Here is a 57,671-nt window from a genome sequence, read left to right as displayed (position 1 = left end):
CAATAAATTAAATCTATTTTGTGCCGCACTTCCTGATAATTCTGGTGCTACTGGTTGTTCACCAATAATTATTGATAATTCGGGGATGACTTCAATAATTACTTGTCCATTTTCTCCAACAGCATCTAATATTTGGTTTTTCCATTGTTGGATTTGTGCATCACTTTCGCTTAACAGTTGCCCCATTAAATCCCGGAATGCTTGCACAAAGGCACTAAAGGGAATATTGCGTTGAAATTGGTCAAATTTGCCTTTGATAAAATAACCGCGTTGCCGCACAATCGGTTTATGAACTTCGTTGACAACGGCTGTTTTTCCAATGCCAGAAAAACCTGCTACTAGCATCATTTCTACCCCCCTATGTCCCCCCTTAGCAAGGGGGGATTGAGGGGGGTTAGCAACTCTTTCAAATGCTTGCAATAGAGTTGATACTTCGGCTTCTCGCCCATAGAGTTTATCGGGGATCAGGAAGCGATCGCATACATCCCTCTGTGCAATTTCAAAGTTTTCAATGTTACCAGTTTCTTGGAGTTGAGTTAAACATTTTTCTAAATCAAACTTCAGTCCCAATGCACTCTGATAGCGACCTTCGGCATTTTTTGCCATCAATTTTGTGACAATTTCTGATAATACAGAGGGAATTTCCGAATTAATTTCGTGCACTAATGGCGAGGCTTTGGCAATATGACAATGTACTAACTCCATCGGATCGTTGGATTGAAAAGGTAATTTCCCGGTGAGTAATTCGTAGAAAGTCACACCCAAAGAATAAAAGTCAGTCCGATAGTCAATCCCCCGATTCATTCTGCCGGTTTGTTCTGGGGAAATATAAGCAAGTGTGCCTTCTAATACATTGGGATTGATTAGTGTTTGGGTTTCTCGTGGGAGTAGAGACGCAATACTAAAGTCAATTAATTTGACTTGTTTGGTTTCGGGATTAATTAAGATATTGCTGGGTTTAATGTCTTTGTGAATGATGCGCTCGCGATACAATATATCTAAGGTATTGCACAGTGCGATCGCCATTTCTAAAAAGTCTTTCAAAGATAGTGCATTCTTCCCTTTAATCGCCCATTCGTGAAGAGACATTCCCCCAAAGTCTTCCATCACTAACGCATAGCCATTTCGATAGGGTTCGAGACTATAAGTTTTGATGATTCCAGGTTGACAAAGGTTTTTAGCAATGGTATATTGATTGCGAAACTGTACCAGTTCGCTAAAGGTGGGATACTCATTTTTCAGCACTTTAATGACGACAGGTAATCGGTCACTGGTACGGATGGCCCGATAAACTAAGGTGCGACTTCCTGAATAAACTGTTTGGACAATTTGATAGTTGGGAATTTGAACGGTTGGATGAATGTTGCTGTTTTGGTGGGAGTTATTCATAGCTGTTTTGGTTTGAAAATAGATGGTTTAGTGGTTGTTAAATAAGTCTGAAAGCTGTCAGGAAATTAACTGTTTTGTTCGGCTTTAGTGGGTAAGGTGATAATAAATTCTGTTCCTTGACCTAGTGTTGAATTGACGTGAATTGAACCGCCGTGTTTTTCGACAACGATAGACTTAGCGATCGCCAATCCCAAACCCGTGCCTTTCCCTACACTCTTAGTAGTAAATAAATTATCAAAAACTTGCTCCCGCACCGCTTCACTCATGCCAATACCATTGTCTTTAATCCGAATTACCACCTTTTGTCTATCGCTAGATAATTCTGTTTTGACGAGAATTTGATTGGGATTGGCTTTAATCTCTGCATAACTCCGTCCAATATTTAACTCATCCAAAGCATCGACCGCATTCCCCAAAATATTCATAAATACCTGATTTAATTGTCCGGCATAGCACTCGATTTTTGGGAGAGCGCCATAGTCCTTAATAACTTGGATTTCCGGGCGAGTGTCGTTGGCTTTCAGGCGATGCTTGAGGATCATAATTGTACTATCAATGCCCTCGTGAATATTGCAGGCCACGGGGCGATCGCTATCAGCACGAGAAAATGTCCGCAGACTAATACTAATGTCTTGAATTCGCTTCACGCCTTCTTGCATCGATTCAATTAACTTGGGTAAGTCTTCCCGGATGTAGTCAAGCTCAATGGTTTCGATTTCCTCTTGAATCTCTGGCTCTAGTTGGGGATATTTTTGTTGCACTAGATCGAGCAATCCAAACAAATCATTAATGTAATCTAAGGCTGGGGTAATATTCCCACTCAGAAAGCCGATCGGGTTGTTGATTTCGTGAGCGACACCAGCAACTAAGTTACCCAGTGCCGACATTTTCTCGCTTTGAATCATTTGTAGTTGATTATTTTGTAGGGCAAGCTCTGCACGTTTGCGATCGCTGATATCCAAAAATAATCCATCCCAAACCATAGACCCATCCTCGTGTTGTTCAATTCGAGATTCCCCATGAATCCACTTGATAATTCCAGAGGGTGTAATAATTCGTCCTGACCATTGCCAGGGAGATATGGTTTGAATGACATGAGTTTGGGACTGTTGATAACTCACGGCATCATCTGGATGCACCATATTGTCGAAAAACTGCCAATTCGACATGGCTTGCTCTGGGTTAATTTCGAGCAAGCTGTAACAGTCGGTACTAATGTAGCTCAACGATATAACCCCATCGGCACTCATGCGATATTGATAAACTACCCCAGGCACATTGTCTACCAGGTTATGGAAGCGAGAGTTACTCGTACTTAACTCATTAAGTGACTGTTTTAGCTGTTGGGAATAGGTTTGTGACTGCTCATAAAGTCGGGAATTTTCTAGGGAAATTGCGGCTTGAGCGCATAGTAAATTCAGGAGTTGAACGCGATCGCTCGTGAACGCCCCCGTTACTAAAGTATTTTCTAGATATAAAATGCCCATCAACTGGCCCTGATGCAAAATCGGGCTGCACAAGATACTAGAAGGCTGCTGACGAATGATATACGGGTCATTGGCTAAAGTCGGATCGGCCGTCGCATCAAATAGCACAACAGTTTGCCTGTCATGCTTCACTTTGTAAATCAGCTTCAGGGGAATGTCCTGGCTGTCCTCAATGGGAAGGCGCTGCAACACGAGTGGCTCCGAACCCAGAGTAATTGACCCTTCGATCAGCAGGCGCGAGTCTCGCAAGAGCATTAACACACACTTATCTGCTCCCGCATTTTCGATAACAATAGAAAGCAACGATGAAAGCAGTTTGGACAGTTCGATTTCGCCTGAGATAGTTTGAGAAACTTCGAGAATAGCAGCTAAATCTAAAGTAGCAGAGACGCTGCTATTGCTGGAACTGGGAGAACTGGTGGAGCTACTCCCCAATGAGAAGATAGTTTCGTGAGTGGAGAGGGGAGAACGGGTTTGCTGGAGGATAGGGGCGAGAAGTTCGGGATAGCGTTTTTCCAAGTCGGCGACTTTGGCTTTAGCGCCCCAACGAACATAGCCGTAGTAGGCGTTCGTCATGTATTCCTGGGCAATGCGTACTTTACCCCAGTCGAGGTAAAATTTGGCGGCTAGTTCATTGGCTAGTGCTTCTTCTTGGATGTATTCGTTGGCTTTGGCTCCTGAAATGGCGCGATCGTAATATTCAATTGCTTCGGCTTTATTGCCTAAAACCCGATACTTTTGGGCCTCAACTAAATACCATTTATGCTGATGATTCATGGGAGCATTCTGCGCCCACTGTTGCAAAATAGTTTGATGGGTTTCCACCAAGGCGAGACATTCGGCTTGCTCAATTTCTGACTGCGTGGGGAAAAGTGCCAAATGCGTCAGAGCTGTATAGAAATGGAAAATGGGAATCAGCATCAAGCCTGATATTGCCATTAAATGCTGTTTAACTTGAGCGCTATGTTCTAGGGCAGCCGTGTAATTGCCAAAACAGTAGGCAAGGAGAAATTTGTAGAAGTAAGCAAGAGCGATCGCACAAAGATCGTTGTCCTGATGGTGCTTAGGAATCATCACCCTTTCATCGTAGGCATCACCAATTAAGCAATCTGACAGAATACGAGTTTCCCTCAAGTTCTGCATCGCCTGCTGTTTCATATCCAAATAAGTCTTGGCAGAATATTGCTTCACCTCTGCCAGAACGCCCCTGTAAACTGCGATCTCAGGTTCCCAAGTATCCAGTTCTACACCACCAAAAAGGTTGGCATTTAAGTAAGTGCCGATGCTATAGCCAGCATTGAAAAAATCGCCAGTTTCTATACCAGCCGTATAGCCATCTTTACCCGTCAGCATCGTTGCCCTCACAGCTTCCTGACGATGTTGGATAAAAGACCCAAATAGAAGTAGAACCTTGCTCTTGAATTCCCGCACATTAAATCGGTCAATTAAGTTCAGTGCCAATCGTCCAAAGCTATGGCCTGTTTCTACTTCTCCCAAAAAACCACACAGTACCAGACCATGAATCACATACCCCACTGTTGATGCAGGCGAATTCCCAAACTGGAGCGATAAACTCACCATCGTCGCGCTCAGTATGGGCACTAATTCTGGCATTGCCTGGATAACAGGTGCAAATAACATTCCTAACATTTGCATGGCAGCCTGAGTCTGGCGATCGCTCATTACAGGTAGATCGATTAGTTCTTCAATCCGTCTATTGCTTAGTTGGCCTGCAAGAGTCTGCAGCACTTGGCTAATTTTGGCTTCATCAGGTGCAGTCGGGAATTCAACCCCCAATTGCCCCAAGGCATCTCTGCTCACTGCGATCGCTTCTAACATTTGGCTCTGGGCTGTCAGTGCCATGATTTGAATTTCGTAAATTTTAACTTTGTCTAAAATTGTTTTAGCTTCTTCTAACACCAGTGCAGCCATCTGTTCCATGCTGTCAAGATCGGCATTCAAATAAGCGGCTTCGGTAGCAGCAACATAAAGCTTCAGGGTCAATTTATACTGACTTTGCCAACAGTTAGCTGTCAGTAACTCAATCCCTGTTTGCAGATAGACTCTTGCCGCAGTGTATGCTGTAGAATTTCTGGCTTTAGTACCTGCTTTTAAGTTAAGTTGAGCTAAGGCTTCTCGTTTTTGCGGTTGAGTAATTAACTCAATTCCTAAATTCAAATGCCCGACCAGATCGAACAGTTTTTCCTCAAGCTCAAGCACGGAGAAATTTTGTTGAAGTAATTGTCCAATTTTTAGATGAGTTGCTGTTTTCTGTTTGTCGGGAATCAGGGAATAAGCTGCTTGTTGTACTCGGTCATGTAAAAATTTGTAGGTAACAGTCTCTTGATTATCGGGTGTACGTGCAAGACTTTCTTGCCCAACATAAAACTTATAAACATCGCCGAGCGGTAAAATCAACCCGAATTGTAATGCTTTCCACAAATCAGCAGCCGTTTCTACCTCTGACTGTTCTGAAACTATTGCCAAAGTTGCTAAATCAAACTGATTCCCAATACAAGCAGCTAACTGCAATCTCTGTTGAGTTGAGGGAGGCATTTTACCTAATTGCAATGCCATAAAAGCAACGACATCATCTGTAACAGCAAGCTGATTTACTCGTGCAATATCACACTGCCATCCCCCCGTACCCCTCCCTTGGTAAGGGTAAGGGAGGGTTGGGGGGGTGAATTGAATCAGTTGCTCTTGATATAATGCTTTGAGAAACTGTGTAGCAAAAAATGGATTTCCTTTGGTTTTCTGAAATACTAATTGAGAAAGAGGCAAGGCAAAATCTTCTGTACATTTAAGTGTGTCAGCAACTAATTGATTCACTGTGACTTGGTTCAGTGGTGCTAAAGTAATCGTATTAATCGTTGCTTCTGTTTTTTGAATCTCACTCAAAGTCAACATTAATAGATGTGCTGGGTTGACTTCGTTATCGCGGTATGCACCAATTAACAAAAGATGACTTGTATCAGCCATTAATAACTGCATTAACTTCAGCGATGCTGAATCTGCCCATTGCAAATCATCTAAGAACATTACTAAGGGATGTTCAGCACTGGTAAAAACTTGGGTAAATTTTTGAAACAATAAATTAAATCGATTTTGGGCCGCTGTTCCTGATAATTCGACGGCGGGTGTTTGCTGACCGATGATTCTTTCTAGTTCGGGGATGACTTCAATAATTACCTGTCCATTTTCTCCAACTGCTGATAATATTTTGCTTTTCCATTGTTGGATTTTTGCATCACTTTCTGTTAACAATTGCTCCATTAAATCCCGGAAGGCTTGGACAAAGGCACTGAAGGGAATATTGCGCTGAAACTGGTCGTATTTCCCTTTAATGAAATAACCGCGCTGACGCACAATTGGTTTATGAACTTCATTGACAACTGCGGTTTTTCCAATTCCTGAAAACCCAGCTACGAGCATCATTTCTGCTGCACCCAGACTGACTCTTTCAAATGCTTGGAGTAGAGTTGATACTTCGGTTTCTCGTCCATATAGTTTGTCGGGGATGAGAAAGCGATCGCACACATCCCGTTGTCCAATTTCAAAACTCTGAATTTCACCAGTTTCTTGTAGCTGATGTAAACATTTTTCTAAATCAACTTTCAGTCCCAACGCACTCTGATATCTATCTTCAGCATTTTTTGCCATCAATTTTATGACAATTTCTGATAGTACATAGGGAATTTTATAATTGATTTCATGTACTAAGGATGATGCTTTGGCAATATGACAATGTATTAACTCCATCGGGTCATTTGATTGAAAAGGTAACTTTCCTGTGAGTAATTCGTAGAAGGTGACACCTAAAGAATAAAAGTCAGTCCGATAGTCAATTCCCCGATTCATTCTGCCGGTTTGTTCTGGGGAAATATAAGCAAGTGTCCCTTCTAATACATTGGGATTGATTAGTGTTTGGGTTTCTCGTGGGAGTAGAGACGCAATACTAAAGTCAATTAATTTGACTTGTTTGGTTTCGGGATTAATTAAGATATTGCTGGGTTTAATGTCTTTGTGAATGATGCGCTCGCGATACAATATATCTAAGGTATTGCACAGTGCGATCGCCATTTCTAAAAAGTCTCTCAAAGAGGGTATATTTTTCCTTTTCACTCCCCATTCCTGAAGAGAAATTCCCCCAAAGTCTTCCATGACTAACGCATAACCATTGTGATAGGGTTCCAGGCTATAGGTTTGGACGATCAAAGGTGAGTTGAGGTTTTTAGCAATGGTGTATTGATTGCGAAACTGCACCAGTTCGCTAAAGGTAGGATAGTCATTTTTGAGCAGTTTGATGACGACAGGTAATCGATTGTTGTTACGGACTGCCCGATATACTAAGGTGCGACTTCCTGAATAAATTGTTTCGACAATTTGATAGTTGGGAATTTGAACATTTGTGTGAGGTATGCTATTGTGGGAATAGTTATTCATGGCTATTGTTGTTTGAAAATTAATGAGTGAACTCTCGCTTAAATTAGTCTGAATGCTAGGGATAATTAACTTTTTTGTTCGGATTTAGTTGGTAAGGTAATGATAAACTCAGTTCCTTGGCCTGGTGTCGAGTTAACGTTTAGGGAACCGCTATGTTTTTCAACGATAATTTGTTGGGCGATCGCCAATCCCAAACCAGTGCCTTTCCCTACACTCTTAGTAGTAAATAAATTATCAAAAACTTGCTCCCGCACCGCTTCACTCATGCCAATACCATTGTCTTTAATGCGAATTACTACCTGTTGTCTATCGCTAGATAATTCTGTCTTGACGAGAATTTGATTGGGATTGGCTTTAATCTCTGCATAACTCCGTCCAATATTTAACTCATCCAAAGCATCGACCGCATTCCCCAAAATATTCATAAATACCTGATTTAATTGTCCAGCATAGCACTCAATTTTTGGGAAATCGCCATAGTCCTTAATAACTTCGATTTCGGGGCGAGTGTCGTTGGCTTTCAGACGATGTTTGAGGATCATAATTGTACTATCAATGCCCTCGTGAATATTGCAGGCCACGGGGCGATCGCTATCAGCACGAGAAAATGTCCGCAAGCTGATGCTAATGTCTTTAATCCGGTTTACTCCTTCTTGCATCGAGCCAACTAACTTAGGTAAGTCTTCACGGATGTAGTCGAGGTCGATCGCTTCAATTTCCTCTTGAATTGCCGCACTGAAATTAGCAGATTCTTGCTGAACTAAATCCAGCAATCCAAACAAATCCTTGATGTAGTCTAACGCGGGCTGAATATTGCTAGAAATAAAGCCAACTGGGTTATTAATTTCGTGGGCAACCCCAGCCACCAAATTGCCCAGAGCCGACAATTTTTCGCGTTGAATGATTTGGAGCTGAGCTGCTTGTAATTCAGCAGTTTTTTGCGCCACTTGCTGTTCTAAATTTTGAGTCAAAAGACGCAACTGTAAATGAGTTTTCACCCGCGCTAAGACTTCTTGTTCTTGAAAGGGCTTGGTAACGTAGTCTACTGCACCAAGTTTAAGCCCTTTAACTTTGTTGTCTACATCAGCCAGAGCAGTCATAAAGATAATCGGAATATCACAAGTTTTGGCATTAGCTTTAAGGCGTTGGCAGGTTTCAAACCCATCAATTCCCGGCATCATTACATCCAGTAAAATCAGATCGGGAGCTCGCCGCTCAACTTGTTGCAGGGCGCGTTCGCCACTGGTGGCGATCGCCACCTTATACCCCGCATTACTCAACGCTTCCGAGATGACATCCAGATTGCTGGGAGTATCATCAACAATTAAAATTAAGCCTGTTAAACCTGTTGTCATAGTCGCCATCCAAATTTTAACTATTATTAGTGAGATGTTGTTGAATTAATTCCTCGATCTTCTCAGTTTGGAATTGCTTAGCTAACTGTATTACTTGCTGAATAAAGGGCTGATAGCGCTCATCCTTTTGCCCAATTTTATCGGCGGTTTCTGCCAGTTCTCTGAGCAAGCCATCCTGTGCCAGTTCTAGTAAAATTTCCAAGTCCGCCGCCGATGGGGGAATTAGTTCTTTCGTGGACACTTCATTATTGCTTGTTGTTAACTCAGTTACATCATATTTCCAGATGAGTTGTAAATGTTTGGCAAGCAAAGTCAACAACTCCTCTGCATCAACGGGTTTGGTCAGAAAGTCATCTCCACCCATATCTAAGCTTTTCTGCTGGTCTATTTCTGCCACCGATGCCGAAGATACTATCACCCGTAAATGCTTGATATCCTCCGAATTTCGTAACTTTTTGAGCATTTCAAAGCCCTCCATTACTGGCATCGCTAAGTCAGTTATAACTAAATCTGGCAGTTTTTCTAGAGCTTTTTCTAAGCCTTCTTTACCATTCTCTGCTTCAGTAAATGTGAACCCTAGAGGCTCTAGCAGGTTCGCCAAAACTGACCGATTTTCCCAACGGTCATCTACGATCAATATGTGACGTGGCGGTCCTTCATAGCCGATAATTGTGCGCCCGTCTTTGAGTGAACTTTTTTGTGCCCAATCGGTGGCAATTGGCAGTGCTACTTCAAAGTAGAAGTTACTGCCTATTCCCAGATGGCTTTCAACTTGAATTTTTCCGCCCATCAATTCCACAATTCTTTGACTGATGGCTAAACCTAAGCCTGTGCCTTCCGCCTGGCGTTTGCGATCGCCTACTTGTTCAAATGCTTGGAATAGTTTTTTTACTTGGTCAGATGCGATGCCAACTCCTGTATCGATCGCTTGAAATTTAAGCTGAGGCAATGGCATCGTTGCATTTGATTCTCTCACTTCTACTTTAAGGGTGACGCTGCCTTTATCGGTGAATTTAATCGCATTTCCTAACAGATTGAGTAGCACTTGGCGGAGTCGTTTTTCGTCAGTTATAATCCCTGTGGGTAAATTGGTATCTGGTTGATAAATGAAGTGGATACCTTTTTGGTCTGAACGCACTCGACAGATTTCTACTACTCCTTGCAGGAAAGATGGTAAGTGAATGGCTTTGGGGGTCAGTTCTAGTTTGCGGGCTTCGATTTTAGAAAGGTCTAAAATATCGTTGATTAATGTTAGTAGATGAGAGCCGCATTGGTGGATGATATTTACACCATGACGTTCTTTTTCGGGGAGGGTTTTGGCACGTTCGAGAATTTGGGCATAGCCGAGAATCCCGTTCAAAGGTGTGCGGAGTTCGTGGCTCATATTGGCGAGAAAATCGCTCTTGGCTTGGTTGGCATTATCGGCAGCTTCTTTGGCAATAGTGAGTTCGGCAGTGCGTTCTTTTACACGAGTTTCTAGTTCTGTAAAGGAAGTTCGCAATTGTCCTGCCATTTGGTTAAAGGAACCCGCCAGTGCTTCTAATTCATCAATGCCTTTGACTTCAACTGTTTGGTCAAGAGTACCAGAGGCGATCGCCTCACTTGCTTGCTGTAATTTTAGAATCGGTCGAGCAATCCAGCGCGAAGTAAATATACCCAAGATAGTTGCCACAACTAATGCCCCCAAACAAAGCAGGATAGTAGTGCGGGTGTTGGCATCAATTTGTGCCATGAAATCTGATTCTGGTACTACAATGACACTGAGCCAATCAATGCCTCGTTTATCTCGAATAGTGGAAACTTGCACCAATTGCCGCTGCTCCGCCAGCATAAACTCAAGTTGCTGACTCTGCTCAATATCATTGAAATTACCAAAGCGATCGAGGATTGCTTTGGCTGTGGCACTAATTACCGGACTTTCCGACTTGATAGCGGGAATTTGTTCCAACGTATTTTTTTTAGCATCAATAATGTAAGGGCTTTCAATCTTGGAACTGGCAATCAGGTTGCCCGATCGATCGATGATAAAGGTTTGTCCGATCTGACCTACTTTTAGCGTGCTGAGGAAATGATGAATTTTCTCAATCCGAAGGATGCTATTTTGAACGCCTAAGAACACGCCATTTTTGTCATAGATGGGTTGGGTTAAAGCAATTGAAGCGACTTTTACAGCGATGCCCAAATAAGGATTTGTCCAGATTGGTCTTCCAGCTTCCTGGGCATTTTTATACCAGGGGCGAGAGCGGGGGTCAAAATTTGCTTGAGTTTCTATCAGCAGAGCCCGTTCACCTTTTTCATCAAGTTGGTAGATTTTGCGCTGAGGTAGATCCGCTTTGTTCCCAACCAAAGCCATAATGCCTTTATTTTGTCTATTCTCTACTTGTATACTCGTACCGTCAGCCAGAACAATTTGCATAACTTCGACCGTATTTTTGCTGACTAACTGCCAAAAAGTCCGTTCCAGTTTGGTGACATCGGTTAAATCAATTTGCTCCTCTTGAGCAGCCGCGATGATAGTTTGTCCAGCAACATAAGGTTTTTCTAAGTAGTTGAGAACTTGGAGGTTAATGCGATCGCTCATCTCTTGACGCAACTGGGTGGAAACCTCATTGACGGCTATCTGTCCATTTCGCAGGGACAGATAGCCAGTCAGTCCGACGGCGGCAAAGACTTGCAATACAAACGGAACTACTAGCACAAGTCTTAAAGGTATGGTTTTATGTGGATTCATGTTAGACCCTGAGAATGGTGTACTTGGAGATTTACCGAAATAAGGTGAGCGAGCCTGATGTTTTGCAATAATGAGCGTTAATTTTGTAGTGTTTCAAATGTGTTTAAATATTCTATTCTATTCCCTTAGATGACAGGGATAGCGATCGAAAACACAGTACCCTCGCTAGGGACAGAATCAACTTTAATTTGTCCGCGATGTTTTTCTACTACAATTTGACGCGCGATCGCTAATCCCAAACCAGTGCCTTTCCCTACACTCTTAGTAGTAAATAAATTATCAAAAACTCGATTTCGCACTGCTTCACTCATGCCAATACCATTGTCTTTAATCCGAATTACTAACTGTTTTGGGTCGGTAGATAACTCCGTTTTGACAATAATTTGATTGGGATTGGCTTTGATTTCTGCATAACTACGTCCAATATTGAACTCATCCAAAGCATCGATCGCATTTCCCAAAATATTCATAAATACCTGATTTAATTGTCCGGCATAGCACTCGATTTTTGGGAGAGCGCCATAGTCCTTAATAACTTGGATTTCCGGGCGAGTGTCGTTGGCTTTCAGGCGATGTTTGAGGATCATAATTGTACTATCAATGCCCTCGTGAATATTGCAGGCCACGGGGCGATCGCTATCAGCACGCGAGAAGGTCCGCAGACTAATACTAATGTCTTGAATCCGCTTCACGCCTTCTTGCATCGATTCAATTAACTTGGGTAAGTCTTCCCGGATGTAGTCAAGCTCAATGGTTTCGATTTCTTCTTGAATCTCTGGCTCTAGTTGAGGATATTTTTGTTGCACTAGATCGAGCAATCCAAACAAATCGTTAATGTAATCTAAGGCTGGGGTAATATTCCCAGTCAGGAAGCTGACAGGGTTGTTGATTTCGTGAGCAACGCCAGCAACTAAGTTGCCCAAGGCTGACATTTTTTCACCTTGGATCAGTTGGATTTGAGCTTGTTGGAGTTCTCGTAAAGTCTTTTCTAGAGCTTCTGACTTTTGTTGACGTTCAGCTTCGGCGCGTTTGCGATCGCTAATATCCAGCATATTACCAAGAATCACTGCTTTGCCATCGAGGATGATGCGGTTGAGGGTGATATCGACCTCAAAGACTGTATTAGAATCAATTTTTCTGACATTCCACTCAAATTGAATTGTTTCCCCAGCTAATACCCTTCTCCACCAGTCTTCTACCAGATGGAACGGATTATCCGGTGTAGAATAGTCATCCAAGATCGAGCATTGCAGCGCTTGCTCTCGCTCCACACCAAACATTTCTAGCACTCGGTTATTAACATCCAGCACCTTGCCATGCAGATCGTGAATAATGATGGCACTACTGACATTGTTGAAGATAGTGCGGAGGTTCTGCTCGGAAATTTGTAGGGCAGTTTCCGTAGCTTTATATTCAGCTTCGCTGCGTTTACGATCGCTCACATCAAAGACAACACCATCCCATAAAGTTGAGCCATCGCCTCGTCGTTCTGGTTGAGATATTGCTTGCACCCATTTTATCGTGCCGGACGGGGTGACACTGCGCCATTCATGATTAAATGGGGTCAGGGTTTGGGCAGATTTGGTAATTGCTTGTTCAAGATCAGCAAGATCGCCGGCATAAACTGCATCGAAGACATTAATGATTCCTGCCATCACCATTTCTGGCTCAGCTTCATACAGATCGATGCAACCAGAACTTGCGTAGGGCATTGATTTAGCACCATCAGCAGCCAACTGGAATTGAAAGACCATCCCTGGAATATTGTCAGCCATCTTATGGAAGCGGGCTTCGCTGGCACGGAGTTCTGTCAAAGCTTGTTGTGACTGTTGATAGAGGCGGGCATTTTCTAGGGAAATTGCTGCTTGGGAGCAGAGCAGATTGAGCAGTTCGACGCGATCGCTTGTAAACGCTCCAATGGTCAGATTATTTTCCAAATATAAAATCCCAATCAACTTACCTTGATTGAGAATTGGACTGCAAAGCACACTTTTAGGTTGGTGTTTTTCAATGTAACTATCTCCAGAAAACTCAGTATATAACCTAGCATCAACCAGTACCAGAGGCTTCAAACTCCGCTTAACAGTATTCACCAAAGCGATCGCCACATTCTGACTTGATTCTAGCGGCATGGGTGGTAATAGCTCAGGTTTTTTTCCCTCTTCCACAAAGGCTGCTACCTGTAACTCAATATCTTGCTGTAGCAGTAAGACACACTTACTTGCCCCAGCATTTGTCATCACTATTTGTAACAGAGTAGTCAAGAGTCGATCGAGTTCAATTTCCCCTGAAATCGCTTGAGATGCCTTGAGCAGAGTTGCCAAATCTAGAACTTCCGAGGCTGTGCTAGAAGAGCGGTTATAAGCCATCGTTTCCCGGGTAAGAGTTTCCTTGAAAGAGGTAGATGATCGGGGTGGCTGAAGGAGAGGATCGAGCAGTTGAGGATAACGTTGTTCTAAATCAGCAACTTTGGCTTGGGCTCCCCATCGGGCATAACAGTAATAGGCCTCAATCATGTAGGCTTGAGCGACTTTTTCTTTGTTCCATTCCCAGTAAAATTTAGCTGCTAGTTCGTTGGCGAGAGCTTCTTCTTGTATCAAGGCGTTTTGACTGGCGGCTGCTATCGCGCGATCGTACAGTTCAATTGCCGATAATTTATCTCCAGAAATACGCGCCATTTCTGCTGAAATTAGCTCGGAGGCAGCGCTAAAATTCTCCGAGCAGTTTTGCGCCCAAACAGCTAATTGCTGTTTATACTCTATCAACTTTTGCCACAGATCGGATTGTTTTGCCTGTGGTATTCGCTCGTAACTTTGGCATAACAATAGAGCATAGATAAAGCGATGTCTGGCATAGGGAAGTAATCCTTGGGGAGCAACATTAACAATCTCAGATTCAGCTTTCTCTGCAGATTCTAAAGCTGACTCTGGGCAATCGCAGAGGTAGAGGATTTGGCTTTTAAGAATAGTATAAATACAGATAACTTGCCAGTTTTTGTGTTTTCGGCAGCGTTCGAGATACTCATATTCTATAGTTTCCGACCAAGTTTTTGTTCCTCTCAACTTGGCTACAAGCATTTGACCACCAGTTAGTAGATCGATAGACCATTGATTTTTTTGCTGTTGACTAAAAGCCAGCGATTGATTAATTTCTGCCTCTAATTGCTTCAGTTCTACTCCCTGGTAAAAACGACAGTACATATTGTGTCCAAAAGCATAAGCAGCATATTGTAAATTGCTTGATTCCCAACCAATTTGATAGGAATTTTGGTAATCTTGGCTGGCTACCTTAAGAGGGTGAGACCAATGACGGAGAGAACTACCAATCATTAAATAGGCTACACTTTCAGCCGAACTATTATTAAACTTGGGCATTAATTGCAGCGTTAAATCGATTAACTCACCTGTATTTTGATAGTTATTTAAAGCATAACCGCGTAAGCCACCGTAGGCTGGGTAAATATAGCCTATTTCAGGTGTATTACCATACTGCAAACACAAATTAACAGCCTTGGCACAAATGACTGACCACAGACGCTGATGCGATCGATAGGTGGGCGGGCCCATAGCAATAGCTAACTTTGCAGCCATTTTTTTCTCAGGATCGGTCATCATGGGTAAATCACTGAGAGAAGCAATCCCTCGGCTTTCTAAGATGGCTTGAGCAGTCGCAATTTCGCGATCGCGTACCGCCTCAAAATCCTCATCGGTAATATCAATACCAAACAATGATAAAGCTTTAATCCCCGCAGCAATAGCTTCTGGATACTCAGCTCGTAGGGTATATTGAATAATTGCCAAGTTGTAAATTTCTGCCTTTTCTAGGGCAGTTATTGTCCGTTCGAGAGTGCGATCTATCCATATTTGTGATGCTTCAATATTGCCATTCAAATATTCAACTTCAACCCGTTCTTTGTGGAGCGCAAAGCATAATTCATATTGAATATTCCAACAATCTTCTCTCAATAATTCCATGCCAGTAGTTATATACTCACAGGCAACAGTATATGCCGTAGAAGTTTTAGCTTTTCGTCCTGCCAATAAGTTTAATTGGCTCAATCTTTCCTGTTCTTCTGGATCGTTTAATAAGTAGCGACCGCGATTTAGTTGATTGGCAATCTCGAATAAGATTTCCTCACGCTCTGCCAAAACAGTATTTCTTAAAAGTAGTTGACCGATCTGTAGATGTGTTGCTTGCTTGCGCTCGTTCGGAATCAGAGAATAAGCAGCTTGCTGGACGCGATCGTGCAAAAACCGATAAGTTGGATTAGCCGCTGCACTAGAAACCGACTCATTATCAGATTGAGTAAAGAACTTATAAGCTTCCGTAGTCGGAATAATCAAGCCTTCTTGCAAAGATTTCCATAAAGCAGTAGCAGCAACTTCTGCCGACTTTTCACTGACAATTGCCAAAGTAGCTAAATCAAACTGCGACCCAATACAAGCGGCTAATTTAAGCATTTCCTGAGTAGGAAACGGCATTTTCTGCAATTGCAGTGCCATAAACTCTACCACATCATCAGTAATTGCTAAGGCTTTCACTTGAGCAATATCGCACTGCCACCCCCCTTGTACCCCCGTCTGTCCCGCCTTGGTAAGGGGAGATGAAAGAGGGGTGGAGGACACAGGGGGGTCAAAAGTAATCAGCCCATCGTCATGTAAAGCCTTCAGGAATTGCGTAGCAAAAAAGGGATTACCTTGAGTTTTTTGATACACCAGTTTTTTCAGAGGTTGGGCAATCTCTGGTTCGCAACTAAGAGTATCTGAAATCAATTGATTAATGTCATCTTTTTGCAAAGGAGCCAAGGTAATTGTATTCACCGTTGCCCCAGATTTAATAATCTCATCCACCGTCAAAATAAATGGATGAGTAGGAGACACTTCATTATCCCGATAAGCACCTAAAACCAATAAATGTCCCGTATCTTCCATCAACAGTTGCAACAATTTCAAGGATGCCGAATCTGCCCACTGCAAATCATCTAAAAACATTACTAAAGGATGTTCGGCTTGCGTAAATACTTGCACAAATTTCTGCATCAGCAGATTGAAGCGATTTTGAGCGGCACTTCCCGATAGTTCTGGTGCTATTTGTTGTTGACCAATAATGCGTTCTAACTCAGGAATTACATCAATCAAGACTTGTCCGTTGTCGCCAACTGCTATCAAAATCTTGCTTTTCCATATTTGTAACTGAGCATCTGATTCTGATATTAATTGCCCCATTAAATCCCGGAATGCTTGCACAAATGCGCTGAAGGGAATATTGCGCTGGAACTGGTCGTATTTGCCTTTGATGAAATAGCCCCGTTGTTTGACAATTGGCTTGTGAACCTCATTCACGACTGCGGTTTTGCCAATTCCAGAAAAACCTGCTACTAGCATCATTTCTACCCCCCTTAGTCCCCCCTTACCAAGGGGGGATTTAGGGGGGTTAGCTACTCGTTCAAAGGCAGCTAATAGACGATCGACTTCTTTTTCTCTACCGTACAGTTTTTCTGGTATCAGGAACCTGTCTGTAATATCTTCCTGTCCTAAATCAAAGACCTCAATGTTACCAGTTTTTTCTAATTGAGCTAAACAATTTTCTAAATCATGTTTTAATCCTAATGCGCTTTGATAGCGGTTTTCAGCATTTTTTGCCATCAATTTACTGACAATATGCGATAAAACTATGGGAATTTTTGGATTAATTTGATGTATCGGTATTGACTGTTTGGCGAGATGACAATGCACCAGTTCCATCGGGTCATCAGAGATAAATGGTAAATGTCCTGTCAATAATTCATAAAAAGTGACACCGAGGGCATAAAAGTCACTGCGATAGTCAATGCCGCGATTCATTCGTCCGGTTTGTTCGGGAGAGAGATAAGCTAATGTCCCTTCAAGGATGTGGGGATTCTGAATTTCTTGAGTTTCTCGTGGTAAGAGTGAGGCGATACTGAAATCAATTAGTTTAATTTGTTTAGTGTCGGGATTAATGAGAATATTAGCGGGTTTGATGTCTTTGTGAATGACTCGGTTTTGGTAAAGATAGTGGAGAATATCTGTCAGTTGCAGGGCCAGCTTGAGAAATTCTGTTAAAGATAAAGATTTAGCAGGTTGGTTTTTATCAGTTGCTATCTTGAGATAATTAGATAGGGATACTCCGCCAAAGTCCTCCATGACTAAGGCATAGCTATTGTGGTAGACTTCTAGAGTCAGAGGTTTAACAATACTGGGGAAGTTAAGATTTTTGGCAATGGTGTACTGATTGCGAAACCCGACGAGTTCGTTGAAATTGGGGTATTCGTTTCGCAGTAGTTTGATGACGACGTTGGTGGGTAGGCGCAAGACCCTGCTGTCTTTGGTATCGCTCTCTCGAACACCTCGATAGACGAGAGTGCGAGAGCCTGCATAGATTTGTTCTGTGATTCGATACCCAGGTAGGTGAGTGATGACATCCATTTTCCAGTCCTCAAAAAAATTTAGTTAACTACAACTTATAGTTTATCAACTAGATCGGGAAACCTCCCCAATTGATACTAATGTCTTTAACTTGATTGGCTTGAGGTCTGTATTGTTGCTAATCTCAACCTTTCCAGCACGAGTTCTGCCGATTAACCACAGGATAATCTCATCCATTCCCGCATCACTAACTATCTTGATTCTATTGTGTTCACGGGAATTGTAATCACAAACTCTGCACCTTGACCTAACGCTGAATTTACTTCTAAAATACCAGAGTGTTTTTCCACTACAATTTGACGCGCGATCGCCAGTCCCAATCCCGTGCCTTTTCCGACAGTTTTCGTAGTAAATAAATGGTCAAAAATCTTTTGTTGGACTGATTCACTCATCCCCTTGCCATTATCAGCAATACTAATTTTCACCTGGCGTTCTGCTAAGGAGGTTTGAATTGTAATGCAGTTGGGATTTGCCTTAATTTCTGCAAAGCTGCGACCGATATTTGATTCATCTAAAGCATCAATAGCATTGGCCAGGATATTCATAAATACCTGATTGAGTTGTCCCGGAAAACACTCTATTTGCGGCAATTTTCCATAATTAGCAATCACTTCAATCGCCGGACGTTGCTCGTTAGCTTTCAGGCGATGTTTGAGAATTAAAAGAGTGCTGTCGATGCCTTCGTGAATATTAAATGGCACTTTGTAGTCGCGATCGGCACGGGAGAAGGTGCGTAAACTGGTGCTGATATTTTTGAGTCTGTGGCACGCCATCGTCATGGAATCAAGCATTGTTGGTAAGTCTTCCAACGTATATTCCAAGTCAATTGATTCGGCATGGTCAAGAATTTCTTCACTCTTGTTTGGGAAAGTTTCTTGATATAGTTTGAGGTGTTCGGTAAGCTCCGCAACAGAGGGCTTAGTTTGTTCGAGACTAGCAGCAATAAAACCTAAAGGATTATTCATTTCGTGAGCTACGCCAGCTACTAAATTACCCAATGCAGACATTTTCTCACTTTGGATGATTTGTAATTGAGATTGTTGTAAGGCCAGTTCGGCTTGTTTGCGATCGCTAATATCCAAGAATAATCCATCCCAAACTACTGAACCATCGGCAAATCTTTGGATTTGAGATTCCCCATGAATCCACTTGATAATTCCTGATGAGGTAATAATTCGCCCTTCCCAGTGCCAGGAAGATTCGGTTTGAATGGTGTGAGTTTGGGACTGTAGAAAACTTGCGATGTCATCTGGATGCACCAGATTGGTGAAAAACTGCCAGTTGGACATAGCTTGCTCTGGGGTAATTTCGAGCAAGCTATAACAATCGGCACTGATGTAGCTTAACGATATAACCCCATCGGCACTCATGCGATATTGATAAACTACCCCAGGCACATTGTCTACCAAGTTATGGAAGCGAGAGTTACTCGCACTCAAGTTTTCGAGCGATCGCTCTAGCTGTTGGGAATAGGTTTGTGACTGTTCATAAAGTTGGGCATTTTCCAGAGAAATTGCGGCTTGAGCACAGAGTAAATTCAGGAGTTCCACGCGATCGCTCGTAAACGCCCCTTTTGCTAAATTATTCTCTAGATATAAAATGCCCATCAACTTACCTTGATGTAAAATGGGGCTGCACAAAATACTCTGAGGCTGCTGACGAATAATATACGGATCGTTGGCTAAAGTCGGATCGGCGATCGCATCAAGCAGGACAGCAGTTTGCTTGCTGTGCTTGACTTTGTAAATCAGTTTGTGGGGAATGTCCTGGCTATCTTCAATCGGAAGATACAGCAAAACAACTGGCTTTGAACCTGTGGTAATTGACCCTTTGATTAACAGGCGATCGTCTCGCAACAGCATAAACACGCATTTATCAGCCCCCGCATTTTCGATGACGATTTCCAGCAACGATGACATAAGTTTTTCGAGTTCGATTTCGCCTGAGAGAGTTTGGGAAGCTTTGAGAACGGCTTTTAAATCTAGGGTATCTGAGATACTGCTGCTAGAAGTGGCAGAATTGGTGAATGTGACATTCCCCCAGTCGAAAATAGTTTCGCTAGTAGAAAGAGGAGAATAGGTTTGCTGTAATATGGGGGCAAGTAATTGCGGATAGCGTTTTTCTAAATCGGCAACCTTGGCTTTTGCACCCCAGAGAGCATAGGCATAGTAGGCGTTGATCGTGTATTCTCCAGCTATACGCTGTTTGCCCCAATCTAGGTAAAACTTTGCCGCCAGTTCGTTAGCCAGTGCTTCTTCTTGGAGATATTCGTTGGCTTTGGCAAGAGCGATCGCGCGATCGAACAGTTCAATTGCTTCTGCTTTCTGTCCCGATAAAATGCTTAAAATAGCATTAACTAGATCGTACTTATGAGCAAAGTTTTCAGGGCAACTAGCAGCCCATATACTGAGTTGGGCTTGGTTTGATTTAACTTTTTGGATGTAACTATTGTCTAAACCTAGACCGTGACTCCGACAGTATTCAGCGAGCGCAATAGATTGATAGAAATTGATAGCTGCCACCTGATATTTGCCAATAATTGTACCAATGAGGTTTTCAGCTCCCTGTGCTGATTCCACTGCCTCTGCATAGCGCCCATAAAAACATAGAACTTTAGTTTTGAGGAGCAAATAATGGCAAATTGCATAATCGCTGTTGTTTATCCTACATACCTCAAGATGCTGCTGCTCAGTCGGGAGATTCTTTGCAGGACTAGCTGTAAGTTCAGCAAGCCAAATGTTTAATCCAGTAATGACATCCACAGCCAGTTGATAGTTAAGTTTCTTGGCGGAAAACCTTAAATATTCAGGAAGATTTTGCTGAACTTCTAATAGGCTTTCTCCTGCATAAAATGGATTGAGCAGCTTGTACATTAAAATATTGCCTGAGAAAACCATCTCCCCGGACTGTAGTCCAGCAACTAATCCTTCATCAAAGATTGGCCCTGAGCAACGCAACGGACGCACCCAGGAAAGGAGATTATTCCCTAGCATATAGCAAGCTTTGCAGAGATTATCTGCTTGCCTAAATCGTCTGGCTAAACTCTCTGCCAAGACTCCAAATTCATAGCCCAATTGATAGTCGCCATGATAAAATCCCAGATACATTCCATAGGCTGAAAATCCGTTTCCTGATTCACCGATCGCGCCAAAGTTGAGCGATACTGAAACCATTGATAAAGCAACGATAAAGTATAGCTCTCCCTTCTGTAGAACATAAACGGGTACGATTAAATTATTCAGGATTTTGATAATCAGGCGTTTTTCTGGATCGGTAGCCTCTGGCTGATCGACTAGCTGCTCTGGCTTGCGATTCGCTAATTTCAATTGAATCTCACGTTGGTAAGATTCAAGTTGCTCTGGTAAGTCTATTTCTGATAAATCAAAATTCAAGCAAGACAATGCCTTTTGTCCGTACCGAAGTGCTTGCAGGTACTGACCCTGCAAGGTGAACATCATAATCGCTAGGTTAAAGGCTTCGGCTCTTTCAAGTTGTCGTCTAGCAAAGTTAGAGATTGTTTCAACAATGGCTAGAGAAGATTGAAAATCCCCGGACAAATACTTAACTTCTGCGAGATTGCAATTAACTTCTAGGGACTTTTCGTAGTCTTGCTGCCAACTATCTGGAGGTAACAAGCGTTTAGCTACTGTAAAGTAGTTCGCAGCAACTCCATAGGCAGTAGACTCTTTAGCCCTTGTCCCTGCAATACAGTTTAGCCGTAAAAGTTCTAAACGTTCTTCCTGGCTTTGATGCAGCTCAAAACCCTCATTTAAGTGATTGACGATCGCAAAAATTTTGTTACCTTGTTCCTCTGGCGAACCCTCAGCCAGCAGAAGTTTGCCAATTTTGAAGTGAGTTGCTTGTTTTAAACCTTCAGGAATGAGAGAGTAAGCGGCTTGCTGGATGCGATCGTGGAGAAAAAGATAACTAACGGTGACGTTATTAACCGCTTCTACATCTTCTAGATCGCGTTCATTGCCGTAGAAAAACTTGTATGTTGAGTTTTCTGGAATGACTAACCCATCTTGAAGCGATCGCCATAACTCTACGGCCACACTATCTTGAGTAGCTTCACAGACTATTGCTAATGTTTCTAAATCAAATCGATTACCAATGCACGCCGCTAACTTTAATACTTCCTGTGTTGCTTCTGGCAGCCTCCGCAATCGTCGGATGGTAAATTCCACAACATCATCCGTTAAAGCTAATTGTTTCACCAGGGTTAAGTTACACTGCCACTGACCAGAGAAATGATGGAAAATAATACATTCTTCATCATGCAGTCCGTATAAAAACTGAATAGTGAAAAATGGGTTTCCCTGAGTTTTTTGGTAGACGAACTGCGAAAGTGGCGCAGCGATATCATTGGAACACTGCAATGTATCGGCAACTAAACAGGTAATATCTGATTCATGCAAAGGAGCCAACGTTAGAGTATTGAGATTGACACCTCGTTGTCTAATCTCATTGAGGGTTAGCATCAGGGGATGGGCTGGAAAAACTTCATTATCCCGATAAGCTCCGAGTACGAGTAGATAGCCTGCTTCCGACTCGCTCATCAACAATTTCAACAGGTTCAAAGAAGCGGAATCAGCCCACTGTAAATCATCGAGGAAAATCACTAAGGGATGTTCTTCCTTCATGAATACCTGAATAAATTTGCCAAACAGCAGATTAAACCGATTCTGAGATGCACTACCAACTAGCTCAATTACCGGAGGTTGGGAACCAACGATCTGTTCTAGTTCGGGAATGACTTCAATCAAAACTTGTCCATTTTCACCAACAGCAGCCAGAATTTGCTCCTTCCAGTTAGCTAGTTCTACATCGGATGCGCTCAGTATTTGTCCCATCAAGCTGCGAAAAGCTTGGACAAAGGCTGAAAACGGAATGTTGCGATTGAACTGGTCATACTTGCCTTTGATGAAATAGCCGCGCTGTCGGGTGATGGGTTTGTGGACTTCATTCACTACCGCAGTCTTGCCAATACCAGATAAACCAGCTACCAGGATCAGTTCAGAACTGCCGCTAGCAACACGCTCGAAGGCTTTCAGCAAAGACTGAACATCGTTTTCCCGTCCGTAGAGTTTGTCGGGGATAATGAAGCGATCGCACAGATCGCGCTTGGCAATTTCAAAGTCTTCAATCTCACCAGTTGCTCTTAGCTGCTGCAAACAAGTTTCTAAATCAAATTTCAATCCTAATGCACTCTGATATCTATCTTCAGCATTTTTTGCCATCAATTTCTGGACTATTTTTGATAGCACTGATGGAATAATAGGGTTGATTTCATGTACAAAATATGCTGTTTTAGCAAGATGACAATGGACTAATTCCATTGCCTCATTTGTGGAAAATGGCAATTTTCCTGTGAGTAATTCAAAGAAAGTTACACCCAAAGAATAAAAGTCTGTGCGATAATCAATTCCCCGGTTCATTCTCCCGGTTTGTTCGGGGGAGATATAAGCGAGCGTTCCTTCTAACACATTGGGATTGATTAATGTTTGCGTTTCTCGCGGTAACAAGGAAGCAAGGCTAAAGTCAATTAATTTAATTTGTTTTGTTTCGGGATCGATCAAAATATTGCTGGGTTTGATGTCTTTGTGAATAATCCGCTCGCGATACAATATATCTAAGATATTGCAGAGGGCGATCGCTATGACTAAAAAATCCCTCAAACCGAGTGCTTTTTCCCTTTTAACGGCCCATTCGTGAAGAGAAATTCCCCCAAAGTCTTCCATCACTAACGCATAGCCATTTTGATAGGGTTCCAGGCTATAAGTTTGGATGATTCCAGGTTGACAAAGGTTTTTAGCAATGGTATACTGATTGCGAAACTGCACCAGTTCGCTAAACGTGGGATAGTCATTTTTCAGGAGTTTGATGATGACAGGTAATAGGTCTTTGTTACGGATGGCTCGATAAACTAAGGTGCGACTTCCTGAATAAACTGTTTCGAGAATTTGATAGTCGAGAATTTGAATGGTTGTGGGGGTATTGATATTTTCGTTGGAGTTATTCATGGCTGTTGTTTTTTGAGAATTGATGGGTGAGTAATTGGTTAAATGAGTCTGAAGAAGAGTGAAAAGTTAACTTTTTTTAGCATGAGTGGGTAAAGTGATGATAAATTCAGTTCCAGTTCCCATTATAGAGTTGACTTGAATAGAACCACCATGTTTTTCGACGATAATTTGACGCGCGATCGCCAGTCCCAATCCCGTGCCTTTTCCGACAGTTTTCGTAGTAAATAAATGGTCAAAAATCTTTTGTTTGACTGATTCACTCATCCCCTTGCCATTATCAGCAATACTAATCTTCACCTGGCGTTCTGCTAAGGAGGTTTGAATTGTAATGCAGTTGGGATTTGCCTTAATTTCTGCAAAGCTTCGACCGATATTTGATTCATCTAACGCATCAATAGCATTGGCCAGGATATTCATAAACACCTGATTGAGTTGTCCCGGAAAACACTCTATTTGCGGCAATTTTCCATAATTAGCAATCACTTCAATCGCCGGACGTTGCTCGTTAGCTTTCAGGCGATGTTTGAGAATTAAAAGAGTGCTGTCGATGCCTTCGTGAATATTAAATGGCACTTTGTAATCTCGATCGGCACGAGAGAATGTGCGGAGTGAAGTGCTGATGTTTTTCAGGCGATCGCACGCCATCTCCATTGAATTAATAACTTTTGGTAAGTCTTCCAAGGTATAATCTAAATCAATTTCTTCTGCATGGTCAAGAATTTCATCATTCGGATTAGGGAGACTTGCTTGATAGAGTTTTAAGTGTTCAATCAGGTCGGCAACAGTAGGTTTAGCTTGTTGGAGACTCGCAGAAATAAAGCCCAAAGGATTATTCATTTCATGAGCGACACCTGCAACTAAATTACCCAGTGCAGACATTTTTTCACTTTGCACGATTTGTAATTGTGCTTGTTGTACATCAACCAATGCTTGTTGTAAATCTAGAGATTTTTGCTGTAGGGCAAGTTCTGCTATTTTGCGATCGCTAATATCCAAATATAATCCATCCCAAACCATAGACCCATCGGCAAATCTTTGGATTTGAGATTCCCCATGAATCCACTTGATAATTCCTGATGGGGTGATAATTCGCCCTGACCAGTGCCAGGAAGATTCGGTTTGAATGACATGAGTTTGGGACTGTAGAAAACTTGCGATGTCATCTGGATGCACCATATTGGTGAAAAACTGCCAATTGGACATAGCTTGCTCTGGGGTAATTTCCAGCAAGCTGTAACAGTCAGCACTGATGTAGCTCAACGATATAACCCCATCGGCACTCATGGGATATTGAAAAACTACCCCAGGCACGTTGTTTACCAAGCTATGGAAGCGAGAGTTACTCGCACTCAATGAGTTGAGTGATTCCTCTAGCTGTTGGGCATTTTCTAGCGATCGCTCATAAAGTCGGGCATTTTCTAAAGAAATCGCAGCTTGAGCGCAGAGTAAATTCAGCAGTTCGATGCGATCGCTCGTAAACGCCCCTTTTGCTAAATTATTCTCTAGATATAAAATGCCCATCAACTTACCTTGATGCAAAATCGGGCTGCACAAAATACTAGACGGCTGCTGACGCATGATATAGGGGTCGTTGGCTAAGGTCAGATCGGCATTTGCATTAATTAGCACAACAGTTTGCCTGTCATGCTTGACTTTGTAAATCAGTTTGTGGGGAATGTCCTGGCTATCTTCAATCGGAAGGCGCTGCAACACAACAGGCTCCGAACCCAGAGTAATTGACCCTTTAATCAGCAAGCAATCGTCTCGCAAGAGCATCAATACGCATTTATCAGCCCCCGCATTTTCGATGACGAGCGAAAGTAACGATGAAAGCAGTTTTTCGAGTTCGATTTCCCCTGAGATAGTTTGAGATGCTTTGAGAATAGCTTTTAAATCTAGGGTATATGAGACACTACTGCTGGATGTGGCGGAACTTGTGGAGGTGACACTTCCCAATGTGAAGATAGTTTCGTGAGGGGAGAGGGGAGAACGGGTTTGCTGTAATATGGGGGCAAGCAGTTGTGGGTAGCGTTTTTCTAAGTCAGCAACTTTGGCTTTAGCACCCCAGCGAGCATAGCCGTAGTAGGCGTTTGTGATGTATTCTCGGGCAATGCGCTCTTTGCCCCAGTCGAGGTAGAACTTTGCCGCCAGTTCGTTAGCAAGTGCTTCTTCTTGGATATAACCGTGTTCTTTCGCAAGAGCAATGGCGCGATCGTAATAGTCGATCGCTAAGGCTTTTTCACCTAAGACTCGATGCTTTTCTGCTTCCACCAAATGCCACTTGTGCAAGAAGTTCATCGGTGCGTGGTGCGATCGCTTCTGCAACGAAGCCTGATTCTCTGCTACTCGTTGCAGGCAATCCGCTAATTCAGACTCCCCACTAAAATCGCCGATTAAAGCCGCCAGAGAGTCATAGAAGTAAAAGATGGGCACTGTGACAAAACCTGCCCCTGCTGCTAAATACTGTCGGCCCTGAGTCGCAATGTCTGACAGGGATTGCGCCGTGTCGCCAAACAGGTAGCCAAGAATCAGTTTATGCAGATAGAAGAAATGAAGCCCCATCAGACCGTTCGCTGCCAACAACTCGGGTAGAAACTGCGCCTCGTCGCACAGCTCGCCCACCAATAGCTGGGGATTCCTAGCATGACCCAACAGGTTCAAAACCACCTGTCTGAGCATTTGAAAGCAGTTAAACGTTAGAACCTGCTTGAGATTCTTTGGCATCTGGCTGTAGGCGTAGATGTCTCGCTCCAGCGTTAAGAGTTCCTGACTGCTGAAGTAGGCATTTTGGCAGCTATGAAGTGCAGCATAACCCGCAAATTCCAAATCTCCGGTGTCTAATCCAATTTGGTAGCCTTCCCGTAGAACTTGCAGTGACGTTTGCAGATGAGTAGTTCCATGCAGAACCAGCGCCCCCAATATAACGCGGGTTCTACATTCAACCTCCTTGGCATTGAGTTTTTCGATTACTGCTAACGCTAGCTTGCCAGCCCGATCGGCTGCTTCCATGTCTTCTAAAATGCCATTCAACAGCAGACCATAGCTGGCATAAAAGAAGGCAGAGAATGGCGCGTTGCCATATTGAATCGAGGCATTCACCTGCGACAGAATCAGTAATGGATACAAGGAAGGATTTGTATTATAAATTCCTGGTGCAGCGCTGGCGGCAATTTTCATCGCTGCTAGGGGTTTAGCTGCCGTCATGGGAGGCAGGTTTAATAACTCCTCGATCGCTCTACCCGCCAACAGGTTCACCGTATCCTCAAATCCCTGCCGGATATCTTCCTGAGTAGGGCTATCGGGCAATGGAATACCCAATTGACTTAGCACTTGTTTGGCCAAGGCGCTCGCATCCAACAGTTGATGCTGCAATGTATGGTTTTGAATCTCGATTTCGTAGACTTTTACCCGATCGAGTAGTGTTTTGGCTTGCTGTAATACTATCTGGGCCCAATGTTCCATTTGCTCACGTTCTCCAGCCAGAAAGGCATTTTCAGCCGCCAATTCATGCAACATTAGAGCCAATTCATACTGACTTTGCCAACAATCGGGGGTTAACAGGGTAATGCCTGTAGTTGCGTAGGTCATAGCAGATTCATAGGCGGTTGCAGACCGGGCTTTTTTGGCGGCGAGTCCGTTTAACTGGGCAATTTTCTCTCGTTCTGCGGGCCGGGCGACCAATTTCAATCCCCTGTTCAGGTGATTGACGATATCAAATAGTTTGTTGGTCTGTTCTATATCTGATGTGTAGTTGAGCAGCAGTTGACCTATTTTCAGATGGATCGAGGCTTTTTCGCGATCGGGAATTAGGGAATAGGCAGCTTGCTGGACGCGATCGTGCAGGAAACGGTAGCTTGGATTAACGGTTTCCTCTGAGTCAGACTGTTGTGTACCCTGAAAAAACTTGTAAATCTGACTCGTGGGTAAAATCAAGCCTTCCTGCAAAGCTCTCCACAATGCTGTTGCGGCATCGGTTAGCGATTGTTCTGAAACGATCGCCAATGTCTCTAAATCAAATTGTGCGCCCACACAAGCAGCTAGCTTCAGTATCGCTTGAGTAGCATCGGGCAACTTTTGCAATTGCATTGCCATGAACTCGACTACATCATCAGTAAGCGAGAGCAATTTCACCGCTGCAATATCGCACTGCCAGTGTCCTACAGTGAAGTTATATGCAATGTAGCCATCCTGATGCAAAGCTTTGAGAAATTGGGTAGCAAAGAACGGGTTGCCTTGGGTTTTTTGATAAACTAACTCACTCAAAGGTTGCGCTATAACTTTTGTACAACTGAGGGTGTCGGCAACCAAAAGATTGATATGAGATTGACTTAAAGGAGCCAGAGTTAGAGTGCTGATGGTTGCTCTTGCTTTCTTCATCTCCTCTAATGTCAGCATCAGCGGATGTGCCGGAAAGACTTCGTTATCTCGGTATGCCCCGATCGTTAGCAGATAGCCCATCTCGCTTTGACTCATCAACACCTGCATCAAGCTCAGTGAAGCTGAATCTGCCCACTGCAAGTCATCGAGAAACATTACTAAAGGATGCTCGGCTGTAGCGAACAGGGCTATGAACTTGCCAAATAACAAGTTGAAGCGGTTTAAAGCTGCACTACCAGAGAGTTCTGCGGCAGGTGGTTGTTTGCCGATAATTTGCTCTAGTTCGGGAATGACATCTATTAAAACTTGCCCATTTTCACCTAAAGCAGATAAGATTTTCTCTTTCCACTGCAATAGATGAATATCAGTTTCACTCAATAGTTGTGACATCAAGTCGCGAAAAGCTTGGACAAAGGCACTGAAGGGGATGTTGCGGTTGAACTGGTCGTATTTACCTTTGATGAAGTAGCCGCGTTGCCGCACAATGGGTTTATGAACTTCGTTGACTACGGCGGTTTTGCCGATCCCTGAAAACCCTGCAACGAGCATCAGTTCTGTTGCGCCCAGACTGACTCTTTCAAAGGCTTGCAGTAAAGTGGCTGCTTCGGTTTCTCGTCCGTAGAGTCGATCGGGGATGATGAAGCGATCGCATACATCCCTTTGTGCTATTTCAAAGTTCTCAATCTTACCCGTTTCTTGAAGTTGAGATAAACAATTTTCTAAATCATTTTTGATCCCTAATGCACTTTGATATCGCTCTTCGGCATTTTTTGCCATCAATTTATTGACAATCTTTGACAGGACAGATGGAATTTCTGAAGTTATTTCCTGTACTAATGGCGATGCTTTGGCTATATGACAATGTACTAGCTCCATCACATCGTTCGCTTGAAATGGTAATTCTGCTGTGAGTAATTCAAAGAAAGTTACACCCAAAGAATAAAAATCGGTCCGATAGTCAATTCCCCGGTTCATTCTCCCGGTTTGTTCGGGGGAGATATAAGCGAGCGTTCCTTCTAACACATTGGGATTGATTAATGTTTGCGTTTCTCGCGGTAACAAGGAAGCAATGCTAAAGTCAATTAATTTAATTTGTTTTGTTTCGGGATTAATCAAAATATTGCTGGGTTTAATGTCTTTGTGAATAATCCGCTCGCGATACAATATATCTAAGGTATTGCACAGGGCGATCGCCATTTCTAAAAATTCCCTCAAGGAGAATGCGTTTTTCCCCGAACCCGCCCATTCCTGAAGAGAAATCCCCCCAAAGTCTTCCATCACTAACGCATAGCCATTTTGATAGGGTTCCAGGCTATAAGTTTGTACGATTCCAGGTTGACAAAGGTTTTTAGCAATGGTATACTGATTGCGAAACTGCACCAGTTCGCTAAACGTGGGATAGTCATTTTTCAGGAGTTTGATGATGACAGGTAATAGGTCTTTGTTACGGATGGCTCGATAAACTAAGGTGCGACTTCCTGAATAAACTGTTTCGAGAATTTGATAGTCGAGAATTTGAATGGTTGTGGGGGTATTGATATTTTCGTTGGAGTTATTCATGGCTGTTGTTGTTTGAGAATTGATGAGTGACTAATTGGTTAGATGAGTCTGAAGAAGAGAGAAAAGTGAACTTTTTTTTAGGCGTGAGTGGGTAAGATGATGATAAATTCTGTTCCAGTTCCCATTATAGAGTTGACGTTCAGGGAACCGCTATGTTTTTCGACGACGATTTGACGCGCGATCGCCAATCCTAACCCCGTGCCTTTCCCAACCTCTTTTGTCGTAAATAAATGGTCAAATATTTTTTGTTTAACTTCTTCCTTCATCCCCTTTCCATTATCAGCAATCGTAATCTTCACCTGATTATCTATCGAGGAAGTTTGAATGGTAATGCGGTTGAGAACCTCCTGAATTTCGGCAAAACAGCGACCTGTATTTGATTCATCCAAAGCATCGATCGCATTCGCCAGAATATTCATAAATACCTGATTTAATTGACCGGGGAAGCAATTAATACTCGGAATATTCTCATAGTTGGTGACAACTTCAATGGCCGGACGTTGCTCATTAGCTTTCAGGCGATGTTTGAGAATTAATATTGTACTCTCAATACCTTCATGGATATTAAAAGGTACTTTGTAATCGCGATCGGCACGGGAGAAAGTGCGGAGACTGGTACTGATATTTTTGAGCCTGTCACACGCCTTAGACATAGAATCTATTATCTTAGGTAAGTCTTCTAAGGTATATTCCAAATCAATTTCTTCGGCATGATCGATAATTTGCTCGCTAGGGTTCTGGAAAGTGTCTTGATAGAGTTGCAAGTGTTCGATCAGCTCGGCAATAGTAGGTTTAGTTTCTTGGAGACTGGCAGCAATAAAACCCAAAGGATTATTCATTTCATGCGCCACACCAGCCACTAAATTACCTAAAGCCGACATTTTCTCACTTTGGACGATTTGTAATTGGGCGTTTTGCAAGTTGTGTAATGCTTGTTCTAATAAGAGTGATTTTTGCTCTAAGGCGAGTTCTGCTTGTTTGCGATCGCTAATATCTCGCATCACAACTACCGCGCCAACTTTGTTACCCCAAGGATCGAAGATTGCTTGTCCGCTAGCTAACAAAATTCTCCGAAAACCTTGCTTCGGTGCAATTACCATTTCGGCATTTTCAACGATTTCTCCTTGCAAGGCGCGAAACAAAGGAATTTCCGTTTTTGGTAAGGGTGTTTGACCATCAGGTTGATAGAGTGAGAAATATTCTGCCCATTTTTCTGACGGTAATGATTCCACTGGTAAACCGTGAAATTCACGAGTTGCATTGTTAAATAAGGTCAAACTACCACTAGCATCACAGACAACAATGCCATCGGTAATATTATGAATGATCGCATTCAAAAACTCTCGCTCTTTAGCTAGAGATGCTTCGGTTTGTTGTAATTGTTCGAGCGATGCTTGTAATGACTTGGATTTTTCCTGTTCTAGCTCGTAAAGTCGGGCATTTTCTAGAGAAATAGCGGCTTGAGCGCAGAGTAGGTTGAGTAGTTCGATGCGATCGTGGGTAAATGCTCCCGTTGCTAAGTTGTTTTCTAGATATAAAATGCCTATTAACTTACCTTGATGCAAAAGCGGGCTACACAAAATACTCTTGGGTTGCTGATTAATGATATATGGATCGTGAGCTAAAGTCAGATCGGCATCCACATCAATTAGCACAGTAGTCTGCTTGTGATGCTTGACTTTGTAAATTAGTTTCAGGGGAATTTCTTGACTGTCTTCAACGGGAATGTGCTGCAACACGACTGGCTCCATCCCCACGCTAATTGACCCTTTGATTAGCAGGCGCGAGTCTTGCAAGAGTATTAACACGCACTTATCGGCTCCTGCATTTTCAATCACAATAGAAAGCAACGATGAAAGCAGTTTTTCGAGTTCGATTTCGCTTGAGATAGTTTGGGAAGCTTTGATAAGAGTTTTTAAATCTAGGGTATCTGAGACACTGCTACTGCTAGAAGTGGCAGAAATTGTGGAGGTGACACTTCCCAAGGCGAAGATGGTTTCATTAGTGGAGAGGGGAGAACGGGTTTGCTGTAATATGGGGGCAAGCAGTTGTGGGTAGCGTTTTTCTAAGTCAGCAACTTTGGCTTTAGCACCCCAGCGAGCATAGCCGTAGTAGGCTTGGGTGATGTATTCTTGGGCAATGCGCTCTTTGCCCCAGTCGAGGTAGAACTTTGCCGCCAGTTCGTTAGCAAGTGCTTCTTCTTGGATATAACCGTTTTCTTTGGCTCCTGAAATGGCACGATCGTACAAGTCGATCGCTAAGGCTTTTTCACCTAACACTCGATGCTTTTGGGCCTCCACCAAACACCACTTGTGCAAGTGGTTCATCGGTGCATGGTGTGCCCGCTTCTGCAACGAAGCCTGATTCTCTGCTACCCGTTGCAGGCGCTCCGCTAATTCAGACTCCCCACTAAAATCACCACTTAAAGCAGCCAGAGAGTCATAGAAGTAAAAGATTGGCACCGTAACAATACCTGCCCCTGCTCCTAAATACTGTCTGCCCACAGTCGCAATGTCTGACAGAGAATGCGCCGTGTCATCAAACAGATAGCCAAGAATCAATTTATGGAGATAGAAGAAATGAAGCCCCTGCAGATCGTTCGCTGCCAACAACTGGGGTAGGAACTGCGCCTCGTCGCACAGATCGCCCACCAAAAGCTGGGAATTGTGAGCATTGCCCAACAGTTTTAAAACCGCCTGTCTGAGTATTTGAAAGCAGTTAAACGTCTGAACCTGCTTGAGATTCTTCGGCATCTGACTGTAGACGTGGATATCTCGCTCCAGGGTTAAGAGTTCCTGACTGCTGAAGTAGGCAATTTTGCAGCTATGAAATGCGCCATAACCCGCAAATTCCAAATCTCCGGTATCTAATCCAATTTGGTAGCTTTCCCGTAGAACTGGCACTGACATTTGCAAATGAGTAGTTCCATGCAGAACAAATGCCCCCAATATGACGCGGATTCTACATTCAACCTCCTTGGCATTGAGTTTTTCGATTACCGCTAACGCTAGCTTGCCAGCCCGCTCTGCCGCTTCCATGTCTTCTAAAATGCCATTCAAGAGCAGGCCATAGCTGACATAAAAGAAAGCAGAGAACGGTGCGTTGCCATGTTGAATCGAGGCATTTACCTGCGAAAAAATCAGTAATGGATATAACAAAGGATTTGTATTATAAATGCCTGGTGCAGCGCTGGCGGCAATTCTCATCGCTGCCAGGGGTTCAGATGCCGTCATGGGGGGCAGGTTTAATAACTCCTCGATCGGTCTACCTGCCAACAGGTTCACCGTATACTGAAATCCCTGCTGGATATCTTCCTGAGTAGGACAATCGGGTAATTGAATACCCAATTGACTTAGCACTTGTTTCGCCAAGGCGAGCGCATCCAAGAATTGATGCTGGAATATATGGTTTTGAATCTCTATTTCGTAGATTTTCACCCGATCGAGTAGTGTTTTTGCTTGCTGCAACACTATCTCGGCCCAATGTTCCATTTGCTCGAGTTCTCTGGCAAGAAAAGCATTTTCAGCCGCCAATTCGTGCAACATTAGAGCCAATTCATACTGACTTTGCCAGCAATCAGGGGTTAACAGGGTGATTCCCGTAGTTGCGTAGGTCATCGCAGACTCATAGGCGGTTGCAGACCTGGCTCTTTTGGCGGCGAGTCCGTTTAATTGGGCAATTTTCTCTCGTTCTGCGGGCCGGGCGACCAATTTCAATCCCCTGTTCAGGTGATTGACGATATCAAATAGTTTGTTGTTCTGTTCTATGTCCGATGTGCGATCGAGCAGCAGTTGACCTATATTCAGATGGATTGAGGCTTTCTGGCGATCGGGAATCAGGGAATAGGCGGCTTGTTGGACGCGATCGTGTAAAAAGCTATATTTAGCTATTTCTTTAGAGCTATTCTCACTTTCCACTGCCGATTCTTGCCGCTCTTCCCCATGATAAAATTTATAAAAACTACTAATTGGTAAAATCAATCCTTCTTGCAATGCTCTCCACAAATTAGAGGCAGTTTCTACCTCTGAGTGTTCCGAAACAATTGCCAAAGTTACTAAATCAAACTGATTGCCAATACAAGCTGCTAACTGCAATACCTGTTGAGTTGAGGGAGGCAGTTTTTCTAATTGCAATGCCATAAAAGCCACAATATCATCCGTAACCGCTTGCTGCTTCACTTGTGCAATGTCACATTGCCAATAACCCTCAGTACAGTTAAACTGAATCAGTTGCTCTTGATGTAATACCTTGAGAAACTGTGTAGCAAAAAAGGGATTTCCTTGGGTTTTATGAAATACCAATTGAGAAATAGGCAAGGCTAAATTTTCTCTGCATTTCAGGGTATCAGCAACTAATTGATTCACTGTGACTTGACTCAGTGGTGCTAAAGTAATCGTATTAATTGTGAACAGTGTTTTTTGAATCTCACTCAAGGTCAACATCAAAGGATGTGCTGGATTGACTTCGTTATCACGGTACGCACCAATTAATAAAAGATGACTTTTCTCAGCCATTAATAATTGCATTAACTTCAGCGATGCCAAATCTGCCCATTGCAAATCATCTAAGAAAATCACTAATGGATGTTCAGCACTGGTAAAGACTTGGGTAAATTTTTGAAACACTAAATTAAAGCGATTTTGGGCTGCCGTTCCTGATAATTCTGGTGCGGATGGTTGTTCACCAATAATTGTTTCTAGTTCGGGGATAACTTCAATAATTACTTGACCATTTTCTCCCACTGCTGATAATATTTGGTTTTTCCATTGGTGGATTTGTGGATCGCTTTCGGTTAACAATTGTCCCATTAAATCTCGGAACGCTTGCACAAAAGCACTGAAGGGAATATTCCGTTGAAATTGGTCAAATTTTCCTTTGATAAAATAACCGCGTTGCCTGACAATGGGTTTATGAACTTCGTTGACAACGGCTGTTTTTCCAATCCCCGAAAAACCAGCGACTAGCATCATTTCTGTGGCTCCAAGACTGACTCGCTCAAAGGCTTGGAGTAGAGTTTCTACCTCGGCTTCTCGTCCGTAGAGTCGATCGGGGATGAGGAAGCGATCGCATACATCCCGTTGGGCAATTTCAAAAGTTTCAATCCTACCAGTTGTTTGTAGCTGCTCTAAACATTTTTCTAAATCAAATTTAATTCCCAATGCACTTTGATAGCGACTTTCAGCATTTTTCGCCATCAATTTTGTGACGATTTCTGATAATACAGATGGAATTTCGGAATTAATTTCATGTACTAAAGGAGAGGGCTTCGCAATATGACAATGTACTAACTCCATTGGCTCTTTTGACTTAAACGGTAACTCTCCTGTGAGTAATCCGTAAAAAGTTACACCCAAAGAATAGAAGTCAGTGCGGTAATCAATTCCCCGATTCATTCTTCCTGTTTGTTCTGGAGAAATATAAGCAAGTGTTCCTTCTAACACATTGGGATTCATCAAAGTTTGCGTTTCTCGCGGTAGCAATGAGGCGATGCTAAAGTCGATTAATTTTACTTGTTTGGTTTTGGGATTAATCAGAATATTCGCGGGTTTGATGTCTTTATGAATGATGCGCTCGCGATACAGTATATCTAAGGTATTGCAGAGGGAGCTCGCCATTTCTAAAAATTCCCTCAAGGAGAATGCGTTTTTCCCCGAACCCGCCCATTCCTGAAGAGAAATCCCCCCAAAGTCTTCCATCACTAACGCATAGCCATTTTGATATGCTTCCAGGCTATAAGTTTGTACGATTCCAGGTTGACAAAGGTTTTTAGCAATGGTATACTGATTGCGAAACTGCACCAGTTCGCTAAACGTGGGATAGTCATTTTTCAGGAGTTTGATGATGACAGGTAATAGGTCTTTGTTACGGATGGCTCGATAAACTAAGGTGCGACTTCCTGAATAAACTGTTTCGAGAATTTGATAGTCGAGAATTTGAATGGTTGTGGGGGTATTAATATTTTCGTTGGAGTTATTCATGGCTGTTGTTGTTTGAGAATTGATGAGTGACTAATTGGTTAGATGAGTCTGAAGAAGAGAGAAAAGTGAACTTTTTTTTAGGCGTGAATGGGTAAGATGATGATAAATTCTGTTCCAGTTCCCATTATAGAGTTGACGTTCAGGGAACCGCTATGTTTTTCGACGACGATTTGACGCGCGATCGCCAATCCTAACCCCGTGCCTTTCCCAACCTCTTTTGTCGTAAATAAATTATCAAAAACTTGAGCCCGCACCGCTTCACTCATGCCAATACCATTGTCTTTAATCCGAATTATTACCTGTTTTGGGTCGGTAGATAACTCTGTTTTGACGATAATTTGATTGGGATTGGCTTTAATCTCTGCATAACTCCGTCCAATATTTGATTCATTCAAAGCATCGACCGCATTTCCCAAAATATTCATAAATACCTGATTTAATTGTCCGGCATAGCACTCGATTTTTGGGAGAGCGCCATAGTCCTTAATAACTTGGATTTCCGGGCGAGTGTCGTTGGCTTTGAGGCGATGCTTGAGGATCATAATTGTACTATCAATGCCCTCGTGAATATTACAGGCCACGGGGCGATCGCTATCAGCACGCGAGAAAGTCCGCAGACTAATACTAATGTCTTGAATTCGCTTCACGCCTTCTTGCATCGATTCAATTAACTTGGGTAAGTCTTCCCGGATGTAGTCAAGTTCAATGGTTTCGATTTCCTCTTGAATTGCTGGATCGAGTTGAGGATATTTTTGTTGCACTAGATCGATCAATCCAAACAAATCGTTAATGTAATCTAAGGCTGGGGTAATATTGCCAGTCAGGAAGCCAACAGGGTTGTTGATTTCGTGAGCTACACCAGCTACTAAGTTACCCAATGCTGACATCTTTTCGCTTTGAATCATTTGCAATTGGGTTTGCTGCAAGTTTTGTAAGGCTTGCTCTAATTCTTGAGATTTTTGGATGATGGCGGCTTCGGCACGTTTGCGATCGCTAATATCTAACACCAATCCATCCCACACCAGAGTTCCATCAGCAAGTTTTTGGATGCGAGTTTCGATGTGAATCCACTTGACAATTCCCGATGGTGTCAGAATTCGCCCTGACCAGTCCAGAGGAGTTAGGGTTTGTATCGAGTCGGTAAGGGACTGCTGGTAACTTGCAGTATCCTCTGGATGGATCGATTCTGTAAGAAACTGGATATTAGCGATCGCTTGTACTGGCGTGATTTCAAACAAGTCGTAACACTCGGCACTGACGTAGGTTAGATATCTGACCTCATCGGCAGTCGATCGGGCTTGATAAACAACCCCCGGCACATTGTCTACTAATTTCTCAAAGCGAGAGTTACTCACACTCAAGTTTTCGAGAGATTGTTCTAGTTGTTGAGCATACTCTAGCGATCGCTCGTAAAGTCGGGCATTTTCCAGAGAAATGGCCGCCTGAGAGCAAAGGAGATTGAGCAGTTCGACGCGATCCCTAGTAAAAGCTCCAATAGCTAAGTTATTTTCTAGATATAAAATACCGAGCAATTTGCCTTGACGCAAAATCGGACTGCACAAGATACTCTTAGGTTGCTGTTGCTGAATGTAGGAGTCATTAATTAATTGCGGATATACTGTGGCATCAAAAATAACCGCAGGTTTTAAGCTGCGTTTGACAGTATTAATTAAGCCAATTGGTACATTCTGTGATGCTTCAACAGGCTGGGGATTGCTTAGCATTGAATAAAAATCAACTTGGGTATTTCCATTGCGATCTAAGCCTAGATCCGCTAACGCTAGAATCAGTAAATTATTTGACTCCACCAGCATTAACACGCACTTATCGGCTCCAGCATTTTCGATCGCGATATGCAGCAGCGATGAAAGCAGTTTTTCCAGTTCGATTTCGCCAGAAAGAGTTTGAGAAGCTTTCAGAATGGCAGCTAAATCTAAAGCCACAGAGATACTGCTACTGCTGGAAGTGGAGGAACTGGTGGATGTGACGCTTGCTAATGTAAAGATAGTTTCATTAGTGGAGAGGGGAGAACGGGTTTGTTGGAGGATAGGAGCAAGCAGTTGGGGATAGCGTTTTTCTAAGTCAATAATTTTGGCTTTGGCTCCCCAACGGGCGTAGCAATAGTAGGCTTCCTGCATATAAGCTGCGGCAACTTTTTCTTTGTTCCAGTCGAGGTATAATTTTGCTGCTAGCTCATTGCCGAGTGCTTCTATTTGGATATAGCCGTTGGTTTTGGCTCCAGCAATTGCGCGATCGTAATACTCAGCGGCTTGCCAAGTTTGCCTTAGCCTTCTGGCTTTCTCTGCTTCTACTAGGTCATATTGATGTAGAAAATTTTCAGGAGCATGATTAACCCAAATCTTCATTGTCTGCTGGTTAGCATCTACTATTTTCAAGAACTCAATCTGTTGACTTTCCTCCAAGTCAGGATATTGAGCCAGCAAAGAGAGTGAATAGTAGAAGTTATGTTCGCTGACAGTTATTAAGCCCGGTGCATTAGCAGCATAAGGTACTGCTATTGTCATGTAACGAACCGCTTCTTGATATTTACCGATCGAGTACGAAAACAAACCTGTAACGAGATAAAAAAGAAAGAGAGTCGTAAAATTTTTATTCGCAATCAGGTCAGATTCTAATCGCTCAGACTCTTGAACGTATTCAGGCAATTCAAACTGACTAAAGTTATTTTCCTGAAAGTTCAAAATAGTCTGACGACCTATACTGAGAATGGTAGTAGCATATTGATGCTTCAGTTGCGTCAGAATTTGCAAATAATCGTCAAATTTCTTCTCTAATTCTGGTAAGGGCAGACCCAGAAAAAACAGACTCACGCAATAATGAATAATTGAATACCCAGCATACTCTATGTCTCCAGTCTCCAAGCCACTATAAAATCCCTGCACGCCAATGGCTAAATCTACATTTTCGCGGGCAGATTTTTGCCAGTGTCGAATGCAGTTTCCAAAGATGTTGCAAACCTTCGCATTGTATGCTTTAGCACCCAGTTTTTCTAATATATCTAACGACATTTGACCCAATTGATAGCCCCGATCGATATCCTCCATCGTTGCACAAAGGATCATGCCATAAAGACAATAACCATAGGGTGAATACTTTGAATTACCATATTGAATGGAGAGATAAATCAAGGTGTTAATAATTTCCATCAGTAATTCAGGTCGTTGCGCGTAAGCTGGAGCAGTTAAGGCAATTAAGACCTCCATTGCTGCTTCCTTCTGTGGATCGGCCATCAGAGGAAGATTGCTTAGTTTCTCAACTTCAAGTTGCTGCTTTTGAGGTGGATTTGGTTCTAAACTTACGTTAAGTTCTTGCAGACATGACAGCCCAACTTCGATCGCTCGCTCGAACTGAGATTGCACGTTATACAACTGTAATTGTATTCGATACACAGGCACGCGGTCTAAGATTGAGACTGATTTTTTGAGGGTAAAAGCAATCAACTCTTCTGCTTGCTTGTAGTTGCCATTGAGATATTCAACTTCTGAACTACTTGTATATAGATGATGAGTCAGTGCGTAGTTAGTCTCCCAACTATCATTCGATAAAAGCACCTTGCCTGTATTTAAACAGTTGAGTGCTGCTTCATAAGCAGTGGCAACCTTGGCTTTTTCACCTGCCTTTAAGTTGAGTCGGGCAATGAATTCCCGTTCTGATTCTTCTTGCAGTAAATTCACCCCGTAATTAATCTGATTTAGAATAGCAAAAATCTTATCTTCGAGATTTTCAGAGGCGGTCTTTTCTAATAAGAGACGACCAATTTTTAAGTGAGTCATCTGCTTTTGCTGTTCGGGAATCAAGCAGTATGCTGCTTGCTGAATCCGATCGTGCAAAAACTTATAAGAACAGTGTTGAGTGTTGGGTGTTGAATGTTGGGTGTCGAATTCCGAGTTTTGATAAAACTTGTAAATTTCGCTCTGGGGTAAAATTATTCCTTCTTGCAAGGCTTTCCACAACACTGTCGCTGTTTCTATTTCCGATTGTTCGGAAACAATTGCCAGTGTTGCTAAATCAAACTGGTTGCCAATGCAAGCGGCTAGCTTTAAAATGTTTTGGGTTGCTGGAGATAACTTTTGTAGCTGTACTGCCATGAATTCCACCACATCATCGGTTAGTGCCAGCGATCGCACTTGCGCTACATCACACTGCCAGGAGCCTGTCTGCCAGTCAAACGCAATCAGCCCATCCTCATACAACGCCTTGAGAAACTGCGTCGTAAAAAACGGATTGCCCTTGGCTTTTTGATAGACTAACTCTGTTAACAGCATTGCCCGTTCGATCGCACAACTCAAAGTGTCTGCAATCATAAGATTCACATCAGATTGGCTTAACGCAGTCAGCGCGATCGTGTTGACAGTTGCCTTTGTTTTTTGGATTTCTTCCAACGCCAGCATCAGCGGATGCGCTGGAAAAACTTCATTATCGCGGTAAGCACCAATAATGAACAGATAGCCCCCCTCTGCTTGACTCATCAACAGCTTCATCAAACTCAAAGATGCTGAATCTGCCCACTGTAAATCGTCCAAAAACATCACCAATGGATGCTCTAACGTGGCAAACACCTCAATGAACTTCACAAACAGTAGATTGAAGCGATTCTGTGCCGCACTAGCAGCAAGTTCGATCGCAGATGGTTGTTTGCCAATAATTTCTTCTAGTTCGGGAATTACCTCGACCAAGACTTGCCCGTTTTCACCCAAAGCAGACAGAATTTTGGCTTTCCACTGCTCTAACTGAGCATCGCTTTCACTCAGCAGTTGCCCCATCAGATCGCGGAATGTTTGTACTAATCCAGAAAACGGAATATTGCGTTGAAACTGATCGTACTTGCCTTTGATGAAGTAGCCTTTCGATCGCACGATAGGCTTATGCACTTCATTGACAATTGCCGTTTTGCCAATCCCCGAAAAGCCTGTCACTAGCATTAGCTCAGATGAGCCGTTGACGACTCGTCCAAATGCTTGGAGTAAGGTTTCTATTTCCGCTGCTCTTCCATAAAGTTTATCGGGTATTAAAAAGCGATCGCTTAAGTCTCTCTGTCCAATTTGAAAATCTTCAATCTTTGCTGTTTCATTCAATTGCAACAGACATTGTTCTAAGTCATGTTTGAGTCCCAAGGTACTCTGATAGCGGTCTTCGGCATTTTTGGCGATTAATTTCATCACAATATCGCAGAGAACTTGAGGAATATCTTTTCCTTTCCCCCTTTTCCTTAAATTTGGCGGTTGTTTAGCAATATGGCAATGCACCAACTCCATTGGATCGTCAGACTGAAACGGAAGTTTTCCAGTGAGTAATTCAAACCAGGTGATACCTAATGAGTAATAGTCACTGCGATAGTCTATACCTCGATTCATCCGTCCGGTTTGCTCTGGGGAGAGGTATGCTAGGGTTCCTTCTAAGGCATTAATGCTCTGGATTTGTTGGGTTTCTCTCGGTAGTAGAGTCGAGATGGAAAAGTCAATTAATTTAACTTGCTTTGTATCGGGGTGAATGAGGATATTGGCCGGCTTAATATCCTTGTGAATGACGCGCTGTTGATGTATGGAATGGAGGATGTCTGTCAATGACAAAGCAATGGAGAGAAACCGATCTAATGTCAGTGCTTTTTTCTGAATAAATTGTTGTAAGGAAATGCCTCCAAAGTCTTCCATTACCAGGGCATAGCCGTTGTGATAAGGTTCCAAGCTGTAGGGTTTGACAATGCCGGGAATGTCTAAATTTTTGGCAATGCTATACTGATTGCGAAACTGCACCAGTTCGCTAAAAGTGGGATATTGCCGTTTCATCAGCTTGATGATTACAGGTAATTGGTCATCGGTACGGACTGCCCGATAAACTATTGTTCGACTCCCCGCATAAACTGTTTTGGTGATTTGATAGTTGGGAATTTGAATGCTTGTGGGAGACTTGCTGTTTTTGTGGGAGTTATTCATGGCCGTTTTTGTTTTAAAATTGATGAGTGAGTAGTTGGTTAAATGAGTCTGAGTCCTAGGTAAAAATTAACTTTTTTGTTTTGCTTGAATTGGTAAGGTGATAATAAATTTTGTTCCTCTGCCTGGTGTCGATTTGACCTTAATTGAACCGCCATGTTTTTCAGCGATCGCTTGATAGCTAATTGACAACCCCAACCCGGTTCCTTTACCCACGGGTTTAGTTGTAAAAAAAGGATCGAATATGCGCGATCGGATTTTCTCTGGAATACCGACTCCGTTATCGGCGATGATAATCTGCACTTGTTTTTGTTCTGTCTTGACCGTGCTAATCCAAATCCGATTCTGGTTGGTAGTAATCTTTTGGCAACTGCGGTCTCGATTGGTTTCTTCTAAGGCATCAATTGCATTCTGTATCAAATTCATAAACACTTGGTTAATTTCTCTGGCGTAGCATTCTACCAACGGCAGATCGCCATAGTTTTTCACAATTTCAATCGCCGGATGTTCTGTCTGTCCTTTGAGTCGATGCTGCAAAATCATTAAGGTGTTATCAATACCTTCATGGAGATTCACTGCTTTGTATTCTGATTCATCCAAGCGCGAAAAGCTGCGTAAAGATAGAACAATTTGCCGAATCCGCTCAGAACCGAGTTGCATCGATTTAAGTATTTTATGTAAATCCTCTGTCAAGAAATTCAATTCCGCAGTTTCTAGCTCTGCTTGCAGGGATGCCGGTGGATTAGGATAGTGGGATTGATAGGAGCTTAATAAACGCAATAGGTGTTGTGTATGTTGATGAATGTGATTTACGTTTCCATGAATAAAGTTAATCGGGTTGTTAATTTCATGGGCAATCCCTGCTACCAGTTGTCCCAAAGCCGACATTTTTTCACTTTGCACCATCTGGGTCTGGGTACGGTGTAATTCTTTTAAAGTCGTTTGCAGTTGGTCATTTTTTTGGTTTAATGCTTGGGTGCGTTCTTGCACCTTGTCTTCTAGTTCGGTGTACAACCTAGCATTCTCTAAGGAAATTGCTGCTTGTGACATTAATAAATTCAAAACTTCGAGCCGCCCGCGCGTAAATGCTGCCGCGGTCAGGTTATTTTCCAAATATAAAATGCCAATCAACTTGCCTTGGTTAAGAATTGGCGCACACAGAATACTCTTGGGTGAGTGGTGCAGAATATAGGGATCGGCAGCTAGGGTTGGCTCGATCGCTGCATTCTCGATCGCAGCCAAGGAGAGAGTATTTTTGACCCGATTGATCAGGCTAACAGGTACTGTTTGACCGTCGTCAAAAGGCAGCGAACGCAAAACAATGGCAGGCTGTTCGAGTTGGGATAATGCCTCAATTACCCAGAGATCGCCTTTTGGCATCAGCAAGGCACATTTATCGGCTCCCGCATTTTTGAGCACTACCTGAAGTAGGGTTGAGAGTAATTTCTCCAACTCAATTTCACTCGACAGAGATTGAGAGGCTTGGATAATAGTAGCTAGATCGAGGGCTTCTGAGAGGCTTGTTTTACTGAAGGTGGAACTTTGGACCGTTTGAGAAATCATCCTTTCGGTCGGATTGGCAGACTCTGGCTGTCTTGACAATATGGGTGCGAGTAGTTGGGGATAGCGGGTTTCTAAATCAACAACTTTAGCTTTGGCTCCCCAGCGGGTGTAACAGTAATAGGCATCAGTCATGTAGGATTGAGCGATTTTTTCTTTGCCCCAATCGAGATAGAATTTGGCGACAACTTCGTTGGCTAAGGCTTCTTCGTTGAGGAATTGGTTTTCTTTGGCAAGTTGAATGGCGCGATCGTAATGTTCGATCGCCTCTGCTTTATTGCCCAAAATCCGATATTTTTCTGCCTCAACTAAATGCCATTTATGCAAGTAATTCATCGGGGCATTTTGTGCCCACTGATGCAGAATCATTTGATGAGTTTCTGCATCAGCAAGCATGGAGGCTGGCTCTGGTTGATTTGTAGGAACAACTGCCAGGTGCGTCAGGGCAGCATAGAAATGGAAAACGGGAATCAAAACCATTCCTGATACTGCCATCAAACAGGACTTGGCTTGGGTGATAAAGTCGAGGCCAGCCTGATAATTGCCATACCAGTAAGCAAGTTGCAGCTTAAAAATGTAGGCATAGGCGATCGCCGTGAGATTATTATCCTGCTGATGCTTCGGCAGCATCACCGTTTCATCGTAGGCAGTGCCCCTCAAGCAATCTGGTTGGCTCACCGTTTCTGTCAACTGTTGCATCGTTTGTCGCACGAATGACATAAGAAGATCAGCCGAATCTTGTTTCATTTGAACCATAGCAACACTGTAAGCAGCCAATTCGGATGACAGCGTTTCCAGGTCTGCACCTGCGAAAAAAGCAATATAGGCGTAAACTAAGAGGCTGTAGCTAGCGTAGAGAAAATCGCCAGTTTCCATGCCAGTCCTGTAGCCCTCTTTTAGTGTCGGTAGCATTCTTAACAGCGCTTGCTGGTGATGTTGGATGAAACACCCAAACATGGCTAGAGTCATGGACTTCATTCCCGGAGCATTCAACCTCTCTAGCAACGAGAGCGCTAATTTACCGAACCCGTAGCCTGTTTCAACTTCGCCGAAAAAGGCACACAGCACCAAGCCATGAATCGTGTATCCGACCATCGAGGCGGGAGCATTGCCAAACAGGAGCGACAACCGCACCATCGTCGCGGTCAAGAGGGGCACTAAACCGGGCATTCCCATGTACACTGGGGCAAATAACATTCCTAACAGTTGTATTGCGTCTTGGGCGGTGCGATCGCTCATCACGGGCAGGTCAATCAGTTTGGCAATCTCTCTACCGCTTTGTAGGTGCTTGAGGTCTTGTAAGGCTTTGCCAATCTTGGCTTCGTCTACTTCGGTAGGGAATTCTACCCCCAATTGCGCTAGAGCCTCTGTTCCCACGGCGATCGCCTCTAACATTCTGCCCTGAGCAGTTAGTGCCGGAATTTGAATCTCGTAGATTTTTACTTTGTCGAAAATGGTCTGTGCTTGCTGCAAAACTAATGCCGCTAGCTGTTCCATACCCGCAAAGTCAGCATTCAAATAGCTGGCTTCCGTTGCTGCCACATACAGATTTAGAGTCAATTCATACTGATGTTGCCAGCATTTTGTCTGTAACAGGTTAATCCCTGTTTGCAAATAAACCCTTGCTGCGCTGTAAGCTGTAGAATTTCTCGCCTTCAATCCAGCTTGCAAGTTCAGTTTAGCTAATGTTTCGCGTTCCTCTGGTTGAGTAATTAACTCAATTCCTAAATTCAAATGCTCGACAATATCAAACAGTTTTTCTTCTCGTTCTATTTCTGAAGAGTTTTCTTGAAGTAACTGTCCAATTTTGAGATGAGTTGCTTGTTTTCGCTCGTCAGGAATCAGGGAGTAAGCTGCTTGTTGCACCCGGTCGTGTAAAAATCGATAAATCGGATTAGCGGCTGCATCAAAAACTGAGGTTGTCTTAGACTCAATAAAGAACTTATAGATTTCTGTATTCGGAATAATCAAACCTTCTTGTAGTGCTTTCCACAGATCGGTCGCTGTTGCTTCTAGGGATTTTTCTGAAACGATCGCCAGTGTATGCAAATCAAACTGCGCCCCAATACAAGCTGCTAGTTTAAGAATATGCTGAGTCTCGGTTGGCAACTTCTGCAATTGCAGGGCTATAAACTCCACTACATCATCAGTAATTGCTAAAGCTTTGATTTGAGCGATATCGCACTGCCAAGAGCGTGTTTCTGAGTCAAAAGTAATCTGTCCCTCTTCATGCAGTGCTTTAAGAAATTGCGTGGCAAAAAATGGGTTGCCCTGGGTTTTTGGCAGCACCAATTTGGTGAGGGGTTGAGCTAGATATAATTGGCAATTTAGGGTATCTGACACTAACTGATTCATATCTACTAAGCTCAATGGTAACAGCGTAATTGTATTCACCGTTATACCAGTTTTGACGATATCGTCGATTGTCAATATCAACGGATGCACGGGCGAAACTTCATTATCCCGATACGCCCCCAATATTAATAAATTTTCTGTCCCTTCCATTAATAATTGCAGCAATTTTAACGATGCGGAATCTGCCCACTGTAAGTCATCCAAAAACATCACTAAGGGATGTTCTTGGCTGCTAAAAAGTTGCACAAATTTCTGCATTAGTAAATTAAAGCGATTTTGGGCCGCACTCCCCGATAGTTCTGTGGCTGGGGGTTGAGTGCCAATAATGCGTTCCAGTTCGGGAATCACCTCAATTAAGACTTGTCCGCTATCGCCAACGGCTTCCAGAATCTTGCTTTTCCAGGCTTGCAGTTGTGCATCTGATTCACCAAGCAATTGCTCCATTAAATCTCGGAAGGCTCGCACGAATGCAGCTAAGGGAATATTTCGCTGAAACTGGTTATATTTGCCTTTAATAAAATAGCCTCGTTGTTTGACAATGGGCTTGTGAACTTCATTAATGACGGCGGTTTTACCAATCCCTGAGAAACCCGCTACTAACATGAGTTTGGCTTTGCCTTGGCTGACCTGATTCTCTTGGGGGGATGCTACGCTAACGAAGGCATCCAGTAAACTTTGCACTTCGGTTTCTCTACCGTAGAGTTTTTCAGGGATCAGGAAGCGATCGCTAATATCTCTTTCTCCGAGGGCAAAAAATTCGATATTTCCGGTTGTTTGCAATTGACATAGACAAAATTCTAGATCGTGCTTGATTCCCAAGCTACTCTGATAGCGTTCTTCGGCATTCTTCGCCATTAACTTACTAATTATTTCAGATAAAACTAACGGGATATTAGGCTCGATTTGATAGGCTGGGATCGCATTTTGTGCTAAGTGACAGTGCACCAATTCCATCGGATCGTTTGATTGAAAGGGTAATTTTCCTGTCAGCAATTCATAAAAAGTGACGCCTAAAGAATAAAAATCACTCCGATAGTCAATTCCCCGATTCATTCGACCTGTTTGTTCTGGGGAAATATAAGCAAGTGTTCCTTCTAATACATTGAGATTCATCAAACTTGGCGTTTCTCGCGGTAGTAGAGAGGCGATACTAAAGTCAATTAATTTGACTTGTTTAGTTTCGGGATTTATCAAAAAATTACTGGGTTTAATATCTTTATGAATGATGCGCTCGCGATATAATATATCTAAGGTATTGCAGAGGGCGATCGCGACATCTAAAAACTCCCTCAAATATATTTTGTTTTCTCCTTTCAGTACCCATTCTTGAAGAGAAATCCCTCCAAAGTCTTCCATGACTAACGCATAGCCATTTCGATAGGGTTCTAGACTATAGGTTTGGATGATTCCAGGTTGACAAAGGTTTTTGGCAATGGTATATTGATTGCGGAACTGCACCAGTTCGCTAAAGCTAGGATAGTCACTTTTCAAGAGTTTGATGACAACAGGTAATCTATCGTTGATACGGATAGCTCGATATACCAAAGTGCGACTTCCTGAATAAACTGTTTCGAGTATTTGATAGTTGGGAATTTGAATGGTTGTGTGAGTGTTGCTATTATTGTTAGAGTTATTCATAGCTGTTGTTGTTTGAAAAATGATGGGTGAGTAATGGGTTAGATGAGTCTGAAGAAGAGGGAAAAATCAACTTATTCTGCCTTAAGAGGTAAGGTGATGATAAATTCTGTTCCTTCTCCTAGTAGAGAGTTGACGTTCAGGGAACCGCTATGTTTTTCGACGATAATTTGACGCGCGATCGCCAATCCCAAACCAGTCCCTTTTCCCACACCTTTGGTTGTAAATAAGTTGTCAAAAATATGCTCTTTTATCTCATCTGGTATCCCTAGCCCGTTGTCTTTGATGTCAATCGTCACCCAATCCTTAGACTTCATTTGTGTCCGAATCGCGATGCGATTTGCTTGGGCTTTTAGCTGCTGAAAACTCCGGTCTCTATTAGATTCTTCGAGGGCATCAATTGCATTCGCCAAGATATTCATAAATACTTGATTTAATTGTCCGGGGAAGCATTCAATTGAGGGCAAATTCCCATACTCTTTCACCACTTCGATAGCCGGACGCTTTTCGTTGCCTTTCAAACGGTGTTTGAGAATCAAAATCGTACTGTCAATTCCATCATGAATATTGAAAGGAACTTTATAATCTTTGTCCGCTCTGGAGAAGGTACGGAGACTCGTGCTGATACCTTGGATGCGATCGCACCCGACTTGCATTGAATGCAACATCTTGGGTAAATCTTCTACGAGATATTCAATGTCAAATTCTTCGGCTTTTTGCTCTATTTCATCTCCAGGGTTGGGAAATTTTTCTTGGTAGAGTTGCAGATATTCGGTAATATCTTTGACGGCAGCGATCGCTTCATTAATATTGCCAGAGATAAAACCGACTGGATTATTAATTTCATGGGCTACCCCCGCTACTAAATTGCCCAAGGCAGACATTTTTTCGCTCTGTACTAATTGCAGTTGAGATTGTTCAACCTGCTGGGCGTAATCCTGCGCTTGCTGATACAATCGCGCATTTTCTAAGGAAATGGCAGCCTGGGTGCAGAGAAAGTTGAGGACGAGGAGCCGATCGCAAGTAAACACTCCTTTCGTCGATCGATGTTCGAGATAAAGTATGCCAACTAAATTTCCCCGATCGAGAATCGGAGTACACAGCATACTCTGAGACTGATACTGGAGCGTACAGTCATTCATTAAACCGGGAATATCGGTTTTGCCGCCTTCAATAACCACAGTTTGCAGGGTATGTTTGACATAATACACCAGCTTGAGCGGAATCACCGCCGAGCCATCTAGAGGTTGGGTTTGCAGTAGGGTTGTGGGTGGCTGGTTATCTAGATTGATGTGAGTTATTGCCCGGATTTGCCATTCATCCTGATGGGGGAGCAGCAAAGCACAAGTTTCTGCTCCAGAAGTTTTCAAAATAATTTGATTGAGGGTATCGAGTAATTCATCAAGCTGAATTTTACTGGATAAAGCTTGAGCAGCTTGCACGATAGAGGCGAAATCAAGGGCATCGGAAATACTCGTGCTGCTGGTGCTGGAGGTTTGTGAAGAGTGGCTAATTGTTGTCAGCGTTTCTAGGGGATCAAAGCGAAGTTTTGGCTGATTCAGGATCGGCTGAAGTAATTGGGGATAGCGTTTTTCTAAGTCTTCAACTTTGGCTTTAGCTCCCCAACGAGCATAACAGTAATACGCTTCCTGCATATAGCTGGCGGCAACTTTTTGTTTGCCCCATTCCAAGTAGAATTTGGCGGCGAGTTCGTTGGCTAATGCTTCCTCTTGGATATAACCGTTTTCCTTGGCTCCTTGAATTGCTAGATCGTAAAATTCTAGAGCTTCTGTTTTGCAATTGAGTAGTTGATGCTTTTGGGCTTCAACTAAATGGTACTTGTGCAAGTAATTCATGGGAGCATAATGCGCCCATTCTTTTAACTTTGCTTGATTTTCTTGCATTCGCTGCCATCGAGGTTCCGACTCAGTTTTCGATTCAGGAGGAGTGGCCAGCACGGTTAGAGAATCATAGAGGTACAAGATCGGTTCAACGATACTTCCCATCCCGCCAGCCAAATACTGTCGGGTTTGATCCCCATCGTGTTCCGCTTTGGCAAAGTCTTCAAGCCAGTAATTCAAGGTGAATCGATAGAGGTAAAAGTAGGATAATCGGTAAAAATCGACTTTTGCCTCAGCAAGGATTGTTTCTTCATAGGAATCTTGGCGTAAGGGAATCTCGTTCTCTGACTGACCCAGCAGAATGAGAGCAGCTTGCCAGTAAGCCAAAACACAGTTTGCCGCTGTGAATTGATTGAGGTCGCACAACTGTTGGTAATAGGCGCGAATTTGGGGTTCGAGTTCACTTAGCGGTTGACCGCACCAGTAGGCATTCAAGCAGTACAACTGTGCGTCGTAGCCCAGAAATTCTAGATTCCCAGTTTCCAATCCTGCTTGATATCCATCGAGAAGAATTGGCAGCGTTTCTTGCAAATGGATAGTCCAAAGACCAACATATCCCCCCATTAACAGGGCTGTTGCCGATCGAATATTTTTGGCATCTGGTTCTGAGGCGAGTTGGTATCCTAATTGCCCAAATTGAGGCACCTTTGTCATGTCTCCCCACAGAATTCTCAGTTGGAAGGCGTAACCAGCGTAGCAATAAGCCGAAACAGGACTGTTTCCAAATTGAATTGACAACTTGACCTGTAGCGCAACTATTAGGAAATAGAGCATTGAGCCTGTCATGTAACAGACGGGTGTAAGACGAGCCGCATTTTGCATAATGGCTAACTGCTGGGCATCAGTCATGTTTGGCAGATGAATGAATGTCTCAATTGACCGATCGCCAATTAAGACATCGATTTCCTGCTTAACCGGCCGAATATCTTCTAACGTTGGGCTGTCTGGCAGGTTCACTCCCAACATTTGGAAGACAGATTGACCGATCGCGATCGCCTCTAAAAATTTATTGAGGGCTACCAATGCCTGAATTTTGACTTGATAAACTTGTACCCGTTCTAAAGGCGTTTTCGCGCGATCGATCACCGCTTCAATCCACTGGTGCATCTGCTCAAAATCGCCAGCCAAGAAAGCCACCTCGGCAGCTAAGTCGTGCAGGGATAGGGTCATTTCGTAATGCCGTTCCCAAGCGTCTGTTCCCAGCAGTTGCAGCCCCACTGTGGCATATTCGCGGGCTGCTTGATAGGCAGTTGCCGATCGGGCTTTGCGGCAAGCCGTGAGGTTGAGTTGGGCGAGTTCGTCCCGTTCGGTTTGTTCGGCGATTAAAGCCGTTCCATAGTTTAATTGATTGACCAATTCAAAAATCCGTTCTTCTCTAGCTTCGGGGGAAATTTGTTGCAGCAGCAGTTGCCCGATATGGTAGTGGGTTATTTGTTTTTGCTTGTCGGGAATTAGAGAATAGGCAGCTTGCTGGACGCGATCGTGCAAGAAGCGATAGGCAACCGTTTCAGAAGTAGATTGAGAAACATTTTCTACCCCAATATAAAATTTATAAACTTCACTCTGAGGTAAAACAAAACCTTCCTGTAAAGTTTTCCACAGTGCGGTTGCTGCTTCAGTCTCCGAAATTTGCGAAACAATTGCTAATGTTGTCAGATCGAATTGATTGCCAATGCAAGCGGCTAATTTTAAAACTGACTGAGTTTCAACGGGCAATTTCTGTAACTGCTGTGCCATGAATTCAACTACATCATCCGTCTGTGCGGCTTCTGTAACTTTGCTAATATCGCACTGCCAATATCCAGCTTTGACATCAAAAGTTATCAATTCATCTTGATGCAATGCCTTGAGAAACTGCGTCGCAAAAAATGGGTTTCCTTTTGTCTTCCGCGCCACTAATTCCGTCAGCGGTTCCGCCAATTTAGGCAAACAAGTTAGCGTATCTGCCACCAATTGATTCAAACTGGTTCGATCGAGCGGTGCAAGTGTGATGGTATTGACAGTTGCCCCTGCTTTAGTGACTTCATCTAGGGTTAATATCAGGGGATGAGCGGGGGAAACTTCATTGTCTCGATAGGCTCCAATTAGTAGCAAATGACTGGACTGCGATTCCCCTACGAGCAACTGCATCAACTTTAACGATGCCGAATCTACCCACTGCAAATCATCCATAAAAATCACTAATGGATGCTCTTTTGTGGTAAAGACAGAGATAAAATTTTGGAACAGTAAATTGAATAGATTTTGAGCGGCAATCCCCGACAATTCTGGGGCTGGGGGTTGTTGTCCGATAATCCATTCCAGTTCGGGAATTACTTCAATAATGACTTGTCCGCTGTCACCGAGGGCTGCTAAAATTTTGGTTTTCCATGCTTGGAGTTGGAGATCGCTTTCACTGAGCAATTGTGTCATTAAATCGCGGAATGCTTGCACAAATGCCGAAAAGGGAATATTGCGATTGAACTGGTCAAATTTACCTTTAATGAAATAGCCGTGCTGTCGGACAATTGGTTTGTGAACTTCATTGACCACAACGGTTTTTCCTATGCCGGAAAATCCTGCAACGAGCATCATTTCTACCCCCTTTAGTCCCCCCTTATCAAGGGGGGATTGAGGGGGGTTAGCTACTCGTTCAAAGGCTTCTAAAAGTTGCTGTATTTCTCGTTCTCGACCGTAAAGTTTTTCGGGTATGAGAAAGCGATCGCTGATATCTCGCTCTCCCAGTTTAAAATTTTCTATCTTACTTGTTGTTTGCAGTTGAGTTAAACAAATCTCTAGGTCGTGCTTAATTCCTAATGCGCTCTGATAGCGTTTTTCGGCATTTTTCGCCATCAGTTTACTGACAATTGCTGACAAAATTAGAGGAATTTCGGAATTGATTTGATGGAGAGGGAGCGCTGGTTTTGCTAGATGAAAATGTACTAATTCCATTGCATCTGCTGAGACAAATGGTAAGATTCCTGTCAATAATTCATAGAAGGTTATGCCCAGGGAATAAAAGTCGCTGCGATAGTCTATGCCTCGATTCATTCTGCCAGTTTGTTCTGGGGAAATATAAGCCAGTGTGCCTTCTAATATATTGAGATTGATGAGTGTTTGCGTTTCTCGCGGTAGCAGAGATGCAATACTAAAGTCAATTAATTTGACTTGTTTGGTTTCGGGGTTAATCAGAATATTGGCGGGTTTGATGTCTTTGTGAATGACTCGGTTTTGGTAAAGATAGTTGAGAATGTCTGTTAGTTGCAGTGCCAGCTTGAGAAATTCTGCTAAAGGTAAAATTTTATATTTTTGGCTTTCATCTGTTGCGCTCTTGAGATAATTAGATAGGGATACTCCGCCAAAGTCCTCCATGACTAGGGCATAACTATTGTGGTAGACTTCTAGAGTCAGAGGTTTAACAATACTGGGGAAGTCGAGATTTTTGGCAATGGTATATTGATTGCGAAACCCGACAAGTTCGCTGAAATTGGGGTATTCGTTTCGCAGTAGTTTGATGACGACAGGAGTGCGATCGCTCTCCCGAACAGCCCGATAGACTAGAGTGCGAGAGCCTGCATACAGTTGTTCTGTGATACGATACCCAGGCAGGTCAGTAATTGCATCCATTTTTCAGTCCTTTAAAAATAGGGGTTATTATATTTATAGTTTACCTAGCAAACGAGGAAAATCCCCGCCCTGCCTCTAATGTGCCAGAACTTGTCAGTCCGCGTTATGTAAGAATCCTCGTCGATCGCTCGTTGGATACTGGAGCCATAAGTAGTCGGACATACATAAAAAGTTCTGTGTAAAGAAAGATTTAGGAAAGACTTTTGGGGCGATCGCGCCAGTGTCCCCTCTTCTAGTGTCCTCAACGGATTTGCCTCAGTCGCAGGGCTCGCGCCGCGCGACAATCAACAAGATTTATTACGTCGCGATCCCTCAAAAGAATTAGATATCGCTCACGCCTGCAACGAAAACTCCACTGTCATTCGATTTTAGATTTTTGATTTTAGATTTTGGATTGACTTGCGCGAGATAAATTCGGGGGCTTGAGGATTTTAGATTTTAGATTTTGGATTGATTCCACGGATCGATCGCGTGGCGGGTACCACCTTTGAAATTCGCTTGTCAAAAAGCCGAAGGCAGAATTGGAGAGCGGTAAAAAAATACTGGTGGGGGATTCAGAATTTTTATTTAATTCTACCTTCTAGCTGCAATTTTTCGATGAAGCAAGATGATTTACTCGCTGCGATGAGCGATGCATGGGGGATAATTTATGACGAGATAACAGACTGTGACAGACTGTGTTTGAGTCAGTTATTTCCACAATTTATTATAATTTTTGCTCGCTTTGAGCTGCTTGTACAGCGGACTTTTTGCTGGTAATTTGCAAAAGGGATAGGGGCAGAACAACAGGCCAAAACAGAGGGCCAAGCACTAAGGCTATCCAAGATATCAAGTCTTTTTTAGATGTCGCCTTATCGTTCCAAAAACTTTTAAACCAAACAAGAAAAACGATTAAGGCAATTGAAAAGTAGCTAATAATTATCATTGTTTTACCTGCCTGCCTACAGATGGGATAGAAGTATTTATGATTATTGTATCTCAGGGTGCGGCTCGCCGATCGCCACTTTCCACCCTCGGCTGCAAGTGTCTAGAACCCAAAGTTGCACAGATATCCGAGTCCACAGCCTGCGATGTCGCTCGGACGCAGACCCGCTGTGCAGCGGCGCTCAAAGTTTTGCGCTCGTAACTTTTCGAGGTTTCGTCAAATTTTGAGGCTACCGTCGCAATCACAGCAAATGCGAGGGAGATATCTCATTTTTTGTGATTTAACTCACGTAAAATAGCAGACTTCGGTCACAAGTCGAGCCAAGAACGATCGTACAGCTTAGCCGACTGCAATCACCCTACTCTGTTCTCAAATGCTCGATATTAGAATAGTCGAGTTCAACGAGATTTCATGCAAGTTGTGACTTTAAAATCCGATCGCGCGATCGCTGAACTGTTCTATCAAGTCACCCATTCAGGCAATCTGACTCGCACTCAAAGCAACGGACTGCGCGCACTCTGCAAAATCCCTCTCAGCGAAGATGACCGAGATGCAGTCAACCGCCTGCTTCACGCCATCCGCCGCAGATGGGTCAGGATTTCCGATTAGTCCCCTCAGACAGGAAGTTGAGATCGGTATTTCTACTTTACTTTCCTGTAAAGCTCCGCCAGCAATCAGATTTCCGTGAGTGTGTCGCTGCATTAACTCTCTCAAAAAAAAATGTGCTGCGATCGATAACGATCGAACCCGGTTTCTTGAAGAAGCCGGGATTTTTGATTTGAAGCAGTCAATCGATTTTAGATTTTAGATTTTAGATTTTAGATTTTAGATTTTAGAATTGAAGCATTGACCCAGCCCAAAAACGGATACCGTGCCACGTACTTAAGTCGTGGAAAGATCAAAATTTTAGACCAAGGTTCAAGCTCCCAGATTGCATCTGTGGGGTAAATCTAAAATCTAAAATCTCAAATCTCAAATCGACTGACCCCACGGATCGAGTCGGGGGCTCCTTTATCGGATACAGGTTTTTTATTTCTGGACGGATGAATCACGTGGCGGGTATCCTGGATGCTTGATTGTCAGCAGTCAGGTGTCGGTAACCAGCAGTCAGCAGTCATTAAGTAGATACACGGAAAAACCCCCAAACCCATACATTCGGTAAATACCACCAAAGGCGGATGTCTCAACAGCGTAAAAGTTTTAGGTTTAATTAAGTCGATCGATTTAGTTAGCAGTCATTAATTAGCCGTCATCAGGAATCTATTAATAGATTAAATATTAATTTTTTTTGTCACAGTATCTTAACAAAAAGTATAGATTGCGGAGTAGCCAAAAGCGAGGAAGCGGGACTGGGTTGGTGTTTCGAGTTGCAGGGCGATCGAGGAAAAAATCCGATCCCCAAGTTCGGCTGACACAAATCACTAATCAAGACCGAATCGATCACATTTACTACCGTATTTGAATCACATAAATATTGAGGAAATCAGTTAATACTGTCAAAAGTGAGTTAAAAAAAAACACATGATGACCCAAACGTTTTTACCTCAATTTACTGTTGCAGAGCTAGTCTTTCAGGTATATCACTCCGGTCTGCTGACTCCCGCTCACAGACAACAGCTCAAAAAAGCGCTGTTAAATGACTGTCTGACCGAAGAAGATCAAACAGCCATCAACCGCTTGCTCCACGCCGTTCGCCGGGGCTGGCTGAAAGTTGTAGATTAAACTGCGGTTCCAAATTTTTTCCCGCTACTGTTTAAATGCACTGTCACATGAAGGCAGAATTAAATTCCCTTAAAAAATCATCAATTTTGCTAAATGTAGGGTGCGCTACAATCATCCTGCATTTTTAGCTTCTTTTTTGCCAGGTTATTTACTCAGAGATTTTGCCGTCAGGCATCATCGCCTCTCTCAAATTCGCTTCATTCAAATTTGTACCGCGCAAAGAAGCTTGATGCAAGTTTGCTCCCCGGAGATTTGCTCCCTTGAGAGAAACTCCGCTCAAATCTGCTAGATGGAGATTTGCACAGCTCAAGTTAGCTCCGCTCAAATCGGCTCCCTTCAAATCCGCTTTTTCGAGATTTGCTTCGGTCAAATTTGCCCAACTCAGATTTGCTTGAGTTAGGTTAGCATCGCTGAGGTCAGCTTGTGTTAAGTTGGCGTCGGTTAAATTTGCTTTGCTGAGGTTGATTCCGCAAAGTTTTACTTCTGTCAAGTTTGCACCTTGCAAGTTAGCGTTAACTGCATAAACTTGAATCAAAATTGCCCGCTGAAGGTTTGCATCTCTCATGTCTGCACCCCTGAGACTCGCCCCGGTTAAATCGGCCGCAGTGAGCAGGACACTCCGCAAGATGGCTCCGCTCAAGTTCGCTCCCACCGCCTCGCATTCGCCAAAATTAGCGGACATGAGGTTGGCTTGGGAGAGGTTGGCTTGGCTGATATCTGCTTGATACAGATTGGCTCTGTAGAGGGTGAGACCGATCGAATTTGCACCTTTTAAATTAGCGTGACTCAGGTCAATATCCCGCAAATTGATCCTTGACATATGGGCACCGCTCAGGTCTGCTTTATGAAAAACCCGTTCTCCCGCTGCATACCGTCTGAGAAGTTCATCTGCATCCATGTCATTTTCCCCAAAATATTTAATAATATCTTTGATATTTCAATAATATTAGGAATGAGCGACCTTTACGTTTCTTGGCCTGAGTACCATCGGAAAATTGAGGATTTGGCTGTAAAAATTGATGAATCTAAGTGGAAATTCGATCGAATTGTCTGTCTGGCGAGGGGAGGGCTGCGGGTTGGGGATACTCTGTCGCGGATTTTCGACAAACCTCTGGCGATTTTAGCTGCCTCGTCCTATGGTGGGGGCGAGGGAAAAGTCCGGGGTGCGATCGAGTTTGCCCCCGATTTGACAATGGTGGGCGATAATTTGGGCAGCCACATTCTCCTGGTTGACGATTTGGTGGATTCGGGAATTAGTTTGCAGCAAGGTATCGCTTGGCTGAAGAACCGCTACGGCGAGGATATTCAGGAAATTCGGACTGCTGTACTCTGGTACAAGGCTTGTTCTGTTGCAAAGCCGGATTATTATGTAGATTATTTGGCTGACAATCCTTGGATTCACCAACCTTTTGAAATGTACGAAAAGATGAGTGCTGCTGATTTTGCGGCGAAAGTCAAAAATTAGTAAAACCAGCCCCTAGAGCGTGTTTTCTTGCCTCTTCTGTAGGTTGGGTTAAGCGTAGCGAACCCTCCGTTTCACTTCGCCCAACAAATCTACGAAAAATGTTGGGCGGAGTGAAACGGAGGGTTCGTTCCTCAACCCAACCTACAGAAGAGGCAATTCTGGGGAGAGAAAACCTGCCCCTAGGAGTCTTTGATTTGTAGTTGCTCTTTAGCCCAAGCTCGAAATGCTCTGATTGTCGGGCTTGGGCCTTGGGTGTTGGCGCGATCGACATATTCGGGAATTACATCAATAATGGGAAAGTCAGGGAAATTTTGGCTAGTATCGGACTCAGTATATTTTCCCTCTTGAAGCAGATAGATTTTCAGGGTTCGCCCGTCATATCTCCAAAGTTCCGGCACTTTCAAAGCTTGATAGCTGTTTAAAGCGGTTTGTGAAGAGTTGTCAATCTCGATCGCTAAATCGGGTGGCGGGTCTACTGTTAAATCTAGCCGATCTTTGCCTCTGACAGCAGCTTCATTTTGAATGTAGAAACAGTCATCAGGTTCTAGGCCGATCAGCATTTCTTTACTTTTGAACGTAGTGGAACCTAAAACTTCACAATCAATATTAAGCTCTTCCAGCATTAACTTAACGAAGTCGCCAATCAATGACTTAGCTTTTTCATGTTTGGGTAGTGGCATTCTGATTTCCAGTGTTTCTTTGTAATAAGTAAGTCGAATTGCGTAACCTTCTCCTAACTCGTCTAGGATAGATTCGTAC

The 57,671-nt window shown here is 43.1% G+C and carries 18 protein-coding genes (2 of these 18 cut by a window edge); 4 read left to right on the top strand and 14 right to left on the bottom strand.

Going from position 1 to position 57,671, the window contains the following annotated elements:
- The 12 genes from QUA56_RS01720 to QUA56_RS01665 all read right to left on the bottom strand — a co-directional run.
- Window positions 1–1,389 carry the 5' end (the start) of a protein kinase domain-containing protein gene (locus QUA56_RS01720; protein WP_333352346.1) on the bottom strand. Its footprint begins 4,125 nt before the window's first position, so 1,389 of the gene's 5,514 nt are visible here — the first part of the coding sequence; the start codon lies at window positions 1,387–1,389; its stop codon lies off the left edge, out of view.
- A 65-nt stretch (window positions 1,390–1,454) separates the two neighbouring features.
- Window positions 1,455–7,322, bottom strand: coding sequence for an AAA family ATPase (locus tag QUA56_RS01715; RefSeq protein WP_333352342.1), 5,868 nt, complete (start codon window positions 7,320–7,322; stop codon window positions 1,455–1,457).
- 65 nt (window positions 7,323–7,387) lie between these two features.
- The gene (locus QUA56_RS01710; protein ID WP_333352339.1) at window positions 7,388–8,677 is read right to left on the bottom strand and encodes a response regulator; all 1,290 of its coding nucleotides are present in this window, start codon (window positions 8,675–8,677) and stop codon (window positions 7,388–7,390) included.
- A gap of 16 nt (window positions 8,678–8,693) precedes the next feature.
- Entirely contained in the window at window positions 8,694–11,408 is a 2,715-nt protein-coding gene (locus tag QUA56_RS01705; RefSeq protein ID WP_333352335.1) for an ATP-binding protein, read from the bottom strand.
- Window positions 11,409–11,533: 125 nt separating this feature from the next.
- Entirely contained in the window at window positions 11,534–17,854 is a 6,321-nt protein-coding gene (locus QUA56_RS01700) for an AAA family ATPase (RefSeq protein ID WP_333352332.1), read from the bottom strand.
- Window positions 17,855–18,045: 191 nt separating this feature from the next.
- Window positions 18,046–23,877, bottom strand: a complete 5,832-nt coding sequence (locus QUA56_RS01695) for an AAA family ATPase (protein WP_333352329.1) — start codon at window positions 23,875–23,877, stop codon at window positions 18,046–18,048.
- Window positions 23,878–23,943: 66 nt separating this feature from the next.
- Window positions 23,944–29,814, bottom strand: a complete 5,871-nt coding sequence (locus tag QUA56_RS01690) for an AAA family ATPase (protein ID WP_333352326.1) — start codon at window positions 29,812–29,814, stop codon at window positions 23,944–23,946.
- A 77-nt stretch (window positions 29,815–29,891) separates the two neighbouring features.
- Window positions 29,892–35,792, bottom strand: coding sequence for an AAA family ATPase (locus QUA56_RS01685; protein WP_333352323.1), 5,901 nt, complete (start codon window positions 35,790–35,792; stop codon window positions 29,892–29,894).
- Window positions 35,793–35,869: 77 nt separating this feature from the next.
- Window positions 35,870–41,746 (bottom strand): AAA family ATPase, encoded by a 5,877-nt coding sequence (locus tag QUA56_RS01680; RefSeq protein WP_333352320.1) that lies wholly within the window; start codon window positions 41,744–41,746, stop codon window positions 35,870–35,872.
- 66 nt (window positions 41,747–41,812) lie between these two features.
- Entirely contained in the window at window positions 41,813–47,296 is a 5,484-nt protein-coding gene (locus tag QUA56_RS01675; RefSeq protein ID WP_333352317.1) for an AAA family ATPase, read from the bottom strand.
- Between the two features lie 71 nt (window positions 47,297–47,367).
- Window positions 47,368–52,800, bottom strand: a complete 5,433-nt coding sequence (locus QUA56_RS01670) for an AAA family ATPase (RefSeq protein WP_333352314.1) — start codon at window positions 52,798–52,800, stop codon at window positions 47,368–47,370.
- A 706-nt stretch (window positions 52,801–53,506) separates the two neighbouring features.
- Entirely contained in the window at window positions 53,507–53,725 is a 219-nt protein-coding gene (locus QUA56_RS01665) for a hypothetical protein (protein WP_333352311.1), read from the bottom strand.
- A gap of 39 nt (window positions 53,726–53,764) precedes the next feature.
- Here QUA56_RS01665 and QUA56_RS01660 point away from each other — a divergent pair, with 39 nt between their 5' ends.
- The 3 genes from QUA56_RS01660 to QUA56_RS01650 all read left to right on the top strand — a co-directional run bounded on the left by QUA56_RS01660 (window position 53,765) and on the right by QUA56_RS01650 (window position 55,447).
- Window positions 53,765–53,926, top strand: a complete 162-nt coding sequence (locus QUA56_RS01660) for a hypothetical protein (RefSeq protein WP_333352309.1) — start codon at window positions 53,765–53,767, stop codon at window positions 53,924–53,926.
- A gap of 210 nt (window positions 53,927–54,136) precedes the next feature.
- Window positions 54,137–54,334 (top strand): hypothetical protein, encoded by a 198-nt coding sequence (locus QUA56_RS01655; protein ID WP_333352305.1) that lies wholly within the window; start codon window positions 54,137–54,139, stop codon window positions 54,332–54,334.
- A gap of 912 nt (window positions 54,335–55,246) precedes the next feature.
- Window positions 55,247–55,447 (top strand): hypothetical protein, encoded by a 201-nt coding sequence (locus tag QUA56_RS01650; protein ID WP_333352302.1) that lies wholly within the window; start codon window positions 55,247–55,249, stop codon window positions 55,445–55,447.
- A 148-nt stretch (window positions 55,448–55,595) separates the two neighbouring features.
- Here QUA56_RS01650 and QUA56_RS01645 read toward each other — a convergent pair whose 3' ends face one another.
- On the bottom strand, window positions 55,596–56,345 hold the full coding sequence (locus QUA56_RS01645) for a pentapeptide repeat-containing protein (RefSeq protein WP_333352299.1): 750 nt from the start codon (window positions 56,343–56,345) through the stop codon (window positions 55,596–55,598).
- A 54-nt stretch (window positions 56,346–56,399) separates the two neighbouring features.
- On the opposite strand from QUA56_RS01645, the gene QUA56_RS01640 reads away from it, so the two are divergent.
- A complete protein-coding gene (locus QUA56_RS01640; protein WP_333352296.1) occupies window positions 56,400–56,912 on the top strand; it encodes a phosphoribosyltransferase domain-containing protein in 513 nt (170 codons plus the stop codon).
- Window positions 56,913–57,091: 179 nt separating this feature from the next.
- Here the strand turns inward: QUA56_RS01640 and QUA56_RS01635 are convergent, their stop codons facing one another.
- Window positions 57,092–57,671, bottom strand: the 3' portion of a protein-coding gene (locus tag QUA56_RS01635) for a Uma2 family endonuclease (protein WP_333352293.1). Its footprint extends 95 nt past the window's final position; the window shows 580 of its 675 coding nt (coding positions 96–675); its start codon lies beyond the right edge, outside the window — the gene reads right to left on this strand; it ends in the stop codon at window positions 57,092–57,094.

The sequence above is a fragment of the Microcoleus sp. N3A4 genome, assembly GCF_036701805.1.
Lineage (GTDB): Bacteria > Cyanobacteriota > Cyanobacteriia > Cyanobacteriales > Microcoleaceae > Microcoleus.
This window is presented reverse-complemented; position numbering and strand designations above follow the sequence as displayed.

Coding starts and splice junctions, on each gene's coding strand:
- QUA56_RS01675 (WP_333352317.1), bottom strand. CDS start 47,296: ATGAATAACTCTAACAATAATAGCAACACTCACACAACCATTCAAATT.
- QUA56_RS01670 (WP_333352314.1), bottom strand. CDS start 52,800: ATGGATGCAATTACTGACCTGCCTGGGTATCGTATCACAGAACAACTG.
- QUA56_RS01685 (WP_333352323.1), bottom strand. CDS start 35,792: ATGAATAACTCCAACGAAAATATTAATACCCCCACAACCATTCAAATT.
- QUA56_RS01650 (WP_333352302.1), top strand. CDS start 55,247: ATGATGACCCAAACGTTTTTACCTCAATTTACTGTTGCAGAGCTAGTC.
- QUA56_RS01700 (WP_333352332.1), bottom strand. CDS start 17,854: ATGGATGTCATCACTCACCTACCTGGGTATCGAATCACAGAACAAATC.
- QUA56_RS01680 (WP_333352320.1), bottom strand. CDS start 41,746: ATGAATAACTCCCACAAAAACAGCAAGTCTCCCACAAGCATTCAAATT.
- QUA56_RS01695 (WP_333352329.1), bottom strand. CDS start 23,877: ATGAATAACTCCAACGAAAATATCAATACCCCCACAACCATTCAAATT.
- QUA56_RS01705 (WP_333352335.1), bottom strand. CDS start 11,408: ATGAATCCACATAAAACCATACCTTTAAGACTTGTGCTAGTAGTTCCG.
- QUA56_RS01640 (WP_333352296.1), top strand. CDS start 56,400: ATGAGCGACCTTTACGTTTCTTGGCCTGAGTACCATCGGAAAATTGAG.
- QUA56_RS01660 (WP_333352309.1), top strand. CDS start 53,765: ATGATTATTGTATCTCAGGGTGCGGCTCGCCGATCGCCACTTTCCACC.
- QUA56_RS01645 (WP_333352299.1), bottom strand. CDS start 56,345: ATGGATGCAGATGAACTTCTCAGACGGTATGCAGCGGGAGAACGGGTT.
- QUA56_RS01690 (WP_333352326.1), bottom strand. CDS start 29,814: ATGAATAACTCCAACGAAAATATCAATACCCCCACAACCATTCAAATT.
- QUA56_RS01710 (WP_333352339.1), bottom strand. CDS start 8,677: ATGACAACAGGTTTAACAGGCTTAATTTTAATTGTTGATGATACTCCC.
- QUA56_RS01665 (WP_333352311.1), bottom strand. CDS start 53,725: ATGATAATTATTAGCTACTTTTCAATTGCCTTAATCGTTTTTCTTGTT.
- QUA56_RS01715 (WP_333352342.1), bottom strand. CDS start 7,322: ATGAATAACTATTCCCACAATAGCATACCTCACACAAATGTTCAAATT.
- QUA56_RS01655 (WP_333352305.1), top strand. CDS start 54,137: ATGCAAGTTGTGACTTTAAAATCCGATCGCGCGATCGCTGAACTGTTC.